Origin of the sequence: Variovorax ginsengisoli (assembly GCF_030811835.1) — a bacterium.
Taxonomy (GTDB): Bacteria; Pseudomonadota; Gammaproteobacteria; order Burkholderiales; family Burkholderiaceae_C; genus Variovorax; species Variovorax ginsengisoli_C.
In genome coordinates this window covers 108,658-165,142 of sequence record NZ_JAUSRO010000011.1, presented here as the reverse complement: position 1 = coordinate 165,142, position 56,485 = coordinate 108,658, and the positions used below count along the sequence as shown (strand labels likewise).

Annotated in this window: 49 protein-coding genes and 1 tRNA gene (2 of these 50 running past the window's edge); 27 read left to right on the top strand and 23 right to left on the bottom strand. The window is 65.8% G+C overall.

Features of this window, described 5'->3' with window-relative positions:
* Both J2W36_RS17745 and J2W36_RS17740 read right to left on the bottom strand, forming a co-directional pair.
* Positions 1 to 574, bottom strand: partial view of an SIS domain-containing protein gene (locus J2W36_RS17745; RefSeq protein ID WP_307691072.1) — the 5' portion only. The gene continues 26 nt to the left of window position 1, outside the view; only the first 574 of its 600 coding nucleotides appear in the window; its start codon is at positions 572 to 574; the stop codon falls past the left edge of the window.
* 99 nt (positions 575 to 673) lie between these two features.
* Positions 674 to 1,048: a YraN family protein gene (locus J2W36_RS17740; protein WP_307691071.1), complete on the bottom strand. Its 375-nt coding sequence runs from the start codon at positions 1,046 to 1,048 to the stop codon at positions 674 to 676.
* A 36-nt stretch (positions 1,049 to 1,084) separates the two neighbouring features.
* Here J2W36_RS17740 and rsmI point away from each other — a divergent pair, with 36 nt between their 5' ends.
* A complete protein-coding gene (gene rsmI, locus J2W36_RS17735) occupies positions 1,085 to 2,026 on the top strand; it encodes a 16S rRNA (cytidine(1402)-2'-O)-methyltransferase (RefSeq protein WP_307691070.1) in 942 nt (313 codons plus the stop codon).
* A 30-nt stretch (positions 2,027 to 2,056) separates the two neighbouring features.
* Here the strand turns inward: rsmI and J2W36_RS17730 are convergent, their stop codons facing one another.
* The 4 genes from J2W36_RS17730 to J2W36_RS17715 all read right to left on the bottom strand — a co-directional run bounded on the left by J2W36_RS17730 (position 2,057) and on the right by J2W36_RS17715 (position 7,069).
* On the bottom strand, positions 2,057 to 2,326 hold the full coding sequence (locus tag J2W36_RS17730) for a hypothetical protein (RefSeq protein ID WP_307691069.1): 270 nt from the start codon (positions 2,324 to 2,326) through the stop codon (positions 2,057 to 2,059).
* 178 nt (positions 2,327 to 2,504) lie between these two features.
* Entirely contained in the window at positions 2,505 to 3,620 is a 1,116-nt protein-coding gene (locus tag J2W36_RS17725; RefSeq protein ID WP_307691068.1) for a catalase family protein, read from the bottom strand.
* Positions 3,617 to 5,941 (bottom strand): FdhF/YdeP family oxidoreductase, encoded by a 2,325-nt coding sequence (locus J2W36_RS17720; protein WP_307691067.1) that lies wholly within the window; start codon positions 5,939 to 5,941, stop codon positions 3,617 to 3,619. Before J2W36_RS17720 ends, J2W36_RS17725 begins: the two co-directional genes overlap by 4 nt.
* 291 nt (positions 5,942 to 6,232) lie before the next feature.
* The gene (locus J2W36_RS17715) at positions 6,233 to 7,069 is read right to left on the bottom strand and encodes a hypothetical protein (protein ID WP_307691066.1); all 837 of its coding nucleotides are present in this window, start codon (positions 7,067 to 7,069) and stop codon (positions 6,233 to 6,235) included.
* Positions 7,070 to 7,177: 108 nt separating this feature from the next.
* On the opposite strand from J2W36_RS17715, the gene J2W36_RS17710 reads away from it, so the two are divergent.
* Positions 7,178 to 9,397 carry an Ig-like domain-containing domain gene (locus tag J2W36_RS17710; RefSeq protein ID WP_307691065.1) on the top strand — a complete coding sequence of 740 codons (2,220 nt, stop codon included), beginning with the start codon at positions 7,178 to 7,180 and terminating at the stop codon, positions 9,395 to 9,397.
* A 37-nt stretch (positions 9,398 to 9,434) separates the two neighbouring features.
* Here J2W36_RS17710 and J2W36_RS17705 read toward each other — a convergent pair whose 3' ends face one another.
* On the bottom strand, positions 9,435 to 9,890 hold the full coding sequence (locus J2W36_RS17705; protein ID WP_307691064.1) for a hypothetical protein: 456 nt from the start codon (positions 9,888 to 9,890) through the stop codon (positions 9,435 to 9,437).
* Positions 9,891 to 10,189: 299 nt separating this feature from the next.
* Here J2W36_RS17705 and J2W36_RS26585 point away from each other — a divergent pair, with 299 nt between their 5' ends.
* From J2W36_RS26585 to J2W36_RS17685, 5 genes are all read left to right on the top strand, one after another.
* Complete coding sequence (locus tag J2W36_RS26585; RefSeq protein WP_370869346.1) at positions 10,190 to 10,813, top strand: tyrosine-type recombinase/integrase; 624 nt, start codon at positions 10,190 to 10,192, stop codon at positions 10,811 to 10,813.
* Positions 10,795 to 11,406 (top strand): tyrosine-type recombinase/integrase, encoded by a 612-nt coding sequence (locus tag J2W36_RS17700; protein WP_307691063.1) that lies wholly within the window; start codon positions 10,795 to 10,797, stop codon positions 11,404 to 11,406. The genes J2W36_RS26585 and J2W36_RS17700 overlap by 19 nt, the downstream gene beginning before the upstream one ends.
* An 84-nt stretch (positions 11,407 to 11,490) precedes the next feature.
* Entirely contained in the window at positions 11,491 to 12,747 is a 1,257-nt protein-coding gene (locus J2W36_RS17695; RefSeq protein ID WP_307691062.1) for a DNA methyltransferase, read from the top strand.
* 3 nt (positions 12,748 to 12,750) lie between these two features.
* Positions 12,751 to 13,899: a DUF262 domain-containing protein gene (locus tag J2W36_RS17690; RefSeq protein WP_307691061.1), complete on the top strand. Its 1,149-nt coding sequence runs from the start codon at positions 12,751 to 12,753 to the stop codon at positions 13,897 to 13,899.
* Between the two features lie 4 nt (positions 13,900 to 13,903).
* Positions 13,904 to 14,620 (top strand): hypothetical protein, encoded by a 717-nt coding sequence (locus J2W36_RS17685; protein WP_307691060.1) that lies wholly within the window; start codon positions 13,904 to 13,906, stop codon positions 14,618 to 14,620.
* Positions 14,621 to 14,969: 349 nt separating this feature from the next.
* Here J2W36_RS17685 and J2W36_RS17680 read toward each other — a convergent pair whose 3' ends face one another.
* The 4 genes from J2W36_RS17680 to J2W36_RS17665 form a co-directional block, all read right to left on the bottom strand.
* Positions 14,970 to 15,956, bottom strand: coding sequence for an IS5 family transposase (locus tag J2W36_RS17680; RefSeq protein ID WP_307691059.1), 987 nt, complete (start codon positions 15,954 to 15,956; stop codon positions 14,970 to 14,972).
* A 300-nt stretch (positions 15,957 to 16,256) separates the two neighbouring features.
* A complete protein-coding gene (locus J2W36_RS17675) occupies positions 16,257 to 17,504 on the bottom strand; it encodes an RES family NAD+ phosphorylase (RefSeq protein ID WP_307691058.1) in 1,248 nt (415 codons plus the stop codon).
* A gap of 727 nt (positions 17,505 to 18,231) precedes the next feature.
* Positions 18,232 to 18,306: transfer RNA gene (locus tag J2W36_RS17670), tRNA-Arg, on the bottom strand.
* A gap of 38 nt (positions 18,307 to 18,344) precedes the next feature.
* The gene (locus J2W36_RS17665; protein WP_307691057.1) at positions 18,345 to 19,037 is read right to left on the bottom strand and encodes a TetR family transcriptional regulator; all 693 of its coding nucleotides are present in this window, start codon (positions 19,035 to 19,037) and stop codon (positions 18,345 to 18,347) included.
* A gap of 167 nt (positions 19,038 to 19,204) precedes the next feature.
* Here J2W36_RS17665 and J2W36_RS17660 point away from each other — a divergent pair, with 167 nt between their 5' ends.
* The 4 genes from J2W36_RS17660 to J2W36_RS17645 all read left to right on the top strand — a co-directional run bounded on the left by J2W36_RS17660 (position 19,205) and on the right by J2W36_RS17645 (position 25,863).
* Positions 19,205 to 20,488 (top strand): efflux RND transporter periplasmic adaptor subunit, encoded by a 1,284-nt coding sequence (locus J2W36_RS17660; RefSeq protein ID WP_307691056.1) that lies wholly within the window; start codon positions 19,205 to 19,207, stop codon positions 20,486 to 20,488.
* A 13-nt stretch (positions 20,489 to 20,501) separates the two neighbouring features.
* Positions 20,502 to 23,660 (top strand): efflux RND transporter permease subunit, encoded by a 3,159-nt coding sequence (locus J2W36_RS17655; RefSeq protein ID WP_307691055.1) that lies wholly within the window; start codon positions 20,502 to 20,504, stop codon positions 23,658 to 23,660.
* Entirely contained in the window at positions 23,653 to 25,110 is a 1,458-nt protein-coding gene (locus J2W36_RS17650; RefSeq protein WP_307691054.1) for an efflux transporter outer membrane subunit, read from the top strand. The genes J2W36_RS17655 and J2W36_RS17650 overlap by 8 nt, the downstream gene beginning before the upstream one ends.
* Positions 25,111 to 25,185: 75 nt before the next feature.
* A complete protein-coding gene (locus tag J2W36_RS17645) occupies positions 25,186 to 25,863 on the top strand; it encodes a c-type cytochrome (protein WP_307691053.1) in 678 nt (225 codons plus the stop codon).
* A gap of 58 nt (positions 25,864 to 25,921) precedes the next feature.
* Here the strand turns inward: J2W36_RS17645 and J2W36_RS17640 are convergent, their stop codons facing one another.
* Genes J2W36_RS17640 through J2W36_RS17630 form a run of 3 tightly spaced genes read right to left on the bottom strand, consistent with a single transcriptional unit; the run spans position 25,922 to position 27,989 of the window.
* Positions 25,922 to 26,455, bottom strand: a complete 534-nt coding sequence (locus J2W36_RS17640; RefSeq protein WP_307691052.1) for a DUF2946 family protein — start codon at positions 26,453 to 26,455, stop codon at positions 25,922 to 25,924.
* Between the two features lie 54 nt (positions 26,456 to 26,509).
* Positions 26,510 to 27,505: a YheT family hydrolase gene (locus J2W36_RS17635; protein ID WP_307691130.1), complete on the bottom strand. Its 996-nt coding sequence runs from the start codon at positions 27,503 to 27,505 to the stop codon at positions 26,510 to 26,512.
* 31 nt (positions 27,506 to 27,536) lie between these two features.
* Positions 27,537 to 27,989 (bottom strand): YybH family protein, encoded by a 453-nt coding sequence (locus J2W36_RS17630; protein ID WP_307691051.1) that lies wholly within the window; start codon positions 27,987 to 27,989, stop codon positions 27,537 to 27,539.
* A 114-nt stretch (positions 27,990 to 28,103) separates the two neighbouring features.
* Between J2W36_RS17630 and J2W36_RS17625 the strand changes: the two genes are divergently transcribed.
* The 4 genes from J2W36_RS17625 (at position 28,104) to J2W36_RS17610 (ending at position 32,475) form a co-directional block, all read left to right on the top strand.
* The gene (locus tag J2W36_RS17625) at positions 28,104 to 28,700 is read left to right on the top strand and encodes a LemA family protein (protein ID WP_370869345.1); all 597 of its coding nucleotides are present in this window, start codon (positions 28,104 to 28,106) and stop codon (positions 28,698 to 28,700) included.
* Between the two features lie 7 nt (positions 28,701 to 28,707).
* Complete coding sequence (locus J2W36_RS17620; protein WP_307691050.1) at positions 28,708 to 29,661, top strand: TPM domain-containing protein; 954 nt, start codon at positions 28,708 to 28,710, stop codon at positions 29,659 to 29,661.
* A gap of 1 nt (position 29,662) precedes the next feature.
* Positions 29,663 to 30,187, top strand: a complete 525-nt coding sequence (locus tag J2W36_RS17615) for a TPM domain-containing protein (protein WP_307691049.1) — start codon at positions 29,663 to 29,665, stop codon at positions 30,185 to 30,187.
* 80 nt (positions 30,188 to 30,267) lie between these two features.
* Positions 30,268 to 32,475, top strand: coding sequence for a hypothetical protein (locus tag J2W36_RS17610; RefSeq protein WP_307691048.1), 2,208 nt, complete (start codon positions 30,268 to 30,270; stop codon positions 32,473 to 32,475).
* 18 nt (positions 32,476 to 32,493) lie between these two features.
* On the opposite strand, the gene pdeM is transcribed toward J2W36_RS17610, so the two are convergent.
* Both pdeM and J2W36_RS17600 read right to left on the bottom strand, forming a co-directional pair.
* Complete coding sequence (gene pdeM / locus J2W36_RS17605) at positions 32,494 to 33,162, bottom strand: ligase-associated DNA damage response endonuclease PdeM (protein WP_307691047.1); 669 nt, start codon at positions 33,160 to 33,162, stop codon at positions 32,494 to 32,496.
* Between the two features lie 22 nt (positions 33,163 to 33,184).
* Positions 33,185 to 34,255, bottom strand: coding sequence for a type IV pilus twitching motility protein PilT (locus J2W36_RS17600; protein ID WP_307691046.1), 1,071 nt, complete (start codon positions 34,253 to 34,255; stop codon positions 33,185 to 33,187).
* Between the two features lie 40 nt (positions 34,256 to 34,295).
* On the opposite strand from J2W36_RS17600, the gene J2W36_RS17595 reads away from it, so the two are divergent.
* On the top strand, positions 34,296 to 35,021 hold the full coding sequence (locus J2W36_RS17595; RefSeq protein ID WP_307691045.1) for a YggS family pyridoxal phosphate-dependent enzyme: 726 nt from the start codon (positions 34,296 to 34,298) through the stop codon (positions 35,019 to 35,021).
* 28 nt (positions 35,022 to 35,049) lie between these two features.
* Here J2W36_RS17595 and J2W36_RS17590 read toward each other — a convergent pair whose 3' ends face one another.
* Both J2W36_RS17590 and J2W36_RS17585 read right to left on the bottom strand, forming a co-directional pair.
* Positions 35,050 to 35,796, bottom strand: a complete 747-nt coding sequence (locus J2W36_RS17590) for a response regulator transcription factor (RefSeq protein WP_307691044.1) — start codon at positions 35,794 to 35,796, stop codon at positions 35,050 to 35,052.
* 87 nt (positions 35,797 to 35,883) lie between these two features.
* Entirely contained in the window at positions 35,884 to 37,800 is a 1,917-nt protein-coding gene (locus J2W36_RS17585; protein ID WP_307691043.1) for a sensor histidine kinase, read from the bottom strand.
* 223 nt (positions 37,801 to 38,023) lie between these two features.
* Here J2W36_RS17585 and J2W36_RS17580 point away from each other — a divergent pair, with 223 nt between their 5' ends.
* The gene (locus tag J2W36_RS17580) at positions 38,024 to 38,602 is read left to right on the top strand and encodes a hypothetical protein (RefSeq protein WP_307691042.1); all 579 of its coding nucleotides are present in this window, start codon (positions 38,024 to 38,026) and stop codon (positions 38,600 to 38,602) included.
* A 23-nt stretch (positions 38,603 to 38,625) separates the two neighbouring features.
* Here the strand turns inward: J2W36_RS17580 and J2W36_RS17575 are convergent, their stop codons facing one another.
* Complete coding sequence (locus tag J2W36_RS17575; RefSeq protein WP_307691041.1) at positions 38,626 to 39,099, bottom strand: Lrp/AsnC ligand binding domain-containing protein; 474 nt, start codon at positions 39,097 to 39,099, stop codon at positions 38,626 to 38,628.
* 97 nt (positions 39,100 to 39,196) lie between these two features.
* On the opposite strand from J2W36_RS17575, the gene J2W36_RS17570 reads away from it, so the two are divergent.
* The 7 genes from J2W36_RS17570 to J2W36_RS17540 all read left to right on the top strand — a co-directional run bounded on the left by J2W36_RS17570 (position 39,197) and on the right by J2W36_RS17540 (position 50,056).
* The gene (locus J2W36_RS17570; protein ID WP_307691040.1) at positions 39,197 to 42,250 is read left to right on the top strand and encodes an L-glutamate gamma-semialdehyde dehydrogenase; all 3,054 of its coding nucleotides are present in this window, start codon (positions 39,197 to 39,199) and stop codon (positions 42,248 to 42,250) included.
* A 193-nt stretch (positions 42,251 to 42,443) separates the two neighbouring features.
* A complete protein-coding gene (locus J2W36_RS17565; protein WP_307691039.1) occupies positions 42,444 to 43,883 on the top strand; it encodes an FAD-binding oxidoreductase in 1,440 nt (479 codons plus the stop codon).
* A gap of 59 nt (positions 43,884 to 43,942) precedes the next feature.
* Positions 43,943 to 45,028, top strand: coding sequence for an ABC transporter substrate-binding protein (locus J2W36_RS17560; protein ID WP_307691038.1), 1,086 nt, complete (start codon positions 43,943 to 43,945; stop codon positions 45,026 to 45,028).
* A gap of 34 nt (positions 45,029 to 45,062) precedes the next feature.
* The gene (locus J2W36_RS17555) at positions 45,063 to 46,151 is read left to right on the top strand and encodes an ABC transporter ATP-binding protein (protein ID WP_307691037.1); all 1,089 of its coding nucleotides are present in this window, start codon (positions 45,063 to 45,065) and stop codon (positions 46,149 to 46,151) included.
* A 4-nt stretch (positions 46,152 to 46,155) separates the two neighbouring features.
* Positions 46,156 to 47,946 (top strand): ABC transporter permease subunit, encoded by a 1,791-nt coding sequence (locus tag J2W36_RS17550; protein WP_370869344.1) that lies wholly within the window; start codon positions 46,156 to 46,158, stop codon positions 47,944 to 47,946.
* 38 nt (positions 47,947 to 47,984) lie between these two features.
* Entirely contained in the window at positions 47,985 to 48,887 is a 903-nt protein-coding gene (dapA, locus tag J2W36_RS17545; protein WP_307691036.1) for a 4-hydroxy-tetrahydrodipicolinate synthase, read from the top strand.
* An 8-nt stretch (positions 48,888 to 48,895) separates the two neighbouring features.
* Positions 48,896 to 50,056 carry an alpha-hydroxy acid oxidase gene (locus tag J2W36_RS17540; RefSeq protein WP_307691035.1) on the top strand — a complete coding sequence of 387 codons (1,161 nt, stop codon included), beginning with the start codon at positions 48,896 to 48,898 and terminating at the stop codon, positions 50,054 to 50,056.
* Positions 50,057 to 50,068: 12 nt separating this feature from the next.
* Here the strand turns inward: J2W36_RS17540 and J2W36_RS17535 are convergent, their stop codons facing one another.
* Entirely contained in the window at positions 50,069 to 50,935 is an 867-nt protein-coding gene (locus J2W36_RS17535; RefSeq protein WP_370869343.1) for an IclR family transcriptional regulator, read from the bottom strand.
* Positions 50,936 to 51,127: 192 nt separating this feature from the next.
* Here J2W36_RS17535 and J2W36_RS17530 point away from each other — a divergent pair, with 192 nt between their 5' ends.
* The 3 genes from J2W36_RS17530 (at position 51,128) to J2W36_RS17520 (ending at position 53,829) form a co-directional block, all read left to right on the top strand.
* Positions 51,128 to 52,402 carry a Glu/Leu/Phe/Val family dehydrogenase gene (locus J2W36_RS17530; RefSeq protein ID WP_307691034.1) on the top strand — a complete coding sequence of 425 codons (1,275 nt, stop codon included), beginning with the start codon at positions 51,128 to 51,130 and terminating at the stop codon, positions 52,400 to 52,402.
* A complete protein-coding gene (locus J2W36_RS17525) occupies positions 52,399 to 53,025 on the top strand; it encodes a nucleoside/nucleotide kinase family protein (protein WP_307691033.1) in 627 nt (208 codons plus the stop codon). Before J2W36_RS17530 ends, J2W36_RS17525 begins: the two co-directional genes overlap by 4 nt.
* A 75-nt stretch (positions 53,026 to 53,100) precedes the next feature.
* Positions 53,101 to 53,829 (top strand): DUF2242 domain-containing protein, encoded by a 729-nt coding sequence (locus J2W36_RS17520; protein WP_307691032.1) that lies wholly within the window; start codon positions 53,101 to 53,103, stop codon positions 53,827 to 53,829.
* Between the two features lie 12 nt (positions 53,830 to 53,841).
* Here the strand turns inward: J2W36_RS17520 and J2W36_RS17515 are convergent, their stop codons facing one another.
* The 3 genes from J2W36_RS17515 to J2W36_RS17505 form a co-directional block, all read right to left on the bottom strand.
* The gene (locus J2W36_RS17515) at positions 53,842 to 54,237 is read right to left on the bottom strand and encodes a response regulator (protein WP_307691031.1); all 396 of its coding nucleotides are present in this window, start codon (positions 54,235 to 54,237) and stop codon (positions 53,842 to 53,844) included.
* Positions 54,238 to 54,369: 132 nt separating this feature from the next.
* Complete coding sequence (locus J2W36_RS17510; protein WP_307691030.1) at positions 54,370 to 55,773, bottom strand: MFS transporter; 1,404 nt, start codon at positions 55,771 to 55,773, stop codon at positions 54,370 to 54,372.
* Between the two features lie 85 nt (positions 55,774 to 55,858).
* Positions 55,859 to 56,485, bottom strand: partial view of a bifunctional sugar phosphate isomerase/epimerase/4-hydroxyphenylpyruvate dioxygenase family protein gene (locus tag J2W36_RS17505; protein ID WP_307691029.1) — the 3' end only. Its footprint extends 1,290 nt past the window's final position; only the last 627 of its 1,917 coding nucleotides appear in the window; the start codon falls outside the window, past its right edge — the gene reads right to left on this strand; its stop codon occupies positions 55,859 to 55,861.

Here is a 56,485-nt window from a genome sequence, read left to right as displayed (position 1 = left end):
GTAACTGGGCGTCCACGCCGTCGCAGAGGCAGTGCAGGGCGAGCAGGTGGACTTCGTGGATGCGGGCGGCGCGCTCATGCGGCACGCAGACCTGGACGTCGGTTTCGCGCAGTGCGCGGCCAACCGGGCCCCCATTGCTGCCGAGCAGCGCCACCACCGTCATGTCGCGGCCGTGTGCGTCCTGCACGGCGGCCAGCACCGCGCCCGACTGGCCGCTGGCGCTGATCACCAGCAGCACGTCGCCCGCCTGGCCCAGCGCGCGCACCTGGCGTGCGAAGCGGTCGGCATCGGCCACCGCGGGCGTGTCGGCGGCCGGATCGTTGGCGTCCCCGGGCAACGCGATCGCACCGAGCTCCGGGCGGTCACGCTCGAAGCGCCCGACGAAGTGCGCCGCGAACTGCGCGGCCAGCAGACCGGACACGCCCGCGCCGCAGGCCAGGATCTTCCCGCCGCTGGTCACACAGGCCAGCAGGGCCTGCATGGCCTGGGAGATGGGTTTGCTCAGAAGAGGGCCGGCCTGGTATTTGAGGTCGGCGCTGTCGATGAAGTGCTGCTGAATCCGTTGCTCGAGCATGGGGCGCGATGATAACTGTGGGTCGTGAAACAAAAGGTTCTCGGGGATGGAGTGTGGCGGCTCGCGACAGTTCCGATGCTGGCGGCGCCTTCTCCGGGCTCATCCGGCGTCGAAGGCGCCTTGCAGCCATTCGATGCCGTCTTCGACCAGCACCACGTCGAAGCGACAGGGTGGCAGGGTGCGCAGCTTGAGCAGGTAGTGTCGCGCAGCGAAGACGATGCGGCGCTGCTTGACGTGCGTGATGCTGCCGCCTGCACCGCCGTGCGTGCCGCTGGCACGCTGGCGGACTTCGACGAAGACCAGCGTGGCATCGCGCGGATCGCGCATGATCAGGTCGATCTCGCCGCCGCCGCGCCCGGGGGTTCGATAATTGCGCGCAACGAGCAGCAGCCCTGCGTCCTGCAGATGGGCCAGCGCCGCGTCTTCGGCGGCGTCACCGCGTTGCTTGGTGGTTGTCGTCGTTCCTGTTGCCATCCGCCCGTCATTTCTTTCTTCTCTGGAGACCCGCCCTTGAGTTCACTTGCTCCCGCCTCCTTCGGCGCCGCCCTGGCGGCCGCGCAAGATGCCGCGGGTGCGCAGCATTATCCGCAGGGCACGCTGTACGTGGTCGCCACGCCCATCGGCAACCTGGCGGACATCACGCTGCGTGCGCTGCTGGTGCTGCAGAAAGTCGACGTGGTGGCCTGTGAGGACACGCGCCACACCCAAGGCATGCTGCGCGCCTACGGCATCGACCGGCCCGGCGCGCAGCTGCTGGCCGTGCACCAGCACAACGAGGTGGAGGCCGCCCAGGCCGTGGTCGCCCGTCTGGCCGCGGGCGAACGTGTCGCCTACGTCAGCGACGCAGGCACGCCGGGTGTGAGCGACCCGGGCGCGCGGCTGGCCGCCGCCGTGCGCGAGGCGGGCCATCGCGTGCTGCCGCTGCCGGGCGCCAGCAGCGTGATCACGCTCATCAGCGCGGCCGGCCTGGTGGCCGGCGGCGACGCGCACAGTGCCTTCGTGTTCGCCGGCTTCCTGCCGAGCAAGGCCGGGGAGCGTGACACGGCCGTACAGGCGTTGGCAGCGGAGCCGCGCAGCGTGGTGCTGCTGGAGGCACCGCACCGCATCGACGTGCTGGCGCGCGCGCTGGCGGTGCTGGGCAGCCGGCGCGTCACCGTGGGCCGCGAGCTGACCAAGCAGTTCGAGGAGATCGCCACGGTGGAGGCGCAGGCGTTGCCGGCATGGTTTGCCGCCGGCAAGGACCGCATGCGGGGCGAATTTGCGCTGGTGCTGCATCCGGTGGCCGTTGCGGCCGACGACGGCGCGGAGGCCGACCGTGTGCTGCGCCTGCTGCTGCCCGAGCTGCCGCTGAAGACCGCGGTGCGCCTGGCCGCGGAGATCTGCGGTGCTTCGCGCAATGGGCTCTACGACGCGGCCCTCCGCATCAAGAGCGAAGGCGAAGGCGCCGACTGAGGGCGCAACGGAAAGAGGAAGCGGATCGCGTCAGACCTCGGCCTGACCGTACCCCATGTGGTCGCGCACCCAGCGCACCGCCTGCTTTTCGGCATGCAGGAGCGCGAGTGCTTCGCTTGCAAACGGTTCAGAAGGTATGGGCAGGGCCATGTGTTCGGTGCCCTGCAAGCGCCAGAGCACGCGCGAGGTGAAGGTGGAGGACGGCGTCGGATCCGCCCCGAGGAAGAACTGCCAGCCGTGATAGACGAAGTTCAGATCGGCGGCCGTGGGGGGTGCAATCGGGTAGGCGGCGCGCATCATGCACCCACCACGCCCGTGGAACAGGTTGAAAGCCCGGCCCCAGATGGAAAACAACACGGGTTCGCACTGCGGAGGGGGCGGTGTGGCATCGGGGTTCTTTCAATGTGTGCCAGAAGTGTCTGGATTTTTCCAGCGCCCGCATGCCAGCGGCCGTGCCCTTGTCGTGCAGGATGTTTTCCTACTCAGGCAGCGAGGTCAGCGTTTCGGGCTCCTGCACCCGCGTGGCGTTGTGTTGGGAACGAAAGCGGGCCGACGCTTCATACACGGCCTTGCGCACCCGCATGATCGAGCCGATAGGCTGGTGTGCGGCCAGCGTGTGCCACGGGCTGAAGGCCATGCCGTCATCCACAGCGGCCGAGCGCGCGGGGCTCCACGCCACCTGGGGTTCGGCCGTGATCCGCGCCACGGCCACGTAGGGGCTCTGGTCTTCAGGCCACTGCACCGAGGCATCCTCGATCGGCATCGTTTCCAGGTCGGTGCACAGCTGCACGCGCAATTCCCAGGTGCCGCCCTGCGCGCGGAAATGCTCGACCACCGCTTCGCGCAGGCCGTCGGGCTTGCCGTCGAGGTCGACCGGCGCGTCGATCAGCGCCGTGAGCGAGGGCGACACGGGCGCGATCGACAGCTTGGCCATGTAGGGGCCATAGCGCATGGGCACCTGCGAGTAATAGGTCTCGCCGAGCACGTGGGTTTCCGGATGGCCGCCCATGGCCTTGAGCGTAGCGCTCTCGCCGCCGACCTTCTCGATGAGGGACTCAACGCCCCGCAGTGTGGCGGCCAGCACCTTCTTGAGGCCTGGCGCCTTGTCGGTGGTGCTGGCCAGCAGCTTGAGCGTCTGCAGGAATTTCTTCGCATTGGGGGCACTGAACACCGGGCCGTTGACCATCACGAAGTCCTGCGTGGCGGCGCCTTCGCTGGTGGACAGGCGCTCGCCGGGCACACCCACAACCTTCACCGCCAGGCCGCGCGGCGTCGACACCGCATCGTCCAGCAGGTCGCCCGGTACCGTCGAGATGCGCATGGCCACCGGATAGCTGCCCGGCTGTGCGAACAGGCCCTGCGCCAGCATTTCGGGCAGGCCGGGGAGCACATCGAGCCGGCCCAGCAGCAGGCCATGGCTCTTGGCATGCACGCCACGGTGGGCATGGCCTTCGTCCTTGCGCACGGTTTCGCCGATGCGGGTCAGGGTCTCGATGAGCGACTGGGTGGTTTCGGCCTCGTCCTCTTCCGGCACTTCGAATGCAGGCTCGTAGCGCAGTGGAACGATGGGGCCGGGTGTCGTGGATGTCGTCATGGTCGTTGGGCTTCTGTGGGGATGGAATCGAGGTGCAGGCGCACCGGGATCGACTTGGCCGCCGGCACCTGGCTGTGGAGCGCGTGGTGTGCCAGTGGCATCAGCGGATTGCATTCGGGGTAGTAGCCCGCGACGCAGCCTGGCGGGATGTCATACGGCGTCACGCGCAGGCCGGCCACGGCGCGGTGCTGGCCATCGTCCACGGCCGTGGTGGCGGTGACCATGGCGCCTTCGGCCAAGCCCAGGCGCGCCATGTCCGCCGTGTTCATCAGCAGCACCTGGCGCGTGCCGTAGATGCCGCGAAAGCGGTCGTCCAGGCTGTAGATGGTGGTGTTGAACTGGTCGTCGCTGCGCATCGTCATCAGACGCAGCACGTCGGATCCGTGGGCAGGCGTGTCGGGGTTTTCGTCCAGGCCGTCCGGCACGATGAAGTGCGCCTTGCCCGATGGCGTCTTCCACACCCGCTCGCGCGCCGGAATCGGGCGCTGGAAGCCGCCCGGCTGCCGAAAGCGCGCGTTGAAGTCGCGGAATATCTCGGGCCAAGTGGCCTCTATCGCGTCGCGCACCTTTGCATAGTCGCCGACCCATGCGTGCCAGGGCACTTTCGGGTTGGGCGGCAGCGTGGCCTGCGCCATGCCAGCGATGATGGCGGCCTCGGAGCGCAGCGTTGCCGCGGCCGGATCGGCCACGCCCTTCGACGCATGCATGAAGCCGGTCGAGTCTTCGACGGCCACCGTCTGCTCGCCGCTGGCCTGTGTGTCGATCTCGATGCGGCCCAGGCAGGGCAGCAGGTACGCGACCTCGCCGTGAATGAGGTGGCTGCGGTTGAGCTTGGTCGCGATCTGTACCGTCAGGCGCAGCTTGCGCCAGGCGGCTTCGATGGCCTCCGTCTCTGGCACCGCCCGCACGAAGTTGCCGCCCAGCCCGATGAAGCCGCGCACCGAGCCGTCGAGCACGCCGGTGCAGGTTTCGACCGTATTCATGCCCTTCTTGCGCGGTGGCTCGAAGTCGTAGAGCGCAGCGAGCTGGTCCAGCGGCGCGAGTTCGGGTTTCTCTGTGATGCCGACGGTGCGCTGGCCCTGCACATTCGAATGGCCGCGCACCGGGCAGATGCCCGCGCCGGGCCGGCCGATATGGCCCCCCATCAGCAGCAGGTTCGACACCATCTGCACGTTCTGCACCCCCTGGCGATGCTGGGTCAGCCCCATGCCGTACACGCAGATGACCGCGCGGGCCTGCGCGAAAGTGCGCGCAGCGGCTTCGAGGTCGCTGCGCGCCAGGCCCGACTCGCGCTCGATCGCCTCCCACCCCGTGGCCCGCATGGCGGCAGCAAATTCGTCGAAGCCGCGCGTGTGTTCCGCAATGAAGGCCGCATCGAGCACCCGCGCAGCGCCGGCCGTCGCCTGTGCGGCGTCGTCTGCGGCAATGAGCGCCTTGCACATGCCGCTGATGGCCGCGATGTCGCCAGCGATCTTCACCTGCAGGTACTGGGTGCTGATGGCGGTCTCGGCCGGCGTGAGCATCTCGACGGGTGACTGGGGATTGGCGAAGCTCACCAAACCGGGTTCGCGCAGCGGATTGAAGGTGACGATGGGCACGCCGCGCTTTCGCGCGTTCTGCAGCGGGTGCAGCATGCGCGGGCTGTTGACGCCTGGGTTCTGGCCAAAGAAGAAGATCGCATCGGCCTGCTCGAAGTCGTCGAGCGTGACCGTGCCCACCGGCACGCCGATGGTCTGCGGCAGCGCGACCGAGGTGCTTTCGTGGCACATGTTCGAGCTGTCGGGCAGGTTGTTGTTGCCGTAGAGGCGCGCCAGCAACTGGTACATGTAGCTGGTCTCCAGCGAGGCGCGGCCCGAGGCATAGAAGACGACCGAGGCCGGGTCCTGCGCGCGCAAGGCACGCAGTTCGGCGCCGATGTCGGCAAAGGCATCGTCCCAGCTCACTTCGAGATAGCGGTCGGTCGCCGCGTCCCAGCGCATCGGCACCGTCAGGCGTCCGCCGGCTTCGAGCGCGTGGTCGCTCCAGCCTTCGAGCTCGGTGAGCGTGTGTTCGGCAAAGAACGCGGCAGGCATCCGCTTGCGCGTGAGTTCCCAGGCCGTGGCCTTGGCGCCGTTCTCGCAGAATTCGGCCGTGTGCGGTTGGGCCGGCTTGGCCCAGGCGCAGCTCACACAGGCAAAGCCATCGGACTTGTTCTGCTTGAGCAGCGCGTGGGTGCCGGCCAGCGGCACACCTTCGCGCAGCAGGTAGGTGCCGACGGCCTTGATCGATCCCCAGCCGCCGGCGGGGTGGGTGTTGGGTTCGAATGACGGGGAGTCGCTCATGGAAGACGTGTCGCGGGTGGCGTTGCCCACTCCACGATGGGTAGGCGCTTGGCGACAAGCTAGTCAGGCACCCGTGCGGCTTGCGTAGGGCAGTCGTGCCGCGTCGTGTGGGACGCGAGGAGGACGGCAGAGCCGGGATAGGCCATGTGCAGGTGTGCACAGGCCCATGTGCAAAGAAGTGACAGCCTCCAGCTTCGAGGAGCCGCCCTCATGGGCGGATGCCGAAGCGACCTCTACCAGCGCTGGAAAGACCGTCCGGATGCAGTATGCAAGCGCTGGCTTAGGCGCAGCTTAAGTGGAACCCGGCGCTTGACGCGAAGGCGCCTGCACCGCCCAGCGTGCCAGCCGCCACGACAGCCAGAGAAAGCCGATCGGCAGCACCACCGTCTGCAACGCGAACACCGCGATCAACCGGACCATCTTGCCCGCCCAGTCGGACGCCGCACTGAGGATGGCGTCGTAGCCCGACTTCAAGTCCGGCAGGCCCTTGGCCCATTGCCGGATGCGCTCGATGAAGCCTGTGTCCTGTGCGGGTGGCGTGGCGGTCGCGCTGCCGATCACCGCGTCGGGCGAACGTTCGATGGTGCTCAGCGCGGCGCGGTAGTCGTCGGCCATGAAGCTGCGGTAGACCGCCTCGTTGGCCAGCGCGCCCAGCGGCACCGCAAAGCGCACCAGCAGCAGCCCGACCACCACCGGCTGCAGCCAGCGCGGCGACGGCGCATCGCGGCGCCAGCGCAGTGCCACCCACAACAACACCGCCGCCGACGCCAACGCCGACACCACGGCGTGCCCGCCGATGTTCAGCAGCAGCAACTGGATGCCGAAGGCCACGCTGGCCGCCAGCATGACGGCGCCGAAACGGTCCACCAGTTCATTGAGCGGCTGCAGCGCCTGGCCCGGCGCAAAGCTGAGCCCGACGCCGGCCGGCGTGACCTCCACCTGCGTGCCCTGCGCCACGGAAATCACCGCGCCCAGCGCGCGTGCAGCTGCGAATGCGGTGAGTGCGCGTTGCAGGCCAGCCTCGACCTGGCTGCGGGCGGCGCGGTCCATGGGCGTGAACCAGGCGCCTGCGAGTACGGCGGCGGCGAGCAGGAGGAGGAAGAGGCGGCGCAGGGGCAGGGCAGTCATGGCAGTGAGCTTAGCGGCTGCTCCCAAGCAAGCTTTCGATTTGGAAGTCTTTCACGGTTCTGTCACACCGGCTCAACAGCATGCCCGGTTTCGATCCTCCAGAACGCCATGAAACATTCGCTTCGCACCATCGCCGTCCCGCCCTTCAAACTCGTGCTGATCGCCAGCGCCCTTGTGCTGGCGCTGGCGGCCTGCGGGGGTGGTAGCCACAGCGACAACGCCCGCCCCGCGACCGGCACCGAACCGGTCGCCGAGCAGCCCCCGGCGACGCAGCCTGACACTCCCGTCACGCCGGCATTGCCGCAACTGCTGTCGTCGCAAACCTTCAAGCCCAACGCGGGCACCACGCAAGGCGCGTCGGACGCATCGACCGCCTTTGCCCTGCCCGACGACTTCATGATCGTGGCCGACGACGAAGCCAACGTGCTGCGCGTCTACCCGCGTGCCGGCGGCGCTGCCGTCCTCGAATGGAGCTATGAACTCAACGGCCCCAAGCTGAAGAAGGAGCTGGACCTCGAGGCCGGCACGCGCATCGGTGACACGCTCTACCTCACAGGCTCGAACAGCAACAGCAAGGACGGCGCAGATGCGATGGCCGATCGCTCGCACCTCTTCGCCGTCAAGGTCGCAGGCACCGGCGCGGCGACGACCTTCGATTACGTGGGCCAGTTCAGCGCGCTGGAATCCCAGCTGGTGGCCTGGGACGCAACGAATGGCCACGGGCTGGGCGCCAACCACTTCGGCTTTGCCGCATCGGCGGCCGCGGGCGTGGCGCCCGAACGGGTGGACGGTTTCTCCATCGAAGGCATGACCAGCGCACCGGGCGACAGCGCCCTGTGGCTGGGCTTTCGCGCACCGCTGGCGGACACCGGCGCACGCAACAAGGCGCTGATCGTGCCGCTGCAGAACGCCAACGCCCTGCTGGCCGGCACCGCCACCCAGGCCAACTTCGGCACGCCGATCGAGCTTGAACTCGGCGGGCGTGGCATCCGCTCCATCGACAAGGGCAGCGACGGCAACTACCTCATCGTCGCCGGCCCCGCAGGCGCGAGCAGTCCGCTCGTCGATCGCAACTTCGCGCTCTTCAGCTGGACCGGCAACGCGCAGAGTGCGCCGGTCGAGCTGTCGAACGATCTCGACGCGCTGCGCAAGGAAACCGGCGGCAGCTTCGAGTCGGTCGTCGGGGTGGCCGGCCCGGTCCAGGCGGGTACGCAAGTGCAGCTTCTCATGGACAACGGCGACACCGTCTGGCCCGGCCAGAGCGCGGTGTCCAAGGACCTCGATCCGGCCGACCAGAAGTTCGGCGGCTTTGTCGTGCGCCTGGGCGCACCGTGGGTCGACGCCGCCGGGCCGCAACTGCGCCGTGCCACGCCGGCCGACGACCGGGTCGGCGTCAACCGCGATGCGGCCATCACGCTGAGCTTCAACAAGGCGATCCGCCTGGGGGCCGGCGACCTCGTGCTGCACAAGGGCGATGGCAGCGTGGTCGAGCGCTTCAACGCCAGCAGCAGCGCGGCGCGCGTACAACGCAATTTCAACGTGCTGAAACTCGTCCCGTCGCAGCAGCTGGACGCCGATGCGGCCTACTACGTGACCGTCGATGCGAACGCCGTCGTCGATGCCTCGGGCCACGCGTTCGCGGGCATCCACGATGCCACCACGCTCAACTTCGTGGCAGCCGGCCAGCCCACCTCGCTCGCCATCGGCGACCTGCTGTTCGTGGGCGCCAATGCCGAGGCGCCCGACGCCTTCGCCTTCGTGTTGCTCAAGGCGGTGAATGGCGGCACGAAAGTCACCTTTACCGACCGCGACCGCAAGACCGGCACGGGCGAGTTCAAGGGACTGACCAACGAGACCGCGTTCGTCTGGACCGCCGACCGCAACCTGCCGGCCGGCAGCATCGTGACCATCCAGACCGACGTGACGGGCAGCCCGATCGCCGACCTGGGCTTCACCGTGGGGGCGCCGGGCGGGCTGGGCAAGGAAGAGACGATCTATGCCTTCATCGGCGGCACCATCGCGAACCTGGGCGAAGGCACGGCCGGTGAAATCACCGCGGTGGGCGACTACCTGGCCAGCATCACGCTGGGTGGTATCAAGGGCAACACGATTCCGCCGCAACTCGAAGCGGCCGGTACCGCATTCAGCTTCGTGGTGTCGCCGACCAACCAGACCAGTGCGATCTATGCCGGATCCATGGACCGGACCGACCTTGCCGCCTTTGCCACGCGCGTGAAATTCGCTGGCAACTGGAACCGCCGCTACAAGCCCGAACTCGGCTACCCGCTGGTCGACGACAGCCTGTTCGGCGACAAGCGGCTGCCCTGAGCGTCCCCCAAACACATGGCCGCGCTGCGGCGTCGGATCACCGGATCTTGAACAGCACGGCAGCGCCGGGCTTGGGCTCGAATGCCGGCACCGTGCGCTGCTGGAGGGGCGTGGCCTTGGCGTCCCACACCAGCGTGTCCGGCGGGTATTCGTCCTTGCGGGTCATGGCGTCGATCTGCTTGACGATCACTGCCGAGCTGGCCGCCACTTCGGGGTTCCATCCGAACACACCGACCCGGCCGTAGAAGACGGCCGGCGCGTCGGCGTCCAGGCGGCGGTCGGGGCACATCACCAGGCCGCGGTCGAGCATGACCCGCAACGCGCCGACGGGCACGGCCTTGACGGTCGGCAGGGTGCGCTCGGTGCTGTGGCCCGGGCAGACGTTGGCCGAGCGCGTCATCATGGCCTCGACCACTTGGCGATCGGACTGGGCCAGCGCCGGAAAGGCGGCGGCAGACAGCGCGAGCAGGGCGAGAGGGGACTTCCAGGACACGTGGTACCTCCTATGACGAAATGCGTTGCCGTGGCAGACCGCCGATGCGGGGACGGGCGGTTGCCGAGAGCGCAAATACTAGCAAGACAGTGGGGGAGGCCGTGTTGACGATGGCGCTGGCGAGACCCGCCGGATCGGGGCCTTCCGGCCTGCGGCTTCACGACCGTCGTGGCGCATTGGCCGGACATTCGCCTGGCCACAAGCAAAAAGCCCGGACTAGCGTGAACTAGTCCGGGCTTGTATCTGGTCCGCCGCCAGGAACCGAAGGTCCCTATGAAGCGATGGCGAATGGATGATATATGCCCCCATTTGTGCCCCCGCTGTGTTTACACTGGCCTATGAAGTTGACTGACGTAAAGCTGCGAAGCCTTGATCGTGTTGGCAAGCATTCGGACGGTGGAGGGCTCTACCTCGAGTTGACAGTAGCGGGAGGACGCTACTGGCGTATGAAGTATCGGTTCGCAGGCAAAGAGAAACGGCTAGCGTTCGGTGTCTATCCCGAGGTTGGCCTTAAGGATGCTCGTGAACGCCGCGATGCGGCACGTAGGGCGCTGGATTGTGGACAGGATCCCGGTGCACTACGTAAGGAGGCAAAGGCTAGGATTAAGCACGAGGCAGCAAACACGTTCGAGGCCGTGGCACGAGACTGGCTTGCTCATCAGGCGGGTCGGTGGCAGCCCATTACCTTGCGCCGAACGCGATCCTCGCTCGAGGCAGACATTTTTCCTCTTCTCGGCAATCGCCCTATGGCTTCGATATCTGCTCGCGATGTTATGCATGCGGTGAAACGAATCGAAGAGCGCGGCGCGGGCGAAATGGCTACTCGTGTGCTGCAGCGGGTAAAGGCTGCTTTCCGGTACGCCGTGACGCATCAACGCATTGATTCCAACCCTATCTGGATCTCGTGCCGAACGAGATTTTGAAGCCGCGGCGCGTTACGCACCGTCCAGCTCTGCAAGAGCGAGAGCTGCCTGCATTCCTGACGAAGCTAGCTGCCTACCAAGGTGAACCGCATACTCTGCATGCCTTGCGCTTGTTAATGCTCACTGCCGTACGACCCGGGGAAGTGCGGGGCGCGCGGTGGGACGAGTTCGATCTTGATGCTCGCCTATGGCGGATACCCGCCGCGCGGATGAAGATGCGAATTGAACACGTGGTCCCCCTGTCGCGACAGGCGGTGAAAGTGCTGAAGTCGATGCACCTTCTCAGCGGCCATCGGGAACTAACCTTCCCTAGCCCGTTTTACCCAAGTAAGTCGTTGAGTGAAAACACCATTAACAGTGCATTAGCGCGTATGGGGTACAAAGGCGAGGCGACTGCTCATGGGTTTCGAGCGCTTTACTCAACCGTTGCTAATGAGGCGGGCTGGAACCCAGAAGTGATTGAGCGTCAGCTTGCGCACGTTGAACGCAACCAAGTGAGAGCGGCCTATAACAGGTCGGTCTACGTCCAGGATAGGACCAAATTGATGCAATGGTGGGCCGACAGGATCGACTCTAGTATCAGCAAGGACTAGCAGTTTCGCTTTATGCCGGAAGGCAAATCGAATTGCAGCGGCTAACATGGCTCTTCAAATAAAAATATATGTGTCTATCCTAGTATGCGTACGCCAAAACAAATAGTAAAAGATGCATCACGCTATAAATACTACGCAGGATTTTCAAGCGAATTTGTAGAAGATATTGTCAATAGATACGCCCGGCAGGGGTGTAGAGTGCTTGATCCTTGGAACGGAAGTGGCACTACTACTGCTGTCTGTGCTCAACGTGGGATTCAAAGTTTTGGAGTCGACATAAATCCTGCGACCATACCGCTCGCTTGGTCTCGCTTAGCTTCAGCGCAAACGGTTAATAAGCTTGTTGAGCGCTTGAGAAATCTAGGCGCACACAAACTCCTTACGGAATTCGCTGAAGAGGGTGCAAATGATTTTTCTCGGATTTTCTTTGCCGAAAAAACGCTGCATGCAATAAGGAGCTTTAGAAAATGTCTTATTTTCCTAGCGAAAGAAGTCAGCGTTGGGCTTCCTGAGAAGGAGTTCTATGCAATTTCTGGCGCAGCGTTCGTTGTACTGTCTCGTTTCACCGCCGAAGCTATCCGATCATTGCGAAGTACAAACCCATCATGGTTTGTTAGGCCAAAATCGGACAACCAGCGAGTTCAACTTGATTTTGTGGAGTTGGAAGGTCTTGTGAGTAAGGTAGTCGGAGAATTGGATGTTCTTGCTAGGACGCTAATTCGTCAAGATGAATTTGTCTGGCCGAAATTGGTTTTGGCGGATTCAAAAAAAGATCTTCGGAGGTTGGGCGAATTTGACTTGGTAATTTCCTCGCCCCCCTACTGTACTCGGATAGATTATGCTATTGCGACAATACCCGAGATGTTGGCATTGGGAGTTACCGCGGATGAATTTGCCACGCTCCGAACGCGTATTACTGGTTCTGTTGTCACGGTTCGAGATGTAGAGTACGGCATGGCCAATTTAGCGCCTGCTGCTCGAGAGATGCTAAAGGCCATTGGAGCACATCATACGAAGGCTGCTTCCGCGTACTATCTTAGATACTTTTCTTCGTATTTCTCGGACTTGGCTGCAACTTTGGACGGCGTTGTTCGGGCGGCGCCCAAAGGCACGATAGTACTAGTTGTTCAAAACTCTTTTTTTAAGGAAATTGAGATTGACCTCTGTCGGGTGGTGATTGAGCATCTGGAGCGACTTGGGTATTTAATGATTGAAAAATCAAGCCATCTGGTCAGGGCTCCCATCTCAGATTCCAACCCTCGATTTAAAGTTTACAGGGATGTGAATGTAAAGCTTGAGCATGCCTTGATTTTTTCCAACGTTTTGCAGAAGGTAATTTGAATCATGACAGACGTTATCGACTATCCTGAGGAAGAAGAAGAGCTTGATCTTAACGACGGTGAAACCGCGCTAGAGAAAAAATACGCAAAGCAGATGCGGCAAATACATCCGCAAAAAATTGAACTGCCAATTTCAACGCTGCGTTCCATGGTGGATGAGCAGATAAAATTAAATCCGGAGTTTCAGCGTCGAGATCGTTGGGATGTGAGGAAGCAGTCTAGATTCGTTGAGTCCATTATCATGAATGTGCCTGTCCCGCCAGTTTTTTTGGGCGAAGATAAATATGGGATGTATGTGGTGCTGGACGGAAGGCAACGTCTAACCGCAATTTATGAATTTCTAAGAAACACATATGCCCTTGAGCGCTTGACGGTATGGAGTGAGCTAAACGGGATGAGATATACCGATCTGGAAGATCAGGGGCTTGCGCCAACTATAAAGCGCCGCTTTATTCCCGCCGTACTCCTCCTTCGTGAGTCTTCGGCGGAAGTTAAGTATGACGTGTTTGATAGATTGAACACCGGCGGCGTGCAGCTCAATTCCATGGAGATTCGCAATGCGATTTTTCAAGGAAAATTTAATCGGTTATTGCATAAACTATCAGATGAGCCCGTTTTTAGGGAGTTGTGGGATATTCCCCAAGATGTTGCGGATAGAAAATACAATACCCTCTACAGTCAAATGAAGGATGTAGAGCTCGTACTCAGATTTTTTGCCCTGCGTGAGCCTGCGGCTATTCGTGGAAGCTTTAAGAGATGGCTGGGGGAGTATTTGGGGCGCGCCAATACTAAAGCTGAAGTAGATGAATCCTACCTCGATGAAGAAAAGGAGGCTTTCCATCGAGCGATAAACTCTATAAAGAGGGTGTTTGGTGCGGATCTTGCTTTTACTCGTCAAGATGAAAAGAAGAGACTCAAATCGGCTCCCTTGGCTGATGCTTTGATGGCAGCCTTTAGTGATATCAATCCTGCAAAATTAGACTCGCATATGGCGGATTCTTTGAAATCGGAGTTGCAAAAAATGCTCGATACGGACGGTCAATTTCGAGATGCGATTACGACGGGGACTAATGGAAAAGGGGCAATTCAGACTCGTGTGGAAAAGCTTAAAAAGCTCGTGGCTGCGCACGCAACTGCAGCTTTGGTGATCTAGCGCCATGAGAGAATCGATTCGACGGGGGTTCACTGAATTTGCGGATTCTGCTCGTCCGATCGAGCAGCTTATGAGGCGTATCCAGAATGAGAGTCCGGCCGCGCTGCGTGACGCAGATCTTCGAACGCAGCACCATACTATCCAATTTGGAAGCGTTGTGCTTCTAAGCGGATTTTTAGAGTCATTTCTTCGTGTAAATTGTGAGAACTACTTTGCACAACTTAGTGCAAAGGGTTTTGGTATGGATAGGCTTGGATTTGATTTTCTTGAAATACATATTCGAGAAGGTGCTGGGCATCTTGCTGATATGGTCAAGCGAGAATCCAAGCACCGCCCTAAAACCCTCGGAAATTCGTCCGCATTTGTAAGGCGTCTCGTTGCTCCGATTGCGGATGCCGCTAAGTCGCCAGCCTGGGAGGCATTCGCCCGAACTCAAGGCAACCCTTCGGCAGAAGTGGTGAAGGCGGTATTGCAGGGTTTGGGGATAAGAGGAGGGCTGAATTCGCTTGAAGGTGCGATTCAAGGTCGATATTCCGCTTCTACAATTGAACAACTGCTGAAGAATTTTATTGAACTCCGCAACGAATGCGCGCACAGCGGTTCTTCTGTTAATGTACCTCAGCCCAGCACGATATTAGATCTGGTCTACTTCATGAGAATTCTGATTCTTGGTGTGTGTCGGCTTACTGATAGGAAAATATCAGAGCTCACAGGCCCTTGATATCTGAGCATCATGCTCTCGAATTCTGGGTTTCTAGGCGAATGAGGTCGGGCGGTTTCTTTTTACGGAGATTACATGCGCGGCAATTATTTTCGATGATGGGACAGAATTTTTTTAGCAATGGCGGCGCGACTGCATATGATCGGCGCGCTGCTCATTGGTTTTTTCCCTGGTGTGTTGCAACGTCTATGGCGGGATGGTCTGCGTAACGCAACCCGGAAGGCGATTGGGGTGTGATTAATCGCGATATGAAGCGGCCGACATGCTCATGCTGTTTTTTGCGTCAATGTTGCGCTTGAATCGGCCATTTCTCGACCGCTTCGGGCATTTGCGTGTGCGGCGCACGCACTCATGCCTGCATCCCCTGCAAAATTCGCTTTCTGGCCATCCACAAATTGCTCAGCGCGAACAAGGTCTTGATCTGTGCCGTGTTCTTCGCCAGACCCAGGTAGCGCACCTTCACGAATCCGAACTGGCGCTTGATCACCCGAAACGGGTGCTCGACCTTGGCCCGGACGCTGGCCTTGAGCTTTTCGATTTTCTCCGTCAGCGCGTCGATGGGATTGCTCTTGTCCAACGCACGGCGCTTGCCCGGGCGCATGGCCACTTGCCATTGAACGCCCGTGGCCTCCTTGCGCTTCATCGCTCCCTGGTAGCCAGCATCGGCGAAGACCACTTCCTCTTGCCCGTGCAGCAGGGCATGCCCCTGGGTCACATCGTTGACGTTGGCCGCAGTGCCCACGACGGTGTGCACCAGGCCCAGCTCGGCGTCCACGCCAATATGCGCCTTCATCCCGAAGTGCCACTGGTTGCCCTTCTTCGTCTGGTGCATCTCGGGGTCTCGTGCGCCCGAATTGTTCTTCGTCGAGCTCGGTGCTGCGATCAGGGTGGCATCCACTGCCGTGCCCGCGCGCAGCATCAGGCCCTTGGATGTGAGGATGTCGTTGACCACACCCAGCATCCGAGCGGCCAGTTCGTGGGCTTCGAGCAGGTGGCGAAACCGCAGGATGGTGGTCTCGTCGGGCAGGCGCACCACAGCGTCGTCCAGGCCCGCGAACTCCCGGTACAGCGGCACGTCGTGCAACGCTTCTTCCATCGCCGGATCCGACAGGCTGAACCATTGCTGCAGGAAGTGAATGCGCAGCATCGTCTCTATGGCAAAGGGAAGGCGGCCCGTGCGGGCCCGGGGTGCATGAGGTTCGATGAGCGCCACGAGGTCCGACCAGGACACTACCCGATCCATCTCGTCAAGGAATTCCCGCTTGCGCGTCTTCTTCGTCGACAGCTTCAGCCCGAGATCAAGTTGATTCGGGGCAGTCACTCGTTTGGCAATCATGACGTCAACTCCATGCAGGGTGCGTGCCAGTTTTGCAGAGCGTCCTTAGCGGTTTGCGCCTGAGATTCCATCGCCATTCGTCCATTCATTTCAGGAGAGCTATCGGGATAAAAGGTTCTCTCTCGTTTCACAATAGTCACGCGGCGCTGTGGTGGTACTGCGCTATGTACAGCGCCAGTTCTCCGCCTGCGGTGTCTCGGACTACTTCCAATCACTCTGGGGAACGCCTATCAGGTGCTGTCGACTGACGCTAGATGCCGAACGCATTGAGCGAATGCTGCGACCGCTTGCGGCTAATTTTTAAAATTCATCGGGCGGTGCGTTGTTTTTATAAGAATACCGGGCGCCTGCTATTTCATAAACTCGAACGTTCCCTGGAGTGATTTCAACATCGAATTCGGGGAGTCGGTGGATGCTGATTTTTTTCATTGGATTTTTCTCGTTGTCAAAGAACACAAAATTTATCCCCTCGGGATTTTGTACCGATCCAAATATAATGCCGTCGAAATGAGGTTCTTTCATATAACAGATGAACTCGGAGAGCGCTTGTGTGACGATATAGTCGTTGCTTGTCGTGCGCGCAGGTTTGGAAATTTCATCGTGAAGATAAGTCAGCAGCAGCCTAAGGTGCGCGCGTCCTTCATGGTTTGGGTCTAACAAGCTTATTTTTTCGTAAGACAGTTTTTTTGTAAGCGCTGTGAAGTCGAAAAGTTGTAGCTCTTTTTTTGTTATAAATTCTGCTACTGCGACATGCTGTCCGACTGCGGGGCGAACTTCAGAAATTGCAGTTTCTGGGTCACTGGCGGTATACAGGAGGGATACTCCTGCTGCATTCATCCGATTATTAGAAAGCGTTTCTTTCGGTGGGGCATTGAATTGAACTGCTGGGCTGTCGGTGATTGCTTTGATCTCAGCAGAGGTGTTTGCACGGCGAGCCCTATAGATCTGGAATCCTTTGGGTAGCATGCGTATGGCTGCCGGCGAATTCAGGTTATCGGAATTTTTTGCTTCTAGAGCCTCTCCGATTAACGATTCAAAAAACAATCTCGCGCGGGTGTTGAAAAACCGTTGACCGTAAGCAAGGCTCTCGGCAATATTAATCCAGTCGCCCACAACGTACCAGCGTTGATGTTCCTCGGAATCAAAAGGACTTGATTTCCAGCAATACTCCTGGTGTTGTGAGTAAAAATCATCTTCTTCAGCGTCTGGCTTTTCGAGATGAGTGGAGATTTGGTGGTTAATGTTTTCATTCTCGCATCCTATTGCATGCTTAATTATTTCACTCAGCCCCATGCTGTAGCCTGGATATAAATCTTCATCGACCATAAAATGGTTGGGGAGAGCGGGTAATAGCGCCTTTGCGATCTCCTTCACAGAAATAGCGCTGTAAACTTCTTGGTTGCAGCCTATGCATTTTCTGCTCCGTAGAAGCTGATAAGATCTGCCCTTTAGTAAGGGGTCTTTGAAGCATTTTGAGCAAACAAATGGTGATTCGTTATCTTCGTCGCGAATGCTTGATGCTTCCATGAATCTTTTGATCTCGGACATATCGCTGATTGTTCTGGTTAATTGAATTGGCTTGCTGCTCGTATAGTTGCTGCTATCGGCCGCCGGTAGGTATCTAATGCTGCCGCAACTTGCGCAGACAGGCTAGTCTTGCGCCATTCTGATCAGTGCAGTGGGGGGGCATTGCATTCTGTACGGCCGCTATCGACCATTGCCGCATGGAGTTCCGAGATACAAGGAGAAAAGTGTCTTGTAGGCTGCTGTAAACGTTTCAGAGCGAGCGCTCTCTTCGTGGGTCAACGTATTTCACATGGCGCGTCCGTTGACGATTTCGCAGTCTCAGAGGTCTCTCGTTCTCTCGCCGCTTCAGCGCCCCGAGGGGCGGATCGGCTGAGCGTGCATTCGAACGACGGCGACGCCGTCATCAGCGTTCGCAAAGCTCACGCGAGCAGTGCACGAGCTGTTCAATCTCTGCCGGCGCTGCGCGGCGAAGCCGACGCAGGACGCATACCAAAAATTCCTAGGGGCTCAGCCCGGACAGTCCGCTCGTATCAAAGCAAGGCAGATCGTAGTTCCGAAAGATGCGCACGCATGGGCACTGCATCCAGTGGATGTGCCCCCCAACTCGCAGTAGATGCCCCCAGAAATGCCCCCAGTTGTCCCTGGATTGGGGCGCACTTCCTCGGACGACTTTGAAGGCGCGCATCCTGCGCTCCAGGGGGGGAAATGAAAAAGCCCGGACTAGCGTGAACTAGTCCGGGCTTGTATCTGGTCCCGCCGCCAGGAATCGAACCTGGATCTCAGCCTTCGGAGGGCCGAATTCTATCCGTTGAAATACAGCGAGAGGGGTTCCCGACGTGGTCGGAAGCCTCGCATTATCGCCTATCGCGGCGCCCCTGGCAGCGGGACCTTCGCAACTTCTTGTCTCGTCGCGCTGCCGTCCGCTGGTACCGCTGCCGGCCGAGGGAAGCCCAGGCCCATGAGATAGGCGCCGAAGGTCTGCCGCCCCGCAGCCACCAGGTCGAACGCGTCGGGGTCCAGCAGCCATTCCTGGATCAGCCCGCTCACCAGCGCGTGCATGCCCAGCGCGGCGCTGGCCGTGGGGATCGTTGGCTGGATGCGTTCGCGCCGTGCCGCCAGGCGCATGGCCCGCTCGAAGTCCTGGATGCAGACGTTGCGCACGTCCAGGTGCCGCTGCTGCACGGACTGCATCTCGTCGGTGTATTCCACCTTGTGGGTCGCCACTTCGAACACGCGGCGCACCTGCGCGTCCTTGGTCATCAGGCGCAGCGCCTCGACCATCACCTGTTCGATCTGGCCGAGCGGGTCGAGGTCGGCCTTGCCGGCTTCGTGCGCGGCGGTCTCCAGCGGCAGGGTCACGCGCTCCATCATGGCGTTGAACAGGTCCGCCTTGTTCTTGAAGTGCCAGTAGACCGCGCCGCGCGTGGCACCGGCCTTCTCCGCGATCTGCTGCAGCGACGTGCGCGACACGCCATGCGCCTGGAACAGCAGTTCCGCCGCATCGATCAACCGATGCCGGGTGGCGAGTGCCTCTTCCTTGGTGCGACGTGCCAAACTGTCTCCATGTATGTATAGACCGCGGGTTTTTACTGCTTGATCTGACTATACATCCATGAATGTATGTATAGTCGCGCACCGGCCGGTTTCTCTTGGCGCGGTGTGGTCTTCGCTGGCCGACGCTGCCCTGGCTCCCCCTTTGCTCTCCCCCTGGAAGGACTCGCATGCCCGTCTTGCATGTATCGCCATCGCCCCTTCGCTCGCCTGTGACGCGGGCGTTCGCCACTGCCATTGCTGCCATCGTTGTGTTGTCGTTGGCCGCCTGCGGCAAGAGCGATGCGCCGACTGCCGGTGCGCCGGCCGCCGGTGGCGGTGCGCCTCCGGCTCCCGAAGTGGGCGTGGTGGTCGCCACGCCGACCGACGTCGGCCTGGTCACCGAACTGCCGGGCCGGCTCGAAGCCTCGCGCGTCGCCGAGGTCCGCGCCCGTGCAGCCGGCATCCTGCAGGAACGGCTCTTCCGTGAAGGCAGCGACGTGAAGGCCGGCCAGCCGCTGTTCCGCATTGATTCGGCACCGTACGCCGCCTCGGCCCGCAGCGCGCAGGCCAGCCTGGCGCGTGCCGAAGCCAACGCCGTGCAGGCCAAGGCGCTGGCCGACCGCTACAAGCCGCTGGTCGAGGCCAACGCGGTGAGCAAGCAGGAATACGCGAACGCCGTGGCGTCGCAGAAGTCCGCCGAAGCCGACGTGGGCGTGGCCCGTGCGTCGGTCACCACCGCCAACATCAACCTCGGCTACGCCTCGGTCACTGCGCCGATCTCGGGCCGCATCGGCCGCGCGCTGGTCACTGAAGGCGCGCTGGTGGGGCAGGGCGACGCCACCGCGCTCGCCGTGATCCAGCAGATCAATCCGCTGTACGTGAACTTCACCCAGTCAGCCAACGATGTGATGAAGCTGCGAAGCGCCATGGCCGCAGGCCAGTTCAAGCGCGCCGATGGGCCCGATGCCGCCAGCGTGCGCGTGGTGCTCGAAGGCGGCGGCGAATACGCGATGCCGGGCAAGCTGCTGTTCTCCGACCTCACGGTCGACTCGACGACCGGCCAGATCACCCTGCGCGCCGAGCTGCCCAACCCGAAGGGAGAACTGCTGCCCGGCCTGTATGTGCGTGTGCGCATCGAGCAGGCCCAGGTGAGCAATGCCATCACGCTGCCGCAGCAGGCCGTGACGCGCACGCAGCAGGGTGACACGGTCACCGTGGTCGGTGCCGACGGCAAGCTGAGCAAGCGCACCGTGAAGGTCGGCGCGGCCAAGAACAACCAGTGGGTCGTGATGGACGGCCTCAAGGCCGGCGAGCAGGTGATGGTCGACGGCTTCCAGAAGCTGCAGATGATGCCGCCCGGCACGCCCGTGAAGGCGGTGCCGTGGACGCCGCCGAGCGCCGCCGCGCCGGCTGCCGCAGCAGCGTCGGCCCCGGCCGCGCCTGCAGCACCGGCCTCGGCGGCCAAGCAGTAAGGAGCCCGCCCGCATGGCCAAATTCTTCATCGATCGTCCCATCTTCGCGTGGGTGATCGCACTGTTCGTCATCGTGATGGGGGCTGTGTCGATCACGCAGCTGCCGATCTCGCAGTACCCGCCGGTGGCACCTCCGGCGATCGTCATCAACGTCACCTACCCCGGCGCGTCGGCGCAGACGCTCGAGGACAGCGTGCTGTCCGTGATCGAGCGCGAGATGAACGGCTCGCCCGGCCTCATCTACATGGAATCGGTCGCACAGGCCGACGGCTCGGGCACGATCACCGTGACCTTCGAGACCGGCACCAATGCCGACCTCGCACAGGTCGACGTGCAGAACCGGCTGTCGCGCGCGACGCCGCGCCTGCCGGCCACCGTGACGCAGCAGGGCGTGCGCGTCGACAAGTCGCGCAACAACTTCCTGCTGTTCACGATCCTGTCGTCAGACGATCCGGCCATCGACCCGATCGCGCTGGGCGACTACGCCTCGCGCAACGTGCTGCCCGAACTGCAGCGCGTCGCTGGCATCGGCCAGGCGCAGCTCTTCGGTACCGAGCGCGCGATGCGCGTGTGGATCGATCCGGCCAAGCTCCAGGGCTTCAGCCTGTCGTCGGGCGACGTCAACGCTGCCATCACGGCGCAGAACGCCCAGGTGTCGTCCGGCACCATCGGCGACCTGCCCAACATCACGGGCCAGGCGATCGCCGCCACCGTGGTCGTGCGGGGCCAGCTCAGCACGGTCGAGCAGTTCGGCAACATCGTGCTGCGGGCCAACACCGACGGCTCGGCGGTGCGCCTGAAGGATGTCGCGCGCATCGAGCTCGGCGGCCAGGCCTATTCGACCTCGGCGCGCCTGAACGGGCAGCCGGCCGTCGGCATCGGCGTCCAGCTCGCACCCAGCGGCAACGCGCTGCAGTCCGCCAAGGCGATCCGCGCCAAGATGGAAGAACTGTCCAGGTACTTCCCCAAGGGCGTGAAGTGGAGCATTCCCTACGACAGCTCGCGCTTCGTGAGCATCTCCATCACCGAAGTGGTCAAGACGCTGTTCGAGGCCGTCGCGCTGGTGTTCGTCGTGATGTTCCTGTTCCTGCAGAACTGGCGCTACACGGTCATCCCGACCATCGTGGTGCCGATCGCGCTGCTGGGCACCTTCGCCGTGCTGGGGGCCCTGGGCTTCTCGATCAACGTGCTGACCATGTTCGGCATGGTGCTGGTGATCGGCATCGTGGTGGACGACGCCATCGTGGTGGTCGAGAACGTCGAGCGCATCATGACCGAGGAGGGCCTGTCGCCACTCGATGCGACGCGCAAGGCCATGAAGCAGATCTCGGGCGCCATCATCGGCGTGACCGTGGTGCTGATCTCGGTGTTCGTGCCGCTGGCCTTCTTCGCCGGCTCGACCGGCAACATCTACCGCCAGTTCTCGGCGGTGATGGTGTCGTCGATCGCCTTCTCGGCCTTCATGGCACTGTCGCTCACGCCGGCGCTCTGCGCCACGCTGCTCAAGCCGGTGGAGCAAGGCAGCCATCACGAGAAAAAGGGCTTCTTCGGCTGGTTCAACCGCGGCTTCTCGCGCACGGCCAAAGGCTATGAAGGTTTCGTCGCGCGGCTGCTCAAGCGCGCGGCGCGCTACCTGATCATCTACGTGGCCATCATCGGCGCGGTGGTGTTGCTGTTCCGCGGCCTGCCGACCTCCTTCCTGCCGCAGGAAGACCAGGGCAACATCATCGTCAACGTCCAGCTGCCGCCAGGTGCGACGCAGGAACGCACGCTGTCGGTCATGGAGAAGGTCGAAGGCTTCATGCTCAAGCAGTCCGAAGTGCAGAGCATGGTGAGCGTGCTGGGCTTCAGCTTCTCGGGGCAGGGCCAGAATGCCGGCCTCGCCTTCGTGACGCTCAAGGACTGGGACGAGCGCAAGGGCGCCGGTGCGTCTGCCGACGGCCTGGCGGGCCGCGCCTTCGGTGCGCTGTCGGGCGTGCGCGATGCCTTCATCTACCCGCTGAGCCCGCCGCCTATCTCGGAGCTGGGCAATGCCAGCGGCTTCACCTTCCGGCTGCAGGACCGTGCCGGCGCCGGCCACGACGCGCTGATGAATGCGCGCAACCAGCTGCTGGGCATGGCGGGCAAGAGCAAGCTGCTCGCGCAGGTCCGGCCCGACGGGCTGGAAGACGCGCCGCAGCTGCAGATCGACATCGACCGCGACAAGGCGAATGCGCTGGGCGTGACCTTCGATGCCATCAACACGACGCTGTCGACGGCACTGGGCTCGCGCTATATCAACGACTTCCCGAACCAGGGTCGCCTGCAGCGCGTGGTGGTGCAGGCCGATGCGCCGGCGCGGATGCAGCCCGACGACCTGCTCAAGCTCAACGCGAGCAACACGAAGGGCCAGTCGGTGCCACTGTCGACCTTTGCGTCGACGCGCTGGGTCACGGGTGCGCAGCAGACGGTGCGCTACAACGGCTACCCGGCGGTGCGCATCACCGGTTCGGCGGCGCCGGGCCTGAGCTCGGGCGAGGCGATGGCCGAGATGGAGAAGCTGGCAGCGCAGCTGCCGGCGGGCTTCGGCTTCGAATGGACGGGCCAGTCGCGCGAGGAAAAGCTCGCGGGTTCGCAGGCCATCATCCTTTATGGCTTCGCGATCCTGGCGGTGTTCCTGTGCCTGGCCGCGCTGTACGAGAGCTGGTCGATCCCGCTGTCGGTGATCCTGGTCGTGCCCTGCGGCGTGCTCGGGGTGCTGCTGGCGACGATGCTGCGTTCGTATTCGAACGACGTGTACTTCCAGGTGGGCCTGATCACCATCATCGGCCTGTCGGCGAAGAACGCCATTCTGATCATCGAGTTCGCCAAGGACCTGCAGGCCCAGGGCAAGGGCGTGGTACAGGCCGCGCTGGAAGCCGCCCACCTGCGCTTCCGCCCGATCGTGATGACCTCGCTGGCCTTCGGCCTCGGTGTGGTTCCCCTGGTGATCGCCTCCGGTGCTGGCTCCGCGAGCCAGCGCGCCATCGGCACTGGCGTGCTGGGCGGCATGCTGACCGGCACCGTCCTCGCCGTGTTCTTCGTACCCATCTTCTTCGTCGTCGTGCGCACCTTGTTCAAGGGCAGCAAGCGCCAGCAGGAAGCCGACCGGCGCCACGCCGCGGCTGCAGGAATCGAGCCCACCCATGACTAAGCGATCCAACCTTCGCGGCGCCTCGAGCGCAATGAGCGCGCTGACTGCGGTAGCCGCGGCCGCGCTGCTGGCCGGCTGCTCGCTCATCCCGACCTACGAGCGCCCCGCCCCGCCGGTGCCGACCACGTTCCCGAACGACCCGGCGCAGCCGGCTGGCCCGGCCGCAGCGACGGTGCCCTGGCAGGACTACTTCACCGACCCGCGCCTGCAGGGCCTGATCCGCACGGCGCTCGCCAACAACCGCGATCTGCGGGTGTCGGTGCTCAACATCGAGCAGGCGCGCGCGCAGTTCCAGGTCCAGCGATCGGCGCTGTTCCCGTCGGTCGGCGTGTCGGCCAGCGGTTCGCGTTCCAGCCCCAACCCGTACCAGGCGCTCGGCCTGGGCGGCAGCGTGGCGTCGAACTATTCGGTCGACCTGGGCATCACGGCCTGGGAGCTCGACTTCTTCGGCCGCATCGGCAGCTTGAAGGAACAGGCCCTGGCGCAGTACCTGTCGACCGAGGAGTCGCGCAAGGCGGCGCAGATCAGCCTGATCGCCTCGGTCGCCAACGGCTGGCTCACGCTGGTCGCCGACGACGAGCTGCTCGCGCTCACGCGCCAGACGCTCGATACGCGCGAGGAGTCGGTGCGCCTGACCAAGCTGCGCTTCGACAACGGCGTGGTGTCCGAGATCGATTACCAGCTGGCCAACTCGCAGGCCGAGACCGCACGTGCGACCTACGCGCAGCAGCAGCGGCAGCGCGCGCAGGACGAGAACGCCCTGGCCCTGCTGCTCGGCGCGCCGGTGCCGCCCGAGGCGCTGTCGGGTGGTGCCCTGCGCCTCGACGCCGCAGCGCCGATGCGCGACCTGCCTGCCGGCCTGCCGTCGGACCTGCTCACCGAGCGCCCGGACATCCGTGCGTCGGAACAGCAACTGATCGCGGCGAACGCCAGCATCGGTGCGGCCCGCGCCAACTTCTTCCCGCGGGTGTCGCTGACCACCAGCATCGGCACCGCGAGCAGCGAGTTCTCCAACCTGTTCGACAAGGGCACCAAGGCCTGGTCCTTCGCGCCGTCGATCACGCTGCCGATCTTCAATGCGGGCGCGAACCAGGCGACGCTCGACTCGGCCCGCGCCGGCCAGCAGATCGCGGTGGCGCAGTACGAGAAGGCGATCCAGACGGCGTTCCGCGAAGTCGCCGACGCGCTGGCCGGCCGCGCCACGCTGGGCGAGCAGGTGCGCGCGCTGCGTGCGCAGGCCGATGCCGAAGGCGTGCGCTTCAAGCTGTCGGACCTGCGCTACCGCAACGGCATTGCCAGTTCGCTCGACCTGCTTGATTCGCAGCGCTCGCTGTTCGCCGCGCAGCAGTCGGCGGTGCAGGTGCGTCTGTTGCAGCTGCAGAACCAGGTGCTTTTGTACAAGGCGCTGGGCGGCGGTTGGACGCCGGAAGCGCCAGTGTCGCGCCCCTGACCGGGATGTGGCGAGGGGCTCCCTATAATCGCGCGTTGATCTAGAAGTCCCAGAAGCCCCCGATGAGAGGACGCCATGAGCGCAGACCCGCATAACCAGGCTACCCCCGACGCCCACACCGGCCCGATCAAGAATCCGAAGCAGCTGCTGCTCGCCGTCTTTTTCTCGTTCATTGCGCCGATCGCGATCATCGTGGGACTCGTGTCCTATGTGGTATCCGGCAACCGGCCTTCGGGCGTGGCGCAGGGTGACAACATGTCGCTCTACGGGGTGTCGCAGGAGTCGCGCGATCGAGAAATCGCCGATCGGCTCAAGCGCGTCGGCACCATCGAGATTCGCGATGCCAACCGGCCGCTGGCCACCGGGGAGGCCGTCTTCAAGGCCCAATGCGTAGCCTGCCATGGCGCACCCGGCATTCCCGGCGCGCCGCACCTGAACGACGCCGCAGCCTGGGGCCCGCGCCTGGCCCAGGGTTACGCCACGTTGCTCGAGCATGCGCTCAAGGGCAAGAATGCGATGCCGCCGCAAGGTGGTGGCGATTTCGAAGACCTCGAAATCGGCCGCGCGGTGGTCTACATGGCCAATGCGGGCGGTGCCACGTTCCCGGTGCCCGACCGTCCGGCAGCCGGTGCCGCTGCAGCCGACGGCGCCGCACCAGCGGCTTCCGATGCCATGCCGGCGGCTTCGGCCGCTCCGGCGACCCCGGCTGCTCCCGCCGCACCTGCGCCTGCCGCAGCGGCCAGCGGCAAGTAAGTCTGCTGCGTCGGCACCCCGGTGCGCGACTTGAAAAAACCGGCCTCGGCCGGTTTTTTTACGCTTTCGGCTGGGTCGCCGCGGGGCTCAGCACATGCCCGAAGCGCGCCGGCAAGGTCGCCGCCTGCACCGTCTCCGGTGGCTGCCACCGCTTCTGCTCGATCGCCTCGGCCGCGATGCCCACATCCTGCGTATGCACCAGGCCGAGCCCGAGCGGGGCGGCGAGGTACAGCTTGCCGTCTTCGTCGAGCAGGCACGCCGTGGGTTCGACGTCCTGGCCCGTGTGGCTGGTGACGGCAAAGTCGTCGTCGATGCGCCAGACCAGCGGCGCGGCCTCCAGTTCGACGTACACGCGCTGCGGCCCGTTCTGGAAGAACCAGCGTCCGTCATCGTCGTGCTCGTAGTTGCGCTGGATGAAGTCGATGAGCTTGTCGTGCCGCAGCAGCGAACCTTTGGCCGCGGGGAACGCCCCTTGGGCCTGGGTCTGGTCGTCGCGCATGTACCAGTTGCCGCGTGCGTCGAGGCCGAGCCAGCCATAACAGTCGGGCACGTTCGGCCACTTGGCCAGGGCCTGTTTCACGATGTCGTCCATCAAGGCATTGTGCCCGCAGCCCGTCGCGCCCGTGCCGGGGCCGCCGCATGCCCACTAGAGGTGCCGGGCCAGCCAGTCGCCCACGCGCTCGGGCAGGCCGCGCACGTGGCCGGGGGGCGGACCCTGCGCAAAGCCGACGTGGCCGCCGTGTGCGGGTTGCCAGAGCGTCACATGGGCGCCCACGTCGGCCTGGCGCGGCAGGCTGGCGGCCGGAACGAAAGGGTCATTGCGTGCGTTCACGACCAGCGTGGGCACGTCGATGGTGTGCAGATGCGGCTTGGCCGAGCCGCGCGCCCAGTAATCCGCGGTGTTCCTGAAGCCATGCAGCGGGGCGGTGAAGACGTCGTCGAAGGCATACAGGTCGCGCGCGGCCAGCAGGCGGTCGCGGTCGAACAGGCCAGGGTGCTGCGCCAGCTTGGCCAGCGCCTTGGGCTTCATGGTCGCCAGGAACATGCGTGTGTAGACCAGCCGGTTGAAACCGCGGCCGATCGCCTCGCCGCCAGCGGCCAGGTCGAGCGGCGCCGAAATGGCGGCCACGGCACGGGCCGTGCGCGCGGCCTCGCTGCCGGCCTCTTCGGCCCATCGCAACAGGGCGTTGCCGCCCAGCGACACGCCGGCTGCCAGCATCGGGCCGCCGCCGGCCGCGTCGTGCTGTGCGCGAAGGCGCTGCAGCACCCAGCCGATCTCTTCGAAGTCGCCCGAATGGTAGGCACGCGGCGCCAGGTTGATTTCGCCGCTGCAGCCCCGGAAATGCGGCACGGCGAAAGCCCAGCCGTGCATTGCCGCGTACGCCGCGAATGCCTCGGCATAGTGGCTGCGCGAGGAGCCTTCGAGGCCATGGAACAGCACGAGCAACGGGCACGCACCGCCTGTGGCTGCGGCGGCTGCGGGGGCATCCAGGAAATCGACGTCGATGAAGTCGCCGTCGGGCGTGGTCCAGCGCTCGCGCCGGTAGGCGGGCGGCGTGCCTTCGTGGCGGCGTGCATAGAGCGCCGGCCAGATGGTCTGCAGGTTGCCGCCGGGCAGCCAGCGCGGCGCGATGTAGTCCATGGCGCTCATGGGCAGAGGAGGGCGTCGGCCGTCAGTGCAGGGTCTGGCGCGTGTTGTCCAGGTCGTCGGGCGCCTGCGCCGTGCCGGGGCTCGCGTGGTGGGCGACCATGCGCCAGCCCTCGGCAGTCTTGTGATACACGTTGGTGGCCAGCACGAAGGCATGGCGCGCGCCTTCGGGCGTGAGCACCTCGATGCGTTCGAGTACGTTGTGCACCGCGCTCGCGAGCGACTCCACCTTGCGCACGCGCGCGGGCGAGGCGTGGATCGCGCCGTTGGCGAACATCTGCTCGAACGCCGCGCGGATCGCGCCGGTGCCGACCAGGCGAGGGCCGCCCGGATGGACGCAGAACACCTCGTCGTCATCGGACCAGCAGGCCATCAGCGCGTCGATGTCGCCGCGCTGCAGCGCTTCGTAGAAGGCCGCTTCGGTGTCGTCGGCCGTGCCGCCGAGGGCGGCGGCGCTGAGCTTGGTCTTGGTGGGCATGGCTTGGATGCGCGGAGGCTCGATGGCTGGAGAACAGACCGGTATGCTACCTTTGCGCCGTGACCGGGCACGCCGGGTGCCGGCGGCAACGCTTCTTTCAAGGGAAATAGACACATGATTCGACGCTGGCTCTTCATCATCGCGGTCGCACTGTCGCTCAGCGGCTGCGGCTACAACCAGTTCCAGTCGCTCGACGAGGCCAGCAAGTCGGCCTGGAGCGAAGTGCTCAACCAGTACCAGCGCCGCGCCGATCTGGTGCCCAACATCGTCGCCACCGTCAAGGGCGAGGCAGCGTTCGAACAGGACACTCTCACCAAGGTGATCGAGGCGCGTGCCAAGGCCACCTCGGTCCAGGTGACGCCCGAGACGCTCAACAATCCCGAGGCCTTCAACAAGTTCCAGCAGGCGCAGGGCGAGTTGTCGGGCGCGCTGTCGCGGCTGCTGGTGGTGTCCGAGCGGTACCCCAACCTCCAGGCCAACCAGGCCTTTCGCGATCTGCGCGTGACCCTCGAAGGCACTGAAAACCGCATCACCGTGGCGCGCAACCGCTACATCGACAGCGTCAAGGAATACAACGTGCTCGCGCGCAGCTTCCCGACCAACCTCACGGCCAAGGTCTTCGGCTATGCGCCCAAGCCCACCTTCAGCGTGCAGAACGAAGCGCAGATCTCGACGCCGCCGACGGTCGACTTCAGCGCACCGAAGAAGTGACGCGCGCATGAACGTGGCGCGCCCGTTGCGCAGCGCCTGCGCAGCCTTCCTCGTCGTCCCGCTGGCGCTGCTCGCACTGCTGTGCACGCTGGCCGGCGGCGCACGGGCGCAGGCCGTGCTGCCGGTGCCCGCGCTCACGGCGCGGGTGATCGACCAGACCGGCACACTCGAGGCGGCCCGGCGCACGGCGCTCGACGCCAAGCTGGCTGCTTTCGAGCAGCAGAAGGGCTCGCAGATCGTCATGCTGATGGTGCCGACCACCCAGCCCGAAGACATCGCCAGCTATGCCAATCGCGTGGGCAACGCCTGGAAGATCGGCCGCAAGGACGTGGGCGACGGCGTGCTCGTGATCGTGGCCAAGGACGACCGCAAGATGCGCATCGAGGTGGCCAAGACACTCGAAGGCGCGGTGCCGGATCTCGCCGCGGCCCGCATCATCGACACGGCCATGGCGCCGCGTTTTCGCAAAGACGACTATGCCGGCGGGCTGGATGCGGCGGCCGACCAGCTCATCGCACGCATCACCGGCGAACCGCTGCCTGCGGTGCCCAGTCCCGTCACCGAGGCGCGCGGCCGAGGGGTCGGCGGCTTCGGCGGTGACTGGGCCGAACTCGGCATCTTCCTCTTCGTCGGCGTGCTGTTCTTCGGACGCCTGGCGCGCGCGATGCTGGGCAACAAGCTCGGCACGCTGGCCACCGGCGTGGGCGCAGGCGCGGTCGCGCTGGTGCTGACGTCCAGTGTCGTGCTGGCGGCCATCGCGGTGGTGGTGGCTATGGTGTTCACGTTCTTCGGCTCCATGTTCCTGACGGACGGCCGTGGCGGCGGTTTCGGCGGTGGAATGGGGGGCATGGGCGGCATGGGCGGTGGTTTCGGCGGCGGCCGGTCGAGCGGCGGAGGGGGTGGCTTCAGCTCGGGCGGCGGCGGCAATTTCGGAGGCGGCGGCGCCTCGGGAAGCTGGTGAGATGCGCATGACCTCCTGGTTCCAACGCCTGTCACGCATGCTCCGGCATCGCTGGCTCGACGATGCGACGGCCAACCGGCTGATCGCGCCCGACCTGCTGCAAGCGCTCACGCAACGCGTGGGTGCCAGCGAGCGGCGCCACAGCGGCGAGATCCGCATCTGCATCGAAGGTGGGCTGCCCATGTCCTACCTGTGGCGTGACGCACCTGCCCGCGAACGCGCGCTCATGATGTTCGGCAAGCTGCGCGTCTGGGACACCGAGCACAACAACGGCGTGCTCATCTACCTGTTGCTGGCCGAACACGCGATCGAGATCGTGGCCGACCGCGGCATCGGCCGCCATGTCGACGCCGACGACTGGCACGCGATGACGCTGCGCATGGGCGCGGCCTTCAGAGAAGGTCGCTTCGGGGACGGGCTCACGCAGGCGTTGGAGGAGGTGTCGGCGCTGCTGGTCGCGCACTTCCCGCTGGCCGAGGGCGAGGCCGACCGCAACGAACTGCCGGACGCGCCCGTCGTGCTCTGAGAGCGTCTTGACGGGTCACGGACCTGTCATGTGCGACGCGGACACTGCGCGCTTCCTGTTCGCGGTCATCGCCACCCTCCATGAAGAATATATCCGGCGCCTTGTTGCGCTTGCCCGGCACAGCCGCGCGTGTCCTCTTTGCGCTCTGCGCCTGTACCGGCCTGCTGGCCGCCTGTGGCGGCTCGTCCGACACCGCGTCTCCCGCAGCCGGCACCGCCACCACGCCTGCGGGCGGTACGGGGACCTCACCGGCCCCGGCTCCCACCGTTTCGACCAGCGGCGCCGTGGTTGGCAGCTACTTCGTCAACGCCAAGGTCTGCCTCGACCTGAATGCCAACGGCCGCTGCGACGACGGCGAGACGGCCGTGCGCACCGACGCGCAGGGCCGCTTCACGCTGGCCGGTTCGGGTGCGGCGCTGGTGGCCGAGATCGGTACCGATGCGCTGGAACTCGATCCGGCGACGCGCAGCACCCAGGCCGTCTCGCAACACATGGTGTTGCGCGCGCCCAAGGAGGCGCCGGGCGTGATCGACTTCCATTCAACCGCGGTGGTCGAGGAGATGGAGTCCAACGGCCTCGGCTTCGATGCGGCGGTGGCCAAGGTCGCGCTCGCGGTCGGTGTACCGGCCGCCAAGCTGCTGACCGACTTCAACGACGAGGCCGACGCCACCGTGAAGGCGGCGCTGAAATCGGCCTCCGACGACGGCCTGCAGCGCATCCGCACCGCCTTTGCGACCGCCACCACCGACAGCGGCGACGTCCGCACGCTGCTGGCTGCCGCGGCACTGACCGATCGCTACTACCAGACCAAGGCACCGTACCGCGCACAGCAGGACACCAGCACCTATGAGGCTGCACCCGCAGGCTTTTCACCGGTCTATACAGAGCTGATCGCGCGGCATGGCTCGCGCGGGCTGTCCAGTCTCAAGTACGACCTGGCGGTCTACAACATGTGGAAGAAGGCGCAGGACGATGGCGCGCTCACGCCGCTCGGCGCCCGGCTCGGCCCCGACGTGCTGAAGATCATGAAGGCGAACTTCCTGCTGGGCTACGGCGTGACCGGCATCTCCACACCGGGCTATGGCAACGAGACGCAGGTCGGCATCGGCGAACACACGCAACTCGCGGCGCGCATGCTGCAACGCCTGCCGGCCTACTGGAAGCAGGTGGGTGATGCAGCCGGCAGCGCGCCGCGCCAGATCGTGACCGTGACCTCGGGCGTGGACCGTGCGGTCGACAGCGGCAACTTCTTCGTGCAGTCGCTCAAGAGTGCGCAGCCTGCGCTGGCGCCCTTGGTCGTCTACCCGGCGGCGCCGGCGCCTTACCCGGACACCGGCACCGCCGTCGCACAGCCCGCAGGCACCAACCGTTTCCTGCTGTACTTTCACAAGCTGGTGAAGGCGACCGATTTGGTGACCAAGAGCACCGATCCGCTCTCCACGACCTACCGGGACAGCCAGGCCTACCAGGCCTACAAGAGCAGCGATGCCGACCTGCTGGCCAAGCAGAGCGGCCTGACGCTCACGCCCGATGCGGCAGCCGCCGGCCGCGTGCTGCTCGAACGGCTGTTCGCCAAAAGCTTCGTCGACAAGATCGCGGACGGCAGCTACAGCTTCGCCAACAGCGGAACCTTCACCTACACCAGCGACGACGGCAGGTTCGCGCCCAGCCTCAACGGCGACGGCAAGACCACCATCAAGAGCCTGGGCGATGCTGGCTCGCTGCTCTACGAGCTGTACGTGATCGCGCCCGCCATGAGGGCCGAGGCCGGCGTCGACTTCACGGCCTACATGCCGGTAGCGCAGGCCCGCTTCTTCGCGGCGCTCAACGACGGCTCCGACTTCTACGACAAGGGCCCGGGCATGACGGAGAAGGGCGACATCAACTACCGCATGGCGCAGATCCTGGTCGACGACATGTTCAACGAGGTCGACGCCATCGCGCGTGGCGACCTGTCGCATGCGGCCAAGCTGCGCTTCGCACACGCCGAGATCCTGATGCCGTTCGCAGTCCGCATGGGCATGAAGGGCATGGTGCAGCAGGTGCCCAAGGCATCGACCTTCAGCTACGACAGCAATGCCTGGCGCGGCGAGTACGTGTCGCCGATGGCTGCCAACATGCAGTGGGACGTGTACGGCAACGGCAGCGGCCGGCTGCTGGTGAAGATGCTCTACAACGAGAAAGAGACCGACTTCCAGGCCGCCTGCGATGGCGCCAAGGTGGCCGCCACGCAGCACTTCTACGACTACACCGCGCTCAAGGCCTGCTACGGCCACGTGGCGAAGTAGAGAAGGCCGAGGGTCTTCTCAGCCCGGCAGTTTCCAGACGGCGTCGCCGCCCACGCCGTAGCGCCGTATCCCAGGTGCGGCGTCGACCTTCCAGCCGCCCGTGAATTCGCCGAAGGCCGGCAGGATGGCCTGCGCACCTTCCTGCACGAAGCAGGGCATGCGCAGGCTGTCGCGGCCCCGGCCATGCAGCGTACAGGCCGGATGCAGATGGCCTGCCAGCACGAAGTGGGTCGGATGCGTCTGCGGATGGTGGCAGCAGGCGAAGGGCCCGAGCAGCCACGGCTCGTCGACCACCGCGATGCCCAGCGCCTCGGGCGGATCGCCCGCGCGGCTGTCGTGGTTGCCGCGCACCAGCGTCATGTCCACCGACACATGGCGCGTGCGCCAGGCGCCGAGCATCGCCAGCAGCGGCGCGGTGCGTGCCTGCGCCGCATGCAGGAAGTCCCCGAGAAAGACGATCTGGCGCACGCCATGGCGCACCACCAGCGTGTCGATGCGTGCGAGGTTCTCCTGCGTGGTGCCGCCGGGCACCGGCTGGCCCAGCGCCCGGTAGGTCGCGGCCTTGCCCAGGTGCAGGTCGGCGATGAAGATCGTTTGCGCGGCGGGCCACCATAGCGCGCGTTCGGGCAGCAGGGCCAGGGTCTGGCCACCCCATTCGACAGGGCAGGAGGAAGCAGGGAAGGACACCGCCGAAGTGTCCCAGATTCGCTCAGGTGCGCAGGGTGTCTCTCGGATTGTCCGGAAAGTTCTCCGGCTGGCGTGCGTGGGCGCGCGCCTCGGCCGGCGCAAGGGTCCCCGCGCGTACCAGCGCGGCCAGGTGGTGGTCGAGCGTCTGCATGCCCTGTGCGCCGCTGGTCTGGATCGCCGAGTACATCTGCGCGACCTTGTTCTCGCGGATCAGGTTGCGGATGGCTGGCGTGCCCAGCATGATTTCATGGGCGGCCACGCGGCCCGTGCCGTCGCGCTTGCGGCACAGCGTCTGCGCGATCACCGCCTGCAGCGACTCCGACAGCATCGCGCGCACCAGCGCCTGCTCATCCCCGGGAAACACGTCGACGATGCGGTCGATGGTCTTGGCGGCCGAGGCGGTGTGCAGCGTGCCGAACACGAGATGGCCGGTCTCCGCGGCGGTGAGTGCCAGGCGGATGGTCTCCAGATCGCGCAGCTCGCCCACCAGGATCGCATCGGGGTCTTCGCGCAGGGCCGAGCGCAGCGCCGCGGCAAAGCTGTGCGTGGTGTGGCCGACCTCGCGCTGCTGCACGAGGCACCGGCGCGGCACGTGCACGAACTCGATCGGGTCCTCGACCGTGAGGATGTGCCCCGGCGTGCTGGCATTGAGGTGGTCGATCATGGCGGCCAGCGTGGTCGACTTGCCCGAGCCGGTGGGCCCGGTCACCAGCACCAGGCCGCGCGGCCGGCGGGCGAGTTCGGCGAAGATCGGCGGCGCGCCCAACTGAGCCAGCGAAGGCACTGCGCCTGCGATCGTGCGGAAGACTGCCGCCGCGCCGCGCGACTGGTGGAAGGCGTTCACGCGAAAGCGCCCAAGCCCGTCGATGGCGAGCGCGAAGTCGATGTCCGCCTGTGTGCGGTACTGTTCGCGCTGCGCATCGTTCATGATGTCGTGCAGCATGGCACTGACGGTGGTCGCATCGACCGCTGGCAGGCCGTCGATGCGATGCAGCTCGCCATGCACGCGCAGCATGGGCGGCAGGCCGGCCGACAGGTGCAGGTCGGAGGCCTTGTCGGCGACGCTGCGCGCGAGCAGAGTGTGAAGTTCCATGTGTTCTCCCTGATGCGTTCAATACGCTTTTTTGAAGATTATGACGACGATTTCCGCGCAGTTGATGCGCATCCACGAACGCATCGCCGCCGCCTGCGTGGCGGCCGGACGCGCGCCCGGGGCCGTGCGGCTGCTCGCCGTGTCCAAGACCTTCGGCGCCGATGCGGTGCGCGAGGCCTTCGATGCCGGCCAGACCGCGTTCGGCGAGAACTACGTGCAGGAAGGCATCGAAAAGATCGCCGCGCTGGCCGACCTGCGCGCGCGCATCCAGTGGCACATGATCGGGCCGCTGCAGTCGAACAAGACGCGCGTGGTGGCCGAGCAGTTCGACTGGGTGCATTCGGTCGACCGGCTGAAGATCGCCGAGCGCCTGAGCGCGCAGCGCCCAGCAGGTCTGGCGCCGCTGCAGCTGTGCCTGCAGGTCAACATCAGCGGCGAGGCGAGCAAGAGCGGCGTGCCACCAGCGGACGTGGCCGACGTGGCGCGTGCGGTGGCGGCCTTGCCCCACGTGGTGCTGCGCGGGTTGATGGCGATCCCGGAGCCGGCCGACACGCTCGACGCGCAACGCGCGCCGCATCGCGCCTTGTGCGAGCTGTTCGTGGCGTTGAATGCGAGGGGCCTGGCGCTGGACACGCTGTCCATCGGCATGAGCGCCGACCTGGAAGCGGCCGTGCGCGAGGGTGCGACGATGGTGCGCATCGGCAGCGCCATCTTCGGCGCGCGTGCCCTCAGGCCGGTGCCGTCGACGCCGCCCGCGGCGGCTTGAAGACGATCGTCGTGCCGAATCGAAAGGATCAGATGGGCAGCAGGCCCTGGTTGCGCGCCTCGTAGATGGCCTCGGCCTTCGAATGCACGTTCAGCTTGCTGTAGATGCGCCGGATGTAAGTCTGCACGGTGTGCACCGAGACGTTCATGAGGCGGGCGATCTCGTCGGCGGTGAAGCCCTTGGTGATGAATTCCAGCACCTCCTTCTCTCGCGCCGAGAGCTGTGCCTGCGTGCCCTCGGCGGTGGGGGGGAGGGGTGTCCTCGCGGAACCAGCCGGTCCTGCGGCAACCGTCGCCGGGCGCACGGTGGTCGCGGGCGCTGCCAGGCCCCCACCGGGGTGGAAGCGCCGCAGGATCTGGCGCGCGATCAGCGGGCTGATCGGGCTGCCGCCCGCGTGCAAGCTGCGAATTTCCTGGAGCATGGTGGCTGCCGCGCTGTCCTTGAGCAGGTAGCCAGAGGCGCCTGCCTCGATCGATCTCAGCACGTGCGCTTCGTCGCCGAAGGTGGTGTTGACCATCACGGCGCACTGCGGCCAGCGCACCTGCGCCGCCTTGATCACGTCGATGCCCGAGCCATCGGGCAGTCCCAGGTCGACCAGCAGCACGTCGGCCGGCGATCCACCGAGCATTTGCAGGCCTTTTTCGCGTGTGCCGGCGATGCCGATCAGGCGGATGTCCGCGGCGGTGGCGATGGCCGAGACGATCGCATGCTGGAAGTGCTGATCGTCTTCCACCAGCGCGACGCGAATGCACGGTGGGTCGGTACGGGATTGCATGGCGTGGGGCGGGTGGTCGATCGGTACGTGAAGAACAGGAAGCGCCGCAGGGCGATGTCTGCACGCAGCGGAAGGGGCGATTGTGCTTCAAGCGCCTGTGCGTTCGATGGGCAGCCAAAGGGTCATCCGGCTCCCGTCGGGGCCTGACTTCCAGCGGACCTGACCGCCCAGCGCTGCGGCCCGTCGCTGCTGGTTGGCCAGACCCATGCCGCCGCCATGCAACGCGCGGTGAACGTCGAAGCCCTGGCCGTTGTCTGCCACGGTGACCGTCACGCCGCCGTTCTCGACGCCGGTGGCCACGCGGATGGTGGTGGCGCGGGCATGCTTGAGGATGTTGGTGAAGGCTTCCTGCAGGGTGCGCAGAATGTGCAGCGCGCTGCGTGGGTCGAGCCAGTCCAGGCGCGGCAGGTCGGCAATGTCCCAATGCAGGGCGATGCCCGCGCGCTCCAGGCGCGGGCTCAGCCGGTAGCGCAGCGTGGCCAGTAGCAAAAGCAGGTCGGCCTCGACCGGCTCCATCGAGTCGATGGTGAGCTTGAGGTCATCGATGCAGCCCTTGAGCACCTCGGCCACGTAAGCCGCGTCGTGGCGCCCTTGGTCGTTTTCCACCACGCGCAGCGCAGTGACCAGCGAGGAACCCAGGCCATCGTGCATGTCCTGCATGAGACGCTGGCGTTCCTGGCTGATGGTCTGGCGCTGCTCTGCCTCGCGCAGCAGGGCGTAGCTCTGCGCCAGCGCGGTCTCACGCTCGTTCAGGCGTTCGGCCAGCCGCGTGTTGGCCTGTTCGACCTTCGACATCGCGCCCACGTAGCGGCGCGTGATCAGAACGCCGAACACTGAAAAAGTCAGCACGCTGTTGACCAGGAAACCGAGGACCGCAAAGCCCAGCGTGGGGTTATCGACGCCGGCGGCCCAACTCTGCGGGTGGCGGAAATTGCTTTGCAGCACCCAGTCGAGCGCGCCCATGAAGATGCAAACCGTGAAACCGGCTGCCACCAGCATGGCCTCGCCCGACCGGCGCCATGCGCCTCGCATGCCGGCCACGCCCACCAGCAGGCTGAGCACCAGTGCGGTGCGAAACACCCCAGCCATCGTGCCGGGCGAAAGCGGCAGCATCGGGTTGGCCTCCAGCGGCAGCGTGACCAGCCCGATCACCGCCGTGGCGGCCAGGGTCGCCAGGGTCAGCCAGGTCCGCCGCTGGCGGTGGAGCAGGCCGAGCGACAGGTGAATGGCGGTGAGGAGCCAGAAGATCGAGTTGAGCGTCAGCCACGAGAACCAGTCGTCGCCCACCTGCATGTCGACATAGAAATGCAGGCCCCGGATGAAGCACAGCACCGACAGGACGAAAAACAGGAGATAGCTTTTGTCGTGCCGGCGGTGCAGCCAGACCATCAGCGAGAACAAGCCGATGGCCAGGAAGAAGGCGCTGAACATGGCCGGCAGGTCCTGCTGAACCCATTGTCGCCAGCTGTAGCGCCAGTGCAGCGCGCTTGCCAGCCCGAGTTGCAAGGGCGACAGCGTCACCTGCGTGCCCAGCGTGTGCTCCAGACGGATCACGATTTCGCGCGGGATCGTTGGGTTGCTGGGCCCACCCAGCGATATCCAGAGCGGCTTGCGTGAGCTGTTCCACAGCATGCCCTGGGGCTGGGCGCGGTGCACGAGCTGCCCGTCGACATAGACGGCCACCGTGCCGTCGGTGGCGATGTGCGGGACGTACAGCGCGAGCTTGCCCGCAGCGAAGGCCACAGGCGGTACGGCGATCCGGAACCAGGTGGTCTGGGTCTCGTTCTCGGTCTGGGCGTCGTGGGGCGTGTGTGCCTGCGGCAGGCGCGCAGGCGTGCCCGGCTCGGCCGCCTGGCCACTGGGTAAAGCCGTGTCCTGCCAGTTCCACTGATCCCGGGGCGGCTCATTGGCATCGAAGGTGGGGGGCGGCACGCTCAGGCCCTGGCCCGCAACGGCGACCCACTGCGCATGGTCGAGCGGCAGTACGGTCGGCGCCGACGCCATCGAGACGCCGGATGGGGTTTGTGGGCGCTGCGTGTCCCGCGTGCTGGCGACAGGCAGCGAGCACAGGAGCGTGCATGCCAGAAAGAAAAGGCCAAGACGAACGATGCGGATGTACATCAAAAGTTGTCACTAGAAATGGCGACATACAAAAAAGATGGTGGTTTGTAACATTTCGCACACCAGCGCACAGCCAATTCAGGTTATGCAATCCGCAAAGGCCCTCATGACTTTCCAGGACTCTTCTTTCCTTTCCGACCGAAGCGGCGAACTCTGGGAAGACTTGTCGGACGACTTTGTTGCCGAGCCCTCCATGGTGGAGAAAATCCGCCAGGAGATGGCGCAGCTGTTCGACTCGCGCTGCACCACGGCCGAGTTGGCCGAGCGGCTCTATGTCAAGCATGAGAAGGAGCGCGCTGTGTTCGTCGAGCGATTCAATCGCGTGGCCAGCCACCTGATCGTTCCGACATTCGAGGCCTTCGAGCGCCGGGTCAGCGGGCTGGGGCTGCGATGCCATGTGCATGTGCAGGAGGGCGTGTACATCGGGCATCGCCGCATCACCGGTTTCGTACGCTTTGGCCTGGGTGCGCAGTCATTGCGGGGGCGGCACAGCACGGGCGCGGTCGGCCATTTCGTCGATGTGCTGGCCGATACGACGGCACGACACGTCGTGGTCTCGCACGCCGGGCCTTCGGCGGCGCTGGTGGCCGCCCAAGGCGCTGCGTTGTCGGTCGAACTGGGCGACGTCGACGTGGGCTTCTTGCACAGTCATCTTTCGGCACTGGTCAAGCCGTTCTTCGGCTGAGCCGAGCGCGCGGCGCCGGTCGTTCAGATCGGCAGGCGGGTGCTGCTCTTGATTTCTTCCATCACGGCGTAGGTGCGCGTCTCGCGCACGCCGGGCAACTGCCAGAGCACCGTACCGGCAAAATCCCGATAGGCCGCCATGTCGGCCATGCGGGTCTTGAGCAGGTAGTCGAAGCCGCCGGCCACCATGTGGCATTCCATGATCTCGTCGCGCACCTGCACGGCCGCCTTGAACTGGTCGAACACGTTGGCCGTGGTGCGGTCGAGCAGCACTTCGACGAACACCGTGAAACCGCGACCGAGCTTGTGCGGGTTGAGCCGTGCTTCGTACCCTTCAATGAAACCGTCGCGCGTGAGCCGTTGCACGCGGGCGAGCACGGCAGTGGGCGACAGCGCGACCGCCTCGGCAAGCTTCAGGTTGGAAATGCGTCCGTCGTCCTGAAGGATCTTGAGGATCTTCACGTCGATTCGGTCGATGTCCAGGGAGAGAGGGCTCATGAGCAGTGAATTATCCGGTGCTGATGAGTTTCTTTGGTGAAAAAGTCTGTATGGCTCGCGAGACGATGCGGGCATTCGTCCCTCCAGAGCTTTTTCCATGCGCCTGCCCCACCCCTACCGTCCTGAAAAAGAGATCGTCTCGCAACGACTGGCGAGCCTGACCGGGGCCCTTGACTGGGCCGCCGCGGCGACCGTGGCCGTCCCGTGGGTCCAGGCCGTGCGGAACAACCCGCCGCCCTTCTGGGCGATGGAAAGCCTGCTGCGCGAATACCCGATCTCCAGCGCCGAAGGCCTGGCCCTGATGCGGCTGGCCGAAGCGCTGCTGCGCGTGCCCGACGCCGAAACCGCGATCGCGCTCACCGCCGACCAGCTTGGCCGGGCCGACTTCGATGGCGCCGCCGACTCCACGCTGGCGCGGCTGTCGTCCTCGGCCATCGCGCTGTCCAAGCGCTTCCTGCCGGAGAGTGACCATCCGCCGGGGCTGCTGGCGCGCCTGGGCTCGCGCACCGTGGTGGCCGCGACGCTGCGCGCGGTGCAATTGCTGGGGCGCCAGTTCGTGCTTGGCCAGACCATCCGCGAGGCCATGGGCGAGGCGCGCAGCGCGCAGAAGAAGCAGCCGGCACTGTGCTTCAGCTACGACATGCTGGGCGAGGGCGCGCGCACGGATGCGGATGCGCAGCGCTACCTGCAGAGCTATGCCGACGCTATCCGCTCCATAGGCGCCATCGGCGCGCAGTCGGACGCCGCGCGCGCGCCCGAGCACAACGACGGCATCTCGATCAAGCTGAGCGCCCTGCACCCGCGCTACGAAGACGCGCAGCACCAGCGCGTGATGGCCGAACTGGTGCCGCGCGTGTGGCAGCTCTGCGCCCTGGCCGCCGACGCCAACCTCAACCTCACGATCGATGCGGAGGAGGTCGACCGGCTCGAACTCTCGCTGGAGGTTTTCGAGGCGCTGGCGGCACGGATCGCGGCCGAGAAACCGCAGTGGCGCGGCTTCGGCCTGGCGATGCAGGCCTACCAGACGCGCGCGCTCGAGCTCATCGACGAGGTCACGACCATCGCGCGCCGCCATGGGCTGCGCCTGATGTGCCGTCTGGTCAAGGGCGCCTATTGGGACGCCGAGATCAAGCGCGCACAGGAGCTCGGCCTGCCGCACTACCCCGTGTTCACGCACAAGCACCACAGCGACGTGAGCTACCTCGCCTGTGCCCGCGCGATGCTGGCCGCGCCCGACGCGATCTACCCGCAGTTCGCCACGCACAATGCGGGCACCATCGCGGCGATCCTGCAGATGGCGGGCGTCACGGGCCCCCACGCTCCGCCGCTGCGCGGGTCGCTGCCCCCCGAGGGGGCGCAACCCGGCTTGGGGCGGCCCGGCGCCGGGTTCATGCAGAGCTTCGAGCTCCAACGCCTGCACGGCATGGGCGAGGGCGTGTACCGCGAGGTCATGAAGGCGACGACGGCGCATGTGCGGGTGTACGCGCCGGTCGGCCAGCACAAGGACCTGCTGGCTTACCTCGTGCGCCGGCTGCTGGAGAACGGCGCCAACTCCTCCTTCGTGAACCAGCTCGGCGACGACGGCGTGCCGGTCGACCAGCTGCTGGCGTCGCCGCTGCATGCCTCGCCGGTGTCGTCGCTGCCGCTGCCACCGCTGCTGTACGGGCCGGCGCGCCGCAACAGCGAAGGCGTCGACCTGACCGTGACCACGATGCGCGCGCCGCTGCTGGCGGCGCTGGCGACCACGTCCGTGCCCGTGGTCCCGCTCTTCGACGCGTCGCGCGCGGAGCCCGCCGTGGCCCAGGCGCTGCGCGCGCTACCGGCCTGGCGCGGCACGCCGGTGGCCCAGCGCGCGGCCCGGCTGCGCCATGCGGCCGATGCGTTGCAGGCGGAACTCCCGCGCTTCTGCGCGCTGCTGGTCAAGGAAGCCTTCAAGACTTGGGGCGACGCGGTGGCCGAGGTGCGCGAAGCCGTCGACTTCCTGCGCTACTACGCCGATGAGGCCGAGCGGATCATGCAACCGGTGGCGTTGCCCGGCCCGACCGGCGAGTCGAACGAACTGCGGCTCGTCGCGCGCGGCCCCTGGGTCTGCATCAGCCCGTGGAACTTCCCGTTGGCGATCTTCATGGGGCAGGTTGCGGCGGCGCTCGCCACCGGCAACACGGTGCTGGCCAAGCCGGCCGAGCAGACGCCGGGCGTCGCGCTCGAGGCGGTGAAGCTGCTGCACGCGGTCGGCGTGCCCGCCGATGCGCTGCAGCTGCTGCACGGCCCGGGCGAGACGGTCGGCGCCGCGCTGGTGGCCGCGCCGGGCGTGGCCGGGGTCGTCTTCACCGGCTCGACGCAGGTGGCGAAGATCATCCACCGCGCCCTGGCCGCGAAGGATGGCCCGATCGTCCCGCTCATCGCCGAGACCGGCGGCATCAACGCGATGGTGGTCGACTCGAGCGCGCTGCCCGAGCAGGTGGTCGATGCCGTCGTGCAGAGCGCCTTCCGCTCGGCTGGCCAGCGCTGTTCGGCGCTGCGCCTGCTGTGCGTGCACGAGGGCATCGCCGATGGCGTGATCGAGATGCTCGGCGGTGCGGTGGCCGAGCTGGCTGGCGGCGACCCGGCACTGCTCGCGACCGACGTCGGCCCGTTGATTGACGCCGAGGCCTTCGACACCGTGGCGCGCGCGGTCGACGCGCTGGCCGCGCACGGGCGCCCGATCGACGCGTCGCCGGTGGCGGTGCCCGCAACCACGCATTCGGCGAATTTCATCGCGCCGCAAGCCTTCGAGGTGCCTTCCATTGAGCACGTGCGCAACGAGATATTCGGGCCCGTGCTGCAGATCGTGCGCTGGTCGGGTGACCCGGCCACGGTGGTCGAGCGCATCAACGCGCTTGGCTACGGCCTGACGTTTGGTATTCAGACGCGCATCGACTCGCGTGCCATGGCCATGGCCGCGCAGGCGCACATCGGCAACGTCTACGTCAACCGCAACACCATCGGCGCGGTGGTCGGCGTGCAGCCCTTCGGCGGCGAGGGGCTGAGCGGCACCGGGCCAAAGGCGGGCGGGCCGCACTACCTCTACCGCTTCTGCGCGGAACAGACATTGACCATCAACACTGCGGCCGCCGGAGGTAACGCAGCGCTGCTTGCCGCCATGCACTGACGCCTCTGCGCGCGTCGATCGATCTCCAGGGCCCGGCCCTGTGGCGTTCTCGCCGCAGGCCGGGCTCAGTGCTTTCCCTAAAAGTAATCTCAATACGATTGAATAGTGCACTATGCAATTCATTGGCATGTGATTTGCGTACACTGATTCGAAGCCTTCGTGGGCCGCAGGCCCTCACTCAAATGGTGCAAAGATGACCTTGATCGAACAGCTGACAGTCCTGCTCGGGGCCGGTGCGGTGCTCACGGCGGAAGATGACGTGGCCGGTTTCACGGAAGACTGGCGTGGTCGCTACCGCGGCCCGGCCGCGTGCGTGGTGATGCCTTCGAGCACGGCGCAGGTTGCCGCCGTCGTACGCCTGTGCGTCGAACACGGCGTGCCGGTGCTGCCACAGGGCGGCAACACCAGCCTGTGCGGCGGCGCCGTGCCCGGCACTGACGGCGTGGCGCCGGTCATCGTGAACCTCGCCCGCATGCGGCGCGTGCGCACGGTCGACGCGGCCAACAACTCCATTGAAGTCGAGGCCGGCTGCGTGCTGGCCGCCGTGCAGGAAGCCGCCGCCGCGCAGGGGCGCCTCTACCCGATCAGCCTGGGCGCCGAAGGCTCCTGCCAGATCGGCGGCACCATCGCGACCAATGCCGGCGGCACCGGCGTGCTGCGCTACGGCAACACGCGCGACAACGTGCTCGGCCTCGAAGTGGTGCTGCCCGACGGCACCGTCTGGGACGGGCTCTACACCCTGCGCAAGAACAACACCGGGCTGGACCTGAAGCACCTGTTCATCGGTGCCGAAGGCACCATGGGCATCGTCACGGCAGCCACGCTCAAGCTGCATCCGCTGCCGACCTCGCACGCCATCGCCTGGGTGGCGCCCCGCTCGCCCGCAGCAGCCTTGCAGCTGCTGGGCCTGTTCCAGTCGGCCTGCGGCGCGAGCCTCTCGGCCTTCGAGATGATCGACGCGAACCAGTTGCGTATCGTGACCGAGCAACTGCCCAGCCGGCGCAATCCGCTGTCGGCATTGCATCCGTGGCATGTGCTCATCGAGCTGTCGGACACCGGTGCCGAGGACGCGCTGCAGACCATCCTGGAACAGGTGCTCACTCAGGCAGCCGAGCAGGACCTGCTCCTCGACGGCGTGCTGGCGACGAGCGGTGCCCAGCGCGCGGCGATGTGGGAAATCCGGCACAGCGTCTCCGAAGCCAACAAGAAGGCCGGTGTGGGCCTGACCACCGACAGCGCGGTACCGGTGTCGTCGGTGCCCGCGTTCATCGACCGAGCGACCGCTGCGGTGCACGCCATCGTGCCCGGCCTGCCGATCGTCATCGTGGCGCACCTGGGCGACGGCAACGTGCACTTCATCCCCTTCTTCACCTACGCCGAATGGGAGGCCGTGGCCGACCCCGAGGCGATGGCCCAGCGCATCCGCCACAGCGTGAACGACGTGGCGCACAGCCTGCACGGCACCTTCAGTGCGGAGCACGGCGTCGGCCGCACCCTGCTCAACGAGATGGCGCACTACAAGTCGCCCGTCGAGCTGGGCCTGATGCGCCGCATGAAGCAGGCGATCGATCCGCAGAACCTGTTCAACCCGGGCCGCCTGGTGCCTGACGCACCGTCCGCCCCGGCGCACTGATTTCCGTTCCCGTCCCCCGCTTCCATCCCGCCTCATTTCTTTCATCGAAGGAGTTCGCCATGCACACCCTGCCCCCCAGCAAACCGTCCCGTCGCAACGCCCTGAAGGCGGCTGCCAGCGGCATCGTCGCCCTTGCCGCGCCCACGATCTGGACGCCGGCGCGCGCGGCCAGCAAGCGCATCGTGGTGCGTGACGACGGCGGCATCTACAGCCAGGCGTACGCGGCGGCGTTCTACAAGCCCTTCACCGCCAAGACCGGCATCGAGGTCGTGCCGGTGCAGGCCAACGCGGAGCCCACCGCGCAGATCAAGAGCATGGTCGAGACCGGCAACTACACCTGGGACATGGCGAAGATCAGCCAGCCGGCCATCCTCATCCTGACCAGCGGCAGCAAGGTCTACCTCGAGAAGCACGGTGTCGAGTCCGACCCGAACGTCGCGAAAATCCCGGCGCAGTACATGTCGCCCTACGGCGTGGGCACCAACGTGTACAGCACCGTCCTGGCGTATCGCAACGCGGCGTTCAAGGGCCGCAAGGCGCCCAATTCCTGGGCCGACTTCTGGAACACGAAGGACTTTCCGGGCCGCCGCTCGCTGCGCAAGCACCCCTTCGACACCATCGAGGAAGCCCTGATGGCCGACGGTGTGGCGCCAGGCCAGGTCTACCCGGCCAACCTGGACCGCGCCTTCGCCAGCCTGGACAAGGTCAAGTCGAAGGTCGACGTGTGGTGGAACTCCGGCGCGCAGGTCGAGCAGATGCTGATGTCCAACGAAGTCGACATGGTCGCCACCTGGGTGTCGCGGCCGCAACAGGCCATCGGCAAGGGCGCCGACGTGACCATCGTGTGGAACCAGAACCTCTGGGGCGTCGACAACTGGTCGATCCTCGCGGGCACGCCCAACGCCGATGCCTGCCGCGAGTTCATCCGCTTCGCGTCCGACCCGAAACGCCAGGCGGTGCAGGCCGAGTTCTTCGCCGCCGGCTTCACGCAGCCCGAGGCCTTCAACTACGTCAAGCCCGAGATCGCGAAGAACAGCCCGACCAGCCCCGAGAACATGAAGAGCGGCGTGCAGATCAATGCGCGCTACTGGCTCGACAACCAGGCCGCCGTGATCGAGCGCTTCAACGGCTGGGTGCTGGCCTGACCTCATCGCACCGATCGATTCCCGAATCCACACCATGCCTTCGTCCAATCTGACCATCTCCGGCCTGTGCAAGCGCTACGGCGACGTCACTGCCCTCGCGCCCACCGACCTGGAGGTCGCCAACGGCGAGTTCCTGACGCTGCTCGGGCCTTCGGGTTCCGGCAAGACGACGCTGCTGAGCCTGATCGCCGGGCTCTCGCAGCCCGACGGCGGGACGATGCTGATCAATGGCCTCGACGTGACCTACGGCGCACCGTACGAACGCGACATCGGCATGGTGTTCCAGAACTACGCGCTCTTCCCGCACATGACGGTGGAAGACAACATCGCCTTCCCGCTGAAGATGCGTGGCGTGAAGCCGGGCCAGGCGCGCCAGCAGGCGCAGGAGGCGCTGGAGATGGTGCGCCTGCCGCACGTGGCGCAACGCTTTCCGAAGGAGCTGTCGGGTGGGCAGCAGCAGCGCATCGCGCTGGCGCGCTGCATGGTCTACCGCCCGGCCATCATCCTGATGGATGAGCCCCTCGGCGCACTCGACAAGAAGCTGCGCGACCACATGCAGATGGAGATCAAGCGCATCCACCGCGAGCTGGGCACCACCATCGTCTACGTCACGCACGACCAGGAAGAGGCGATGACGATGTCCGACCGCATCTGCCTGATGAACGGCGGCCGGATCGAACAACTCGGCACGCCGGCCGACCTGTACTTCCGCCCGCGCACGCTGTTCGTTGCCGACTTCCTCGGCGAGTCGAACCTGTTCGAGGCGACCGTCGCCGGCACGACCGGCGATGGCCTGTCGCTGGCGCTCGACGGCGGCCGCGTTCAGGCCGGCGCCGCCGTGCACGGCACCGCGCCGGCACCGGGCCAGAAGGTGCGGGTGCTGGTGCGTCCGCAGAACCTCGGCGTCAAGCGCGTTGAGCCCGATGCGCCTGCGCTGTCGGCGCAGGTGCTCGACGTGATGATCACCGGCAGCCTCACCAAGCTGTACCTGAAAGCGCCCTTCGCCGGCGAGACGCCGATCACGGTCGCCTTTCCGACCTCGCAGCAGAGCACCCGCTACCGCGTCGATGAGACGCTCTGGCTGCAATGGCAGGCGGCCGATGCGGTCGCCATTGTGGAGTAGGCGCATGTCATCGGCCGTTCATCCCGTTGCTTCCAGGCGCCCGGCAGGGCGTGGGCTGCGCCGCAACCTGCTGCTGGCGGCACCGATGCTGCTCCTGCTGCTGGCGCTGCTCGTCTACCCGGTGGCGCAACTGCTGCTCCTGAGCTTCTACAAGGACGGCGCGCTGAGCCTCGCGTCGTACCGGCAACTCTTCGCGTCGTCGGTGTACGTCAACGTGCTGCTGATCACGCTGAAGATATCGCTCTGGACCACCTTCTTCTCGGTGCTCGCCGGCTACCCGGTGGCGTACCTCATCTCCTCGCTGCCGCAGCAGAAGAAGGGGCGGCTGCTGTTCTGGGTGCTGCTGTCGTTCTGGAGCAGCTTCCTGGTGCGCGCCTTCGCCTGGATCGTGCTGCTGGGCCGCAACGGTGTGGTCAACCAGCTGCTGCTGGCGCTGGGCATCGTCGATGCGCCGATGAGCCTGCTCTACAGCTTCGGCAGCACGCTCGTGGGCATGGTGCATGCGCTCATGCCGCTGGCCGTGCTCACGATGCTGTCGGTGATGGAGAACATCGACAGCAACCTGCCGCGCGCCGCGCTCACGCTGGGCGCACGGCCGGGCGCGGCGTTCTGGCGCGTGTACTTCCCGCTCTCGCTGCCCGGCGTGGCAGCGGCGGCCATCATGGTGTTCGTCACGGCGATCGGCTTCTTCATCTTCCCGGCGCTGCTGGGCGGGCGCCGCGAAACCATGATCACGCAGATCATCATCGACCAGGTGCAGCAGACGCTCAACTGGGGCTTCGCCGGTGCCGTGTCCGTGGCCCTGCTGATCGTGGTGCTGGCGGTCTTCGCGCTCTACGACCGGCTGCTGGGCCTGTCGACGATGACCGGCAGCGCGTCGGATCGCGCACGGCCGATGGCCGCCTCGGGCTGGTCGCATGCGGCCGGCGAGGCCATCCTTACTTTCCTCGGCAAGACCAGCGATGCGCTCGCGCGCCTCGCGCCGCACCGCCGCCGCCGTGCACATGCCAGCGAGCCGGGCCAGTCGCGCGGCATGCGGATGGTGGTGCTGGTTCTGCTCGGCTTCCTCAGCATCCCGACGGTGCTGATGATCCCGCTGTCCTTCGCCGGCAACTCGGGCCTCAACTGGCCGCCGCGCGGCTTTTCGCTGCAGTGGTACGAGCAGATGTTCGCGTCGCCGCTGTGGATGCAGGCGCTCACGCGCTCGCTGGTCGTCGGTGCGGGTGCCGGTGTACTGTCGATGCTCATCGGCACGCCGATGGCCTTCCTGCTGGCGCGCTCGCAGATGCGGGGCAAGTCGTTCCTGCTGGCCTTCGTGCTCTCGCCGATCATCGTGCCGCGCATGATCATTGCCGTCGGCATGTTCTACCTGTTCGCCAAGGTCGGGCTCGTCGGCACCTCGCTGGGGCTCATCCTCGGCCACACCGTCATCTCGGTGCCCTACGTGGTGATGACGATGATGGCCGTGCTGCGCAACTACGACACGCGGCTCGACCTGGCCGCGCAGAGCCTCGGTGCGCGGCCGCTGCAGACGCTGCGCTACGTGACCTTCCCGATCCTGATGGCGGGCCTGCTGTCGTCCTTCCTGTTCGCCTTCGCGACCTCGTTCGACGAACTCACCATCTCGCTGTTCGCCTCGGGCGGCCTGAATTCGACGCTGCCCAAGCAGTTCTGGGACGAGGTCACGCTGCAGATCTCGCCGGTCATCGCCGCCGTGTCGACCTGCCTCTTTGTCTTCGTCGCCGTGCTCATCGGCGTGGCCGACCGGCTGCGGCGACGCAGTCTGGCCCGCTGAACTCTTTCTCTTTCCTCCCCGATACCCAAGGACTTCCCATGGACGCGACCCGTCTGCGCGGCGTACTACCCGCCATCCCCACCCCCGTCCACGCCGACGACACCATCGACGTCGCGGCCACGCGCACGCTGATCGCCTACCTGCTCAAGCAGGGCATCGACGGCCTGGTGCCGCTCGGCGGCACCGGCGAATACGGCGCGCTGTCGCGTGCCGAGCGCGCCAAGATGGCGGCGCTGTGCGTGGAGGCCGTGGGCGGTCGCGTGCCGGTGGTGCCGGGCGTGCTCGACCCCGGCTACCACGACGCGATGGCATCGGGCCGAGCCTTCGCCGATGCCGGCGTCGACGCGCTGATGGTCGTCACGCCGTATTACACCAACCCCACACAGGCGGGCGTGCGGGACTACTTCCTGCGCTTCGCCGACGAGTCGCCGCTGCCGATCCTGATCTACGAGATCCCGTACCGCACGCGCGTGGCAATCCAGCCCGAGGTGATGCACGAGCTGTCGCGGCACGAACGCATCATCGGCATGAAGGCCTGCAACACCGACATGTACCACTTCCTGCGCGTGATGGCGGGCGTGGACCCGAGCTTCGCGGTGCTCAGTGGCGAGGACTCGCTGTTCCCCCTGCACCTGGCCGCCGGCGCGCGCGGCGGCATCGTCGTGACCGCGACCATGCTGCCGCGGGCCTGGCGTGCGATCTACGAACTGGCGACCACCGGGCGCACCGCCGAGGCGCTGGCCGCGCACCGCGCACTGATCCCGCTGATGGACATGGCCTTCGCCGAGACCAACCCCGGCCCGATGAAGTCGGTGATGGACCTCATCGGCGTGGATGCGCCGGCCATGCTCGCGCCACTGGTGGCGCCGGCCGCCGACCTGAAGTCGCGCCTGCGCGCCGAGGTCGCGCGGCAGCTCGCGCGCACCGAAGGCCTGGACTGAGCGGCACCGTGCTGCCCGCCGTCGAGGATTACCGTGCGCTCGCACGTCAGCGTCTGACGCGCTTCGCCTTCGACTACCTCGATGGCGGTGCGGAGGATGGGCGCACGCTGTCGCGCAACCGCGCGGCCTACGAACAGCTGATCTTCCAGCCCCGTGTGCTGCGGGACGTGACCCGCGTCGACGCCGCGGTGCAGGTGTGCGGCGAGACGCTCGCCATGCCGGCGGTGGTCGGGCCGACCGGGCTGAACGGCCTCTACTGGCCGCGCGCCGAGGAAGTGCTGGCGCGTGCCGCGCATGCCGCGGGGCTGCCCTTCGCCGTGTCGACGGCGTCCACCTCGTTGCTTGAGAGCGTGCGTGCAGCCACCGACGGCGCGCTGTGGCTGCAGCTCTACGTGCAGCAGGACCGGCGCATCGCCGAGGACATGATGCGGCGCGCGCGCGCGCTCGGCTTCTCCACGCTCATGCTCACCGTCGACACCATGGTGCACGGCAAGCGCGACCACGACGTGCGCAACGGCTTTCGCATGCCGCTGCGCCTCACGCCGAAGCTGCTGCTCGACCTGGCCATGCACCCGCGGTGGTGCGCCCGCATGCTGCGCCAGGGCGGGTCGCCGCAGTTGGTCAACCTTGCGCGCAGCGCGGGCGTGAAGGCGCAGCTGCAGGCCCAGGCCGCCGCCATGAGCCGGCAGATGGACATGTCGCTCGACTGGGCGGCGGTGGCGTGGCTGCGCCGGCACTGGCAGGGCCCGGTGCTGCTCAAGGGCGTGCTGTCGGTGGACGACGCGCGCACCGCACGGCGGCTGGGCGTCGACGGCGTGGTCCTGTCCAACCACGGCGGCCGCCAGCTCGAGAGCGCGCCCAGTCCGCTGGAGATCCTGCCGGAGGTGGTCGATGCGGTGGGCACGGGGCTCGACGTCTTCGTCGACGGTGGCATTCGCCGCGGCAGCGACATCGCCAAGGCGCGGGCGCTCGGTGCCAAGGCCGTGCTGCTCGGGCGCGCGCCCCTCTACGGCCTGGCGGCGCAGGGGCCGCAGGGCGTGGCCGATGTGCTGCAGATGCTGCGTGACGAATTCGAGATCACCCTGCGTCTGCTCGGCGTGCCTCGTGCGGTCGACCTGGACGGCGATGCCCTGTCGGCAGACCACCGCGCCCGGCTCGCCCGGCTGTAGCCGGGGCAGTGCTCAGCCCGCGTAGGTCGCGAACTTCGCCTTCGAGATCGAGGTGGCCGCCACCTGCACATGGGGCGCAAGTTCCTTCTCGACGCTGGCGACGGTCCAGCGCGTGGTCGGCACGGAGATGTTGATCGCCGCCACGGCCATGCCGCGGTGGTCGGTGATCGGCGCGGCCACCGAGATGTCGCCCAGCACGTTCTCGTTGGCCATGACCGCATAGCCCTTCTCCGCCATGGTCTGCACCCGTGCCAGCAGCCGCTGCGGGTCGACCTCGGTGAAGGGCGTGATCTGCACCAGCGGCGTGCGCTCCAGGATCGCCACCCGCTGCTCGTGCGAGAAGCGCGTCAGGATCGCGTTGCCCGACGCCGTGAAGAATGCCGGCAGCCGTGCGCCCACGTTGAAGTCGACGTTCACCAGATGGCGCCCGTGGAAGCGGGCCACGAAGACGATGTCCGAGCCGTCGAGCTCGTGCAGGTTGGTCGTCTCGCCCAGCGTGCGGCTGATGTCCAGCAGGTAGGGCGAGGCCTTGTCGATCAGTTCGTTGGCGCGCAGGTAGTTGTACGAGAGCTGCAGCACCTTGGCGGTCAGCCCATAGTGGCGTGATTCCGGGATGCGGCGCAGGTAGCCCAGCTGCTCGAGCGTGTAGACCACGCGCTGCGTCGCGCTGCGGTCCAGGTCGGCGGCGCGCGCGATGTCGGCCAGCGTCATGTGGCGTTGCGGGCCGTTGAAGGCCTGCAGCACCTGGAACGATTTCTCGGTCGACCCGATGAACAGCGAGGACGTGCGGGGTGCCGCCTTGGGGGTGGGCGCGGCGCTGGAGGCGTGCGGGTCGCTGGGATCGGGCGGCAATCGTGCGCCTCTTGGGTTCGCTGGCATGTGTGGTCCAAAGGTCCCGGGTTCGCGGTGCATGCCGCTGAAGCCGCAGAGGGAGAAAACGAGTTTAGCCGAGAGCGTTCGCTGGCGGTCCATGGCGACTTGTGCATAGAGGTGCCCGCGCGGCGCATAACCCTTGGCACGGCGCCGGGTCAGGGCTATCGTCCATCCAGTCCATCCAACGAGGGTCTTCCCATGAGCGAGAAACTGTCCTTTGTCCATCCCACAGCCAACAGCCCGTGGGGCACCTACCTGCAGCAGGTCGACCGCGTGGTGCCGTACCTGGGCGACCTGGCCAAGTGGGCCGAGACGCTCAAGCGCCCCAAGCGCGCGCTGATCGTCGACGTGCCGATCGAGATGGACGACGGCCGCATCGCCCACTTCGAAGGCTACCGCGTGCAGCACAACATGAGCCGTGGCCCGGGCAAGGGCGGCGTGCGCTTCCATCCCGACGTCACGCTGGAAGAAGTGATGGCGCTGTCGGCCTGGATGACCGTCAAGACCGCGGCGGTGAACCTGCCCTACGGTGGCGCCAAGGGCGGCATCCGCGTCGACCCGAAGAAGCTGTCGCAAAAGGAGCTCGAGAAGATCACGCGCCGCTACACCAGCGAGATCGGCATCATCATCGGCCCGCACACCGACATTCCTGCACCCGACGTGAACACCAACGGTCAGATCATGGCCTGGATGATGGACACCTATTCGATGAACACCGGCGGCACATCCACCGGTGTCGTCACCGGCAAGCCGCTGCACCTGGGCGGCTCGCTCGGCCGCGTGAAGGCCACTGGCCGTGGCGTATTCGTCACCGGTCGCGAGGCGGCGCGCCGCCTGGGGCTGGACCTGCGCGGCGCGCGCATCGCGGTCCAGGGCTTCGGCAACGTGGGTTCGGTCGCGGCCGAGCTGTTCGTGGAGGCGGGCGCCAAGATCGTCGCGGTGCAGGACCACACCGGCACCATCGTGAACGTGAACGGTCTTGACCTGGAGAAGCTCATTCCGATTTCGCGCACCGCTGCCGGCTGTGTGGCGTTCGAGGGCGGCGACGTGGTGCCCAACGAGCAGTTCTGGGACGTGCCCTGCGACATCCTGATCCCTGCCGCGCTCGAAGGCCAGATCACGGCCGAGCGCGCCAAGCGGACCACCGCCCGGCTGGTGCTCGAAGGCGCCAACGGCCCGACCGTGCCCAGCGCGGACGACATCCTGGCCGAGCGCGGTGTGCTGGTCGTGCCCGACGTCATCTGCAATGCCGGCGGCGTGACGGTGTCGTACTTCGAATGGGTGCAGGACTTCTCGTCCTTCTTCTGGGACGAGGACGAGATCAACGTGCGCCTGGACCGCATCATGATGAACGCGCTCAACCAGATCTGGGACACGGCCGACAAGCACAAGATCACGCTGCGTACCGCGACCTATGCGGTGGCCTGCGAACGCATCCTGATGGCGCGCCAGGAGCGTGGCCTGTATCCATGACAACGCCGCAGCCTGCGGAATGGGCGCGCATCGACGCGCTGCTGGCCGGCGGGCGGCGCAAGCTGCTCGGCCTGGTCGGCCCGCCGGGTGCCGGCAAGTCGACGCTGTCGGCGTCGTTGCTTGCAGCCATCGGGCCGCGCGCGCAGGGGGTGCCGATGGACGGCTTCCACCTGGCCAACGTCGAGCTGCAACGGCTCGGCCGGACAGCGCGCAAAGGTGCGCCCGATACCTTCGACTGCGCAGGCTACATCGCGCTGCTGCAGCGCCTGCGCGCGCAGGGGCCGGCCGACCCGATCGTCTACGCACCGGAGTTCCGCCGCGAACTCGAGGAACCCGTGGCCGGCGCCATCGCCGTGCTGCCACAGACGCAGCTCGTCATCACCGAGGGCAACTACCTGCTCCACGACGGTGACGGATGGGCGGGTGTGGCCGGGCTGCTCGACGAGGTCTGGTATGTCGACATCGACGATGCGCTGCGCGAGGAGCGGCTGGTGCGCCGCCACTACCAGTTCGGTCGCAGCGAAGAAGCCGCGCGCGCCTGGGTGACAAGCACCGACATGCCCAACGCACGCCTGATCGCCGCCACGCGCGCGCGTGCGCAACACGCGGTCCGCATGGACTGAGTAAGCCGGGAACGAAGGCACGCGCGCTGGCTCGAAGCAAGGCCGGCGTGCGTGCCGGTTAGCATTCGTCACTCCATGCCGTCCATCTTCCCGATCTCCTTTCGCGTTTGTGCGATCCCTCTGGCCACCTTGCTGGCAGCGTTGGTGCTGGCGGGCTGCGGCAGCAGTCCGCCGCGCGTCTCCTACGAGCCCGAGGAGTTCGATTCCACCACCACCCATGCCCGCTCCTACGCCGCCACCGAGGCGCAGACCTGCGAGGCGGCCCGGCGTGCCCTGCTGAGCCAGGGTTACCTCATCACAGCCGCCAACAGCGACCTGGTGACGGGACGCAAGAATTTCCAGCCAGCCGCCGAAGTGCATGTGGAGGTCGAGTTCCGGGTGGTGTGTGCCCGCGATCGACAGGCCCCTGCCGCCAAGGGACAGAAGGTGGCGCGCAGCAGCATTGCGTTCGTCACGGCGCTGCAAGACCGCTACGGCCTCAAGAAGACCAACAATTCGGCCAGCGTCGGGGTGGGCGTGCTCGGCTCGGTGTCCTTGCCGTTTTCTTCGAGCGACGACGCGATGGTCAAGGTCGCCAGCGAAACGCTGACCGACGAGCGTTTCTACGACCGATTCTTTGCGCTGCTCGATCGCTATCTGGTGCCCGGCGCACCTGACGAACCCGCCGAGGAGCCGGTGCCGCCTGCACCCGTGCCCGTGCGCACGGCACCCGCACCGGTGTTGCCCGTGGCGCCTTCGCCCTTGCCCTCGGTGCCTGCACCGGAAGCACCCGCGCCCAGCGTAGCCCCTGCCACGCAGGGCTGAGCGCGGACCCGCTCAGGCGCGTACGCGCTGGATGCCTTTCAGCGCGTCGCTGAGCTGGTCGACGCCGAAGGGTTTCTGCAGCCACACGGTGCCCGGCGGCGGTGTTTCCGGACGCGGTCTGCCGGTGGCAAAGATGACCTTGAGCTTGTCATTCGCCTGCAGGATCTCGACCAGGTCGAGGCCCGAGAGCGCGGGCAGGCCGATGTCCGTCAGCAGCACGTCGAAGGCACCTTCGATGAAGCGATCGCGCGCCACCTCTGCGCTTTTCACGCCGGCCGCCCAGTGGCCGAGGGCTTCGAGCATGTCGACCGTGGCCGCCAGCGCAGCCGGGTCGTCTTCCACCACCAAAATGCGCAGTGACGGGTCACCGGCCGGCCCGTCGGGCGTGGACTTCGCTGTACTTGCCATGGTTCTTGTTCTTTGATGGAAAGGACGACTGTACGCGCGTTGCACACGCCGCCTCTTCTCCATGGCCACATCAACACGTAGGAAGTGTGCTCATTCCGAGGCGGCGCCGGCGGGCCGCCTCGCTGCCGCCGCTCAGCGCACGGGGGAGGTCTGTTGCTTCATCGCCTCGCTGCGCAGGCGGTCGTACTCCGCCTTGGGCACAGGCACGGCGTTGGCGTTGCCCAGATCCTGCATGCGCACACGGTAGGTCTCACGTGCGCTGAAGGCGGCGATGGCGGCAATCACCGTCACGGCCAGGGTGATCGAGCCGATCATCATCGGGATGTTGGTGGCGCCGGGAGGGGCGACGGCCACGAACAGCGCGGGCAGCATGGCGGTGACCAGGGTGCCGAGGTTCTGCGAGATCGCCATGCCCGAGACACGGGTGCGGGTCGGGAACATTTCGGGGTAGAAGCTCGGGAACACGGCGTTGTAGCCCTGGTAGACCACGCCCCACATCAGCAGCGACATGGCGATGGCCAGCGGCACGTGATGGATGCTGATCGCATAGAGATAGACGAAGGACAGCAGGCCCGACGCAATGGCGCCGATGACCATCGGCGGGCGGCGGCCGATCCGGTCGGACAGGCTGCCCACGAACGGGATCACCAGCACGGCGACGATGTTGCCCAGCACGGGGATCCACAGGTACACGTCCTTCTCGAAGCCGATGCCGTAGCCAGGCTGCACCGCATAGGCCGCGCCGAAGATGGTGGTGACCACGGGAATCACGTTCATCAGCGAGCAGCACATCACGCGCAGCATGTCGCGCCAGCTTTCGACGACGGCCTGGATGACCGGTGCCTTGGGCACGGCGCCCTTGCTGTCGATTTCGGTGAAGACGGGCGTTTCGTGCACTTCGCGCCGGATGATGTAGCCCGCCACGATCACCAGGAAGCTCAGCAGGAACGGAATGCGCCAGCCCCAGGAATTGAAGGCGTCGGCGGGCATGTAGTGCGCCAGCGGGAGGAACACGGCGGCCGCCAGGATCTGGCCGGCCTGTACGCCCTGCAGCGTGAAGCTCGCGAAGAAGCCTCGTCGCCCGAAGGGCGCGTGCTCCAGGATCATCGAGCTGGCGCCCGAAATCTCACCGGCGACGGCAAAACCCTGGATCAGGCGCAGGATCACCAGCAGTGTAGGAGCCCACAGGCCGACCTGGTCGTAGGTCGGCAGCAGGCCCACGGCCACGGTGGAGAAGCCCATGAGGAACATGCAGATGATCAGCACCGTCTTGCGGCCGTGGGTGTCGCCCCAGTGGCCCAGCACGAACGCGCCGATGGGGCGCGCCACGTAGCCCACGCCGTAGGTCGCCAGCGAGGCGATGATGGCGATCTTCGGGTCGGTCTTCGGAAAGAAGATCTGCGGGAAGATCAGCGACGCGGCGGTGGCGTAGATGAAGAAGTCGTAGTACTCCAGGGCGGAGCCGATCCAGCCGCTGGCGGTTGCCTTGCGCGTCTGTTGCTTGCCTTGGGCAGAGTCTGCCGTGTGTGTGGCCATGGGTTGTCTCCAGAGGGGAAAAGGTATCGGGGTCGAGGGCGGTGGGGAAGCGGGAATACGAGAGAGAAAAAGGGCAGCTCCTTGCTCAGGGCTGCTGCGCCTGCGAGGCCATGCGCGCGGGCGCGTTGACGGCGCCGTAGGCGTCGTAGCGGCCGACGCGCTGCACGATCTCGAAGAACGGACCGGCGTCCGGATGCTCCGTGTAGATGTGCAGGTAGTCACCGGCCGCCGAGCGGTCGAACAGGATGCCGGCGGCACGCAGGCGCGCGACCAGGGCGGGGTCGAGTTCCAGCCGCGTGGGCAGGTCGTCGTAGTAGTTGTCGGAGATCGGCACGAAGCGCACGCCGCGTGCGCGCAGGCGTTCGACCGCCGCGAAGATGTCGTCGCAGCGCAGCGCGATGTGGTGCACGCCGCCGGTGCCCGCCACGCTCACGGTGCGGGCGGTGCGGGTGCGCTGGCTCAGCGACACGTTGAGCACCAGCCGTACGCTGCGGTCGGCATTGGCCACGCCGCGGCTGCGGATCAGGCCGAAGGGGTCGGCCAGTTCCAGGCTTTCGCCGGGTTCCAGCCCGAGCACGGCACGCGAGAACAGCACCCAGGTGTCGAGCTGGTCGAGCCCCAGGCCGAGCGCCACATGGTCGATGGCCTGCAGGCCGACGTCCGTGGCCGCCTGCGGTGCCGCGGCCTCTGCTTGCATGGCCTCGGTGATGAA

Coding starts and splice junctions, on each gene's coding strand:
- dapA (WP_307691036.1), top strand. CDS start 47,985: ATGGACGCGACCCGTCTGCGCGGCGTACTACCCGCCATCCCCACCCCC.
- J2W36_RS17630 (WP_307691051.1), bottom strand. CDS start 27,989: ATGCCCACCAAGACCAAGCTCAGCGCCGCCGCCCTCGGCGGCACGGCC.
- J2W36_RS17520 (WP_307691032.1), top strand. CDS start 53,101: ATGCCGTCCATCTTCCCGATCTCCTTTCGCGTTTGTGCGATCCCTCTG.
- J2W36_RS17635 (WP_307691130.1), bottom strand. CDS start 27,505: ATGGACTACATCGCGCCGCGCTGGCTGCCCGGCGGCAACCTGCAGACC.
- J2W36_RS17660 (WP_307691056.1), top strand. CDS start 19,205: ATGCCCGTCTTGCATGTATCGCCATCGCCCCTTCGCTCGCCTGTGACG.
- J2W36_RS17600 (WP_307691046.1), bottom strand. CDS start 34,255: ATGGAACTTCACACTCTGCTCGCGCGCAGCGTCGCCGACAAGGCCTCC.
- J2W36_RS17510 (WP_307691030.1), bottom strand. CDS start 55,773: ATGGCCACACACACGGCAGACTCTGCCCAAGGCAAGCAACAGACGCGC.
- J2W36_RS17610 (WP_307691048.1), top strand. CDS start 30,268: ATGAAGAATATATCCGGCGCCTTGTTGCGCTTGCCCGGCACAGCCGCG.
- J2W36_RS17695 (WP_307691062.1), top strand. CDS start 11,491: ATGCGTACGCCAAAACAAATAGTAAAAGATGCATCACGCTATAAATAC.
- J2W36_RS17730 (WP_307691069.1), bottom strand. CDS start 2,326: ATGATGCGCGCCGCCTACCCGATTGCACCCCCCACGGCCGCCGATCTG.
- J2W36_RS17625 (WP_370869345.1), top strand. CDS start 28,104: ATGATTCGACGCTGGCTCTTCATCATCGCGGTCGCACTGTCGCTCAGC.
- J2W36_RS17640 (WP_307691052.1), bottom strand. CDS start 26,455: ATGGACGACATCGTGAAACAGGCCCTGGCCAAGTGGCCGAACGTGCCC.
- J2W36_RS17715 (WP_307691066.1), bottom strand. CDS start 7,069: ATGACTGCCCTGCCCCTGCGCCGCCTCTTCCTCCTCCTGCTCGCCGCC.
- J2W36_RS17725 (WP_307691068.1), bottom strand. CDS start 3,620: ATGACGACATCCACGACACCCGGCCCCATCGTTCCACTGCGCTACGAG.
- J2W36_RS17620 (WP_307691050.1), top strand. CDS start 28,708: ATGAACGTGGCGCGCCCGTTGCGCAGCGCCTGCGCAGCCTTCCTCGTC.
- J2W36_RS17585 (WP_307691043.1), bottom strand. CDS start 37,800: ATGGCGTCGGCGCCGACCGTACTGCCGCTCGACCATGCGCAGTGGGTC.
- J2W36_RS17530 (WP_307691034.1), top strand. CDS start 51,128: ATGAGCGAGAAACTGTCCTTTGTCCATCCCACAGCCAACAGCCCGTGG.
- J2W36_RS17675 (WP_307691058.1), bottom strand. CDS start 17,504: ATGTCCGAGATCAAAAGATTCATGGAAGCATCAAGCATTCGCGACGAA.
- J2W36_RS17710 (WP_307691065.1), top strand. CDS start 7,178: ATGAAACATTCGCTTCGCACCATCGCCGTCCCGCCCTTCAAACTCGTG.
- J2W36_RS17590 (WP_307691044.1), bottom strand. CDS start 35,796: ATGCAATCCCGTACCGACCCACCGTGCATTCGCGTCGCGCTGGTGGAA.
- J2W36_RS17740 (WP_307691071.1), bottom strand. CDS start 1,048: ATGGCAACAGGAACGACGACAACCACCAAGCAACGCGGTGACGCCGCC.
- J2W36_RS17595 (WP_307691045.1), top strand. CDS start 34,296: ATGACGACGATTTCCGCGCAGTTGATGCGCATCCACGAACGCATCGCC.
- J2W36_RS17550 (WP_370869344.1), top strand. CDS start 46,156: ATGTCATCGGCCGTTCATCCCGTTGCTTCCAGGCGCCCGGCAGGGCGT.
- J2W36_RS17570 (WP_307691040.1), top strand. CDS start 39,197: ATGCGCCTGCCCCACCCCTACCGTCCTGAAAAAGAGATCGTCTCGCAA.
- J2W36_RS17690 (WP_307691061.1), top strand. CDS start 12,751: ATGACAGACGTTATCGACTATCCTGAGGAAGAAGAAGAGCTTGATCTT.
- J2W36_RS26585 (WP_370869346.1), top strand. CDS start 10,190: ATGCCCCCATTTGTGCCCCCGCTGTGTTTACACTGGCCTATGAAGTTG.
- J2W36_RS17535 (WP_370869343.1), bottom strand. CDS start 50,935: ATGCCAGCGAACCCAAGAGGCGCACGATTGCCGCCCGATCCCAGCGAC.
- J2W36_RS17555 (WP_307691037.1), top strand. CDS start 45,063: ATGCCTTCGTCCAATCTGACCATCTCCGGCCTGTGCAAGCGCTACGGC.
- J2W36_RS17575 (WP_307691041.1), bottom strand. CDS start 39,099: ATGAGCCCTCTCTCCCTGGACATCGACCGAATCGACGTGAAGATCCTC.
- J2W36_RS17650 (WP_307691054.1), top strand. CDS start 23,653: ATGACTAAGCGATCCAACCTTCGCGGCGCCTCGAGCGCAATGAGCGCG.
- J2W36_RS17680 (WP_307691059.1), bottom strand. CDS start 15,956: ATGATTGCCAAACGAGTGACTGCCCCGAATCAACTTGATCTCGGGCTG.
- J2W36_RS17720 (WP_307691067.1), bottom strand. CDS start 5,941: ATGAGCGACTCCCCGTCATTCGAACCCAACACCCACCCCGCCGGCGGC.
- J2W36_RS17655 (WP_307691055.1), top strand. CDS start 20,502: ATGGCCAAATTCTTCATCGATCGTCCCATCTTCGCGTGGGTGATCGCA.
- J2W36_RS17565 (WP_307691039.1), top strand. CDS start 42,444: ATGACCTTGATCGAACAGCTGACAGTCCTGCTCGGGGCCGGTGCGGTG.
- J2W36_RS17515 (WP_307691031.1), bottom strand. CDS start 54,237: ATGGCAAGTACAGCGAAGTCCACGCCCGACGGGCCGGCCGGTGACCCG.
- J2W36_RS17615 (WP_307691049.1), top strand. CDS start 29,663: ATGCGCATGACCTCCTGGTTCCAACGCCTGTCACGCATGCTCCGGCAT.
- J2W36_RS17525 (WP_307691033.1), top strand. CDS start 52,399: ATGACAACGCCGCAGCCTGCGGAATGGGCGCGCATCGACGCGCTGCTG.
- J2W36_RS17685 (WP_307691060.1), top strand. CDS start 13,904: ATGAGAGAATCGATTCGACGGGGGTTCACTGAATTTGCGGATTCTGCT.
- J2W36_RS17580 (WP_307691042.1), top strand. CDS start 38,024: ATGACTTTCCAGGACTCTTCTTTCCTTTCCGACCGAAGCGGCGAACTC.
- J2W36_RS17645 (WP_307691053.1), top strand. CDS start 25,186: ATGAGCGCAGACCCGCATAACCAGGCTACCCCCGACGCCCACACCGGC.
- J2W36_RS17560 (WP_307691038.1), top strand. CDS start 43,943: ATGCACACCCTGCCCCCCAGCAAACCGTCCCGTCGCAACGCCCTGAAG.